General features: G+C 61.9%; 60 protein-coding genes, 1 tRNA gene and 2 pseudogenes (2 of these 63 only partly in view). 23 read left to right on the top strand and 40 right to left on the bottom strand.

Annotation, left to right across the window (positions count from 1 at the left end; translation table 11 throughout):
- Window positions 1-1,081, top strand: the 3' portion of a protein-coding gene (locus LDB05_RS16435; protein WP_226005066.1) for a bacterio-opsin activator domain-containing protein. It extends 1,043 nt beyond the left edge of the window; 1,081 of the gene's 2,124 nt are visible here — the last part of the coding sequence; its start codon lies beyond the left edge, outside the window; it ends in the stop codon at window positions 1,079-1,081.
- Between the two features lie 641 nt (window positions 1,082-1,722).
- On the opposite strand, the gene LDB05_RS16430 is transcribed toward LDB05_RS16435, so the two are convergent.
- From LDB05_RS16430 to LDB05_RS16390, 9 genes are all read right to left on the bottom strand, one after another.
- Window positions 1,723-2,493, bottom strand: coding sequence for a protein-L-isoaspartate O-methyltransferase family protein (locus tag LDB05_RS16430; RefSeq protein ID WP_226005065.1), 771 nt, complete (start codon window positions 2,491-2,493; stop codon window positions 1,723-1,725).
- A gap of 54 nt (window positions 2,494-2,547) precedes the next feature.
- Window positions 2,548-3,177, bottom strand: coding sequence for a protein-L-isoaspartate(D-aspartate) O-methyltransferase (locus LDB05_RS16425; RefSeq protein ID WP_226005064.1), 630 nt, complete (start codon window positions 3,175-3,177; stop codon window positions 2,548-2,550).
- A gap of 91 nt (window positions 3,178-3,268) precedes the next feature.
- On the bottom strand, window positions 3,269-3,922 hold the full coding sequence (locus LDB05_RS16420; RefSeq protein ID WP_226005063.1) for an HVO_0476 family zinc finger protein: 654 nt from the start codon (window positions 3,920-3,922) through the stop codon (window positions 3,269-3,271).
- A gap of 124 nt (window positions 3,923-4,046) precedes the next feature.
- Window positions 4,047-4,628 carry an LURP-one-related/scramblase family protein gene (locus LDB05_RS16415; protein ID WP_226005062.1) on the bottom strand — a complete coding sequence of 194 codons (582 nt, stop codon included), beginning with the start codon at window positions 4,626-4,628 and terminating at the stop codon, window positions 4,047-4,049.
- A gap of 139 nt (window positions 4,629-4,767) precedes the next feature.
- Window positions 4,768-5,724, bottom strand: a complete 957-nt coding sequence (locus LDB05_RS16410) for an aminopeptidase (RefSeq protein ID WP_226005061.1) — start codon at window positions 5,722-5,724, stop codon at window positions 4,768-4,770.
- Between the two features lie 62 nt (window positions 5,725-5,786).
- The gene (locus LDB05_RS16405; protein ID WP_226005060.1) at window positions 5,787-5,954 is read right to left on the bottom strand and encodes a hypothetical protein; all 168 of its coding nucleotides are present in this window, start codon (window positions 5,952-5,954) and stop codon (window positions 5,787-5,789) included.
- Window positions 5,955-6,319: 365 nt separating this feature from the next.
- The gene (locus LDB05_RS16400; protein WP_226005059.1) at window positions 6,320-7,276 is read right to left on the bottom strand and encodes a hypothetical protein; all 957 of its coding nucleotides are present in this window, start codon (window positions 7,274-7,276) and stop codon (window positions 6,320-6,322) included.
- Window positions 7,277-7,476: 200 nt separating this feature from the next.
- A complete protein-coding gene (locus LDB05_RS16395; RefSeq protein ID WP_226005058.1) occupies window positions 7,477-7,680 on the bottom strand; it encodes a hypothetical protein in 204 nt (67 codons plus the stop codon).
- Window positions 7,681-7,682: 2 nt separating this feature from the next.
- The gene (locus LDB05_RS16390; protein WP_226005057.1) at window positions 7,683-7,865 is read right to left on the bottom strand and encodes a hypothetical protein; all 183 of its coding nucleotides are present in this window, start codon (window positions 7,863-7,865) and stop codon (window positions 7,683-7,685) included.
- A 168-nt stretch (window positions 7,866-8,033) separates the two neighbouring features.
- Here LDB05_RS16390 and LDB05_RS16385 point away from each other — a divergent pair, with 168 nt between their 5' ends.
- Both LDB05_RS16385 and LDB05_RS16380 read left to right on the top strand, forming a co-directional pair.
- Window positions 8,034-9,047, top strand: a complete 1,014-nt coding sequence (locus LDB05_RS16385; protein ID WP_226005056.1) for a type II glyceraldehyde-3-phosphate dehydrogenase — start codon at window positions 8,034-8,036, stop codon at window positions 9,045-9,047.
- Between the two features lie 158 nt (window positions 9,048-9,205).
- Window positions 9,206-9,607 (top strand): Hsp20/alpha crystallin family protein, encoded by a 402-nt coding sequence (locus LDB05_RS16380; protein WP_226005055.1) that lies wholly within the window; start codon window positions 9,206-9,208, stop codon window positions 9,605-9,607.
- Window positions 9,608-9,645: 38 nt separating this feature from the next.
- On the opposite strand, the gene LDB05_RS16375 is transcribed toward LDB05_RS16380, so the two are convergent.
- The 4 genes from LDB05_RS16375 to LDB05_RS16360 all read right to left on the bottom strand — a co-directional run bounded on the left by LDB05_RS16375 (window position 9,646) and on the right by LDB05_RS16360 (window position 12,449).
- Window positions 9,646-10,512: an ATP-grasp domain-containing protein gene (locus LDB05_RS16375; RefSeq protein ID WP_226005054.1), complete on the bottom strand. Its 867-nt coding sequence runs from the start codon at window positions 10,510-10,512 to the stop codon at window positions 9,646-9,648.
- 90 nt (window positions 10,513-10,602) lie between these two features.
- Entirely contained in the window at window positions 10,603-11,214 is a 612-nt protein-coding gene (locus LDB05_RS16370; protein WP_226005053.1) for a hypothetical protein, read from the bottom strand.
- A gap of 368 nt (window positions 11,215-11,582) precedes the next feature.
- Entirely contained in the window at window positions 11,583-12,113 is a 531-nt protein-coding gene (locus tag LDB05_RS16365) for a 50S ribosomal protein L16 (RefSeq protein WP_226005052.1), read from the bottom strand.
- Window positions 12,114-12,218: 105 nt separating this feature from the next.
- Entirely contained in the window at window positions 12,219-12,449 is a 231-nt protein-coding gene (locus tag LDB05_RS16360) for a MarR family transcriptional regulator (RefSeq protein ID WP_226005051.1), read from the bottom strand.
- 216 nt (window positions 12,450-12,665) lie between these two features.
- Between LDB05_RS16360 and LDB05_RS16355 the strand changes: the two genes are divergently transcribed.
- From LDB05_RS16355 to LDB05_RS16345, 3 genes are all read left to right on the top strand, one after another.
- A complete protein-coding gene (locus tag LDB05_RS16355) occupies window positions 12,666-13,895 on the top strand; it encodes a site-2 protease family protein (protein ID WP_226005050.1) in 1,230 nt (409 codons plus the stop codon).
- A 101-nt stretch (window positions 13,896-13,996) separates the two neighbouring features.
- Window positions 13,997-15,007 carry an ABC transporter ATP-binding protein gene (locus LDB05_RS16350; RefSeq protein WP_226005049.1) on the top strand — a complete coding sequence of 337 codons (1,011 nt, stop codon included), beginning with the start codon at window positions 13,997-13,999 and terminating at the stop codon, window positions 15,005-15,007.
- Window positions 15,007-15,810 (top strand): ABC transporter permease, encoded by an 804-nt coding sequence (locus LDB05_RS16345; protein WP_226005048.1) that lies wholly within the window; start codon window positions 15,007-15,009, stop codon window positions 15,808-15,810. Before LDB05_RS16350 ends, LDB05_RS16345 begins: the two co-directional genes overlap by 1 nt.
- A 34-nt stretch (window positions 15,811-15,844) precedes the next feature.
- Here the strand turns inward: LDB05_RS16345 and LDB05_RS16340 are convergent, their stop codons facing one another.
- Complete coding sequence (locus LDB05_RS16340) at window positions 15,845-16,861, bottom strand: NADP-dependent oxidoreductase (RefSeq protein WP_226005047.1); 1,017 nt, start codon at window positions 16,859-16,861, stop codon at window positions 15,845-15,847.
- Window positions 16,862-17,000: 139 nt separating this feature from the next.
- Here LDB05_RS16340 and LDB05_RS16335 point away from each other — a divergent pair, with 139 nt between their 5' ends.
- Window positions 17,001-17,705 (top strand): carbonic anhydrase, encoded by a 705-nt coding sequence (locus tag LDB05_RS16335; protein ID WP_226005046.1) that lies wholly within the window; start codon window positions 17,001-17,003, stop codon window positions 17,703-17,705.
- 56 nt (window positions 17,706-17,761) lie between these two features.
- On the opposite strand, the gene LDB05_RS16330 is transcribed toward LDB05_RS16335, so the two are convergent.
- The 3 genes from LDB05_RS16330 to LDB05_RS16320 form a co-directional block, all read right to left on the bottom strand.
- Window positions 17,762-20,248: a DUF2309 domain-containing protein gene (locus LDB05_RS16330; protein ID WP_226005045.1), complete on the bottom strand. Its 2,487-nt coding sequence runs from the start codon at window positions 20,246-20,248 to the stop codon at window positions 17,762-17,764.
- Window positions 20,238-21,731, bottom strand: a complete 1,494-nt coding sequence (locus LDB05_RS16325) for a proton-conducting transporter transmembrane domain-containing protein (RefSeq protein WP_226005044.1) — start codon at window positions 21,729-21,731, stop codon at window positions 20,238-20,240. The genes LDB05_RS16330 and LDB05_RS16325 overlap by 11 nt, the downstream gene beginning before the upstream one ends.
- Before the next feature lie 313 nt (window positions 21,732-22,044).
- A complete protein-coding gene (locus tag LDB05_RS16320; RefSeq protein ID WP_226005043.1) occupies window positions 22,045-22,509 on the bottom strand; it encodes an Lrp/AsnC family transcriptional regulator in 465 nt (154 codons plus the stop codon).
- A 153-nt stretch (window positions 22,510-22,662) separates the two neighbouring features.
- Between LDB05_RS16320 and LDB05_RS16315 the strand changes: the two genes are divergently transcribed.
- The 8 genes from LDB05_RS16315 to LDB05_RS16280 all read left to right on the top strand — a co-directional run bounded on the left by LDB05_RS16315 (window position 22,663) and on the right by LDB05_RS16280 (window position 30,148).
- On the top strand, window positions 22,663-22,881 hold the full coding sequence (locus LDB05_RS16315) for a hypothetical protein (RefSeq protein ID WP_226005042.1): 219 nt from the start codon (window positions 22,663-22,665) through the stop codon (window positions 22,879-22,881).
- A 110-nt stretch (window positions 22,882-22,991) separates the two neighbouring features.
- Window positions 22,992-23,186, top strand: a complete 195-nt coding sequence (locus LDB05_RS16310) for a cold-shock protein (protein WP_005554588.1) — start codon at window positions 22,992-22,994, stop codon at window positions 23,184-23,186.
- Between the two features lie 336 nt (window positions 23,187-23,522).
- Window positions 23,523-23,888, top strand: coding sequence for a cupin domain-containing protein (locus LDB05_RS16305; RefSeq protein ID WP_226005041.1), 366 nt, complete (start codon window positions 23,523-23,525; stop codon window positions 23,886-23,888).
- 126 nt (window positions 23,889-24,014) lie between these two features.
- Window positions 24,015-25,124 carry a FecCD family ABC transporter permease gene (locus LDB05_RS16300; protein ID WP_226005040.1) on the top strand — a complete coding sequence of 370 codons (1,110 nt, stop codon included), beginning with the start codon at window positions 24,015-24,017 and terminating at the stop codon, window positions 25,122-25,124.
- Window positions 25,124-25,981 carry an ABC transporter ATP-binding protein gene (locus LDB05_RS16295; protein WP_226005039.1) on the top strand — a complete coding sequence of 286 codons (858 nt, stop codon included), beginning with the start codon at window positions 25,124-25,126 and terminating at the stop codon, window positions 25,979-25,981. The genes LDB05_RS16300 and LDB05_RS16295 overlap by 1 nt, the downstream gene beginning before the upstream one ends.
- 53 nt (window positions 25,982-26,034) lie before the next feature.
- Window positions 26,035-27,150, top strand: a complete 1,116-nt coding sequence (locus tag LDB05_RS16290; protein WP_226005038.1) for an ABC transporter substrate-binding protein — start codon at window positions 26,035-26,037, stop codon at window positions 27,148-27,150.
- Window positions 27,151-27,232: 82 nt separating this feature from the next.
- On the top strand, window positions 27,233-29,299 hold the full coding sequence (locus tag LDB05_RS16285; RefSeq protein ID WP_226005037.1) for a DEAD/DEAH box helicase: 2,067 nt from the start codon (window positions 27,233-27,235) through the stop codon (window positions 29,297-29,299).
- Between the two features lie 147 nt (window positions 29,300-29,446).
- Complete coding sequence (locus LDB05_RS16280; protein ID WP_226005036.1) at window positions 29,447-30,148, top strand: DUF7504 family protein; 702 nt, start codon at window positions 29,447-29,449, stop codon at window positions 30,146-30,148.
- A gap of 18 nt (window positions 30,149-30,166) precedes the next feature.
- Here LDB05_RS16280 and LDB05_RS16275 read toward each other — a convergent pair whose 3' ends face one another.
- A complete protein-coding gene (locus tag LDB05_RS16275) occupies window positions 30,167-30,421 on the bottom strand; it encodes a pro-sigmaK processing inhibitor BofA family protein (protein ID WP_226005035.1) in 255 nt (84 codons plus the stop codon).
- A gap of 83 nt (window positions 30,422-30,504) precedes the next feature.
- On the opposite strand from LDB05_RS16275, the gene LDB05_RS16270 reads away from it, so the two are divergent.
- Both LDB05_RS16270 and LDB05_RS16265 read left to right on the top strand, forming a co-directional pair.
- Window positions 30,505-30,577, top strand: a tRNA-Pro gene (locus tag LDB05_RS16270).
- A gap of 79 nt (window positions 30,578-30,656) precedes the next feature.
- Window positions 30,657-30,896: a DUF7563 family protein gene (locus tag LDB05_RS16265; RefSeq protein ID WP_226005034.1), complete on the top strand. Its 240-nt coding sequence runs from the start codon at window positions 30,657-30,659 to the stop codon at window positions 30,894-30,896.
- A 79-nt stretch (window positions 30,897-30,975) separates the two neighbouring features.
- Here the strand turns inward: LDB05_RS16265 and LDB05_RS16260 are convergent, their stop codons facing one another.
- From LDB05_RS16260 to LDB05_RS16250, 3 genes and pseudogenes are all read right to left on the bottom strand, one after another.
- Window positions 30,976-31,242 carry a HalOD1 output domain-containing protein gene (locus LDB05_RS16260; protein ID WP_226005033.1) on the bottom strand — a complete coding sequence of 89 codons (267 nt, stop codon included), beginning with the start codon at window positions 31,240-31,242 and terminating at the stop codon, window positions 30,976-30,978.
- A gap of 138 nt (window positions 31,243-31,380) precedes the next feature.
- Window positions 31,381-31,698: pseudogene (locus LDB05_RS16255) on the bottom strand (PD-(D/E)XK family putative nuclease); the annotation flags it as partial.
- A gap of 40 nt (window positions 31,699-31,738) precedes the next feature.
- Window positions 31,739-31,915: a hypothetical protein gene (locus LDB05_RS16250; RefSeq protein ID WP_226005032.1), complete on the bottom strand. Its 177-nt coding sequence runs from the start codon at window positions 31,913-31,915 to the stop codon at window positions 31,739-31,741.
- Window positions 31,916-32,212: 297 nt separating this feature from the next.
- On the opposite strand from LDB05_RS16250, the gene LDB05_RS16245 reads away from it, so the two are divergent.
- Together LDB05_RS16245 and LDB05_RS16240 are read left to right on the top strand one after the other, a co-directional pair.
- Entirely contained in the window at window positions 32,213-32,863 is a 651-nt protein-coding gene (locus LDB05_RS16245; protein ID WP_226005031.1) for a DUF502 domain-containing protein, read from the top strand.
- A 369-nt stretch (window positions 32,864-33,232) separates the two neighbouring features.
- Window positions 33,233-35,335: a minichromosome maintenance protein MCM gene (locus LDB05_RS16240; protein WP_226005030.1), complete on the top strand. Its 2,103-nt coding sequence runs from the start codon at window positions 33,233-33,235 to the stop codon at window positions 35,333-35,335.
- A gap of 42 nt (window positions 35,336-35,377) precedes the next feature.
- On the opposite strand, the gene LDB05_RS16235 is transcribed toward LDB05_RS16240, so the two are convergent.
- The gene (locus LDB05_RS16235) at window positions 35,378-36,172 is read right to left on the bottom strand and encodes a transcription initiation factor IIB (protein ID WP_425498608.1); all 795 of its coding nucleotides are present in this window, start codon (window positions 36,170-36,172) and stop codon (window positions 35,378-35,380) included.
- Between the two features lie 242 nt (window positions 36,173-36,414).
- Between LDB05_RS16235 and LDB05_RS16230 the strand changes: the two genes are divergently transcribed.
- On the top strand, window positions 36,415-37,413 hold the full coding sequence (locus LDB05_RS16230; protein ID WP_226005028.1) for a hypothetical protein: 999 nt from the start codon (window positions 36,415-36,417) through the stop codon (window positions 37,411-37,413).
- A 34-nt stretch (window positions 37,414-37,447) separates the two neighbouring features.
- On the opposite strand, the gene LDB05_RS16225 is transcribed toward LDB05_RS16230, so the two are convergent.
- The 3 genes from LDB05_RS16225 to LDB05_RS16215 all read right to left on the bottom strand — a co-directional run bounded on the left by LDB05_RS16225 (window position 37,448) and on the right by LDB05_RS16215 (window position 38,450).
- Complete coding sequence (locus tag LDB05_RS16225; RefSeq protein ID WP_226005027.1) at window positions 37,448-37,669, bottom strand: hypothetical protein; 222 nt, start codon at window positions 37,667-37,669, stop codon at window positions 37,448-37,450.
- Window positions 37,670-37,781: 112 nt separating this feature from the next.
- Entirely contained in the window at window positions 37,782-38,030 is a 249-nt protein-coding gene (locus tag LDB05_RS16220; RefSeq protein WP_226005026.1) for an SWI/SNF complex subunit SWI3, read from the bottom strand.
- A gap of 12 nt (window positions 38,031-38,042) precedes the next feature.
- The gene (locus LDB05_RS16215; RefSeq protein WP_226005025.1) at window positions 38,043-38,450 is read right to left on the bottom strand and encodes a hypothetical protein; all 408 of its coding nucleotides are present in this window, start codon (window positions 38,448-38,450) and stop codon (window positions 38,043-38,045) included.
- Window positions 38,451-38,655: 205 nt separating this feature from the next.
- Between LDB05_RS16215 and LDB05_RS16210 the strand changes: the two genes are divergently transcribed.
- The gene (locus LDB05_RS16210; protein WP_226005024.1) at window positions 38,656-38,868 is read left to right on the top strand and encodes a winged helix-turn-helix domain-containing protein; all 213 of its coding nucleotides are present in this window, start codon (window positions 38,656-38,658) and stop codon (window positions 38,866-38,868) included.
- 1,636 nt (window positions 38,869-40,504) lie between these two features.
- On the opposite strand, the gene LDB05_RS16200 is transcribed toward LDB05_RS16210, so the two are convergent.
- Window positions 40,505-41,335 (bottom strand): hypothetical protein, encoded by an 831-nt coding sequence (locus tag LDB05_RS16200; protein WP_226005022.1) that lies wholly within the window; start codon window positions 41,333-41,335, stop codon window positions 40,505-40,507.
- A gap of 461 nt (window positions 41,336-41,796) precedes the next feature.
- On the opposite strand from LDB05_RS16200, the gene LDB05_RS16195 reads away from it, so the two are divergent.
- Window positions 41,797-42,771, top strand: coding sequence for a hypothetical protein (locus tag LDB05_RS16195; protein ID WP_226005021.1), 975 nt, complete (start codon window positions 41,797-41,799; stop codon window positions 42,769-42,771).
- A gap of 120 nt (window positions 42,772-42,891) precedes the next feature.
- Here LDB05_RS16195 and LDB05_RS23635 read toward each other — a convergent pair whose 3' ends face one another.
- From LDB05_RS23635 to LDB05_RS16165, 6 genes and pseudogenes are all read right to left on the bottom strand, one after another.
- On the bottom strand, window positions 42,892-43,869 hold the full coding sequence (locus tag LDB05_RS23635) for a tyrosine-type recombinase/integrase (RefSeq protein WP_226007927.1): 978 nt from the start codon (window positions 43,867-43,869) through the stop codon (window positions 42,892-42,894).
- 140 nt (window positions 43,870-44,009) lie between these two features.
- A pseudogene (locus tag LDB05_RS16185) lies at window positions 44,010-44,207 on the bottom strand (TFIIB-type zinc ribbon-containing protein); the annotation flags it as partial.
- A 104-nt stretch (window positions 44,208-44,311) separates the two neighbouring features.
- Complete coding sequence (locus LDB05_RS16180; protein WP_226005020.1) at window positions 44,312-44,659, bottom strand: hypothetical protein; 348 nt, start codon at window positions 44,657-44,659, stop codon at window positions 44,312-44,314.
- Between the two features lie 90 nt (window positions 44,660-44,749).
- Complete coding sequence (gene thrC, locus LDB05_RS16175; RefSeq protein WP_226005019.1) at window positions 44,750-46,009, bottom strand: threonine synthase; 1,260 nt, start codon at window positions 46,007-46,009, stop codon at window positions 44,750-44,752.
- Window positions 46,010-46,066: 57 nt separating this feature from the next.
- Entirely contained in the window at window positions 46,067-46,450 is a 384-nt protein-coding gene (locus tag LDB05_RS16170) for a helix-turn-helix domain-containing protein (RefSeq protein WP_226005018.1), read from the bottom strand.
- A gap of 65 nt (window positions 46,451-46,515) precedes the next feature.
- Window positions 46,516-46,764: a DUF8001 family protein gene (locus tag LDB05_RS16165; RefSeq protein ID WP_226005017.1), complete on the bottom strand. Its 249-nt coding sequence runs from the start codon at window positions 46,762-46,764 to the stop codon at window positions 46,516-46,518.
- Window positions 46,765-46,947: 183 nt separating this feature from the next.
- Here LDB05_RS16165 and LDB05_RS16160 point away from each other — a divergent pair, with 183 nt between their 5' ends.
- Window positions 46,948-47,415 carry a histidine kinase gene (locus tag LDB05_RS16160; protein ID WP_226005016.1) on the top strand — a complete coding sequence of 156 codons (468 nt, stop codon included), beginning with the start codon at window positions 46,948-46,950 and terminating at the stop codon, window positions 47,413-47,415.
- A 311-nt stretch (window positions 47,416-47,726) separates the two neighbouring features.
- On the opposite strand, the gene argF is transcribed toward LDB05_RS16160, so the two are convergent.
- The 8 genes from argF to argH all read right to left on the bottom strand — a co-directional run.
- On the bottom strand, window positions 47,727-48,707 hold the full coding sequence (gene argF / locus LDB05_RS16155; RefSeq protein WP_226005015.1) for an ornithine carbamoyltransferase: 981 nt from the start codon (window positions 48,705-48,707) through the stop codon (window positions 47,727-47,729).
- 31 nt (window positions 48,708-48,738) lie between these two features.
- Window positions 48,739-49,809 carry a [LysW]-lysine hydrolase gene (locus LDB05_RS16150; RefSeq protein ID WP_226005014.1) on the bottom strand — a complete coding sequence of 357 codons (1,071 nt, stop codon included), beginning with the start codon at window positions 49,807-49,809 and terminating at the stop codon, window positions 48,739-48,741.
- Window positions 49,806-50,954, bottom strand: coding sequence for an aspartate aminotransferase family protein (locus LDB05_RS16145; protein ID WP_226005013.1), 1,149 nt, complete (start codon window positions 50,952-50,954; stop codon window positions 49,806-49,808). The genes LDB05_RS16150 and LDB05_RS16145 overlap by 4 nt, the downstream gene beginning before the upstream one ends.
- A complete protein-coding gene (locus LDB05_RS16140; protein WP_226005012.1) occupies window positions 50,951-51,814 on the bottom strand; it encodes an acetylglutamate/acetylaminoadipate kinase in 864 nt (287 codons plus the stop codon). The genes LDB05_RS16145 and LDB05_RS16140 overlap by 4 nt, the downstream gene beginning before the upstream one ends.
- Entirely contained in the window at window positions 51,815-52,891 is a 1,077-nt protein-coding gene (argC, locus tag LDB05_RS16135) for an N-acetyl-gamma-glutamyl-phosphate reductase (RefSeq protein ID WP_226005011.1), read from the bottom strand. It abuts the gene before it with no gap.
- Window positions 52,891-53,766, bottom strand: a complete 876-nt coding sequence (lysX, locus tag LDB05_RS16130) for a lysine biosynthesis protein LysX (protein ID WP_226005010.1) — start codon at window positions 53,764-53,766, stop codon at window positions 52,891-52,893. Before lysX ends, argC begins: the two co-directional genes overlap by 1 nt.
- An 88-nt stretch (window positions 53,767-53,854) precedes the next feature.
- A complete protein-coding gene (gene lysW / locus LDB05_RS16125; protein WP_226005009.1) occupies window positions 53,855-54,019 on the bottom strand; it encodes a lysine biosynthesis protein LysW in 165 nt (54 codons plus the stop codon).
- 228 nt (window positions 54,020-54,247) lie between these two features.
- Window positions 54,248-54,831 carry the final stretch of an argininosuccinate lyase gene (argH, locus tag LDB05_RS16120; RefSeq protein WP_226005008.1) on the bottom strand. The gene runs 922 nt beyond the window's last position, so only the last 584 of its 1,506 coding nucleotides appear in the window; the start codon falls outside the window, past its right edge — the gene reads right to left on this strand; the stop codon is at window positions 54,248-54,250.

Here is a 54,831-nt window from a genome sequence, read left to right as displayed (position 1 = left end):
GGAGACGGACCGATATCGCTTCGCCTGGATCGCCGCGAGCGACGACGAACCGCCGACGCCGACCGCATGGTCCGGGATCGACGCAGCCTACATCGACACGATCCGCGGCGACGGCGATTGCGCCCCCGAGATCACGCTGGTCCGAGAGATCCTCGAGTCGGGACGGTTACAGTTGATACACGACGTCCTCGAGGACGATCAGTGGCGATCGCGGCGCAAGGAAGCGTTGACATACGGCTACCAGACGGTGCTCGGGGTGCCCCTCGTCGCTGACGAACGCCGGTACGGTGTCCTCGTCGTTCACGTCGCGGGTGCCGATTCGGTCGGCGAAAGCGAGCGGGAAGTCCTCGCCGAACTCGGGGAAACCATCGGCCACGCGATCCGATCGGTCGAGCAAACGCAGGCGATGCTAACCGACAGCCGGCTCGAGCTGGAACTCGCCGTCGGGGATTCGCGATTGCTGCTCAATCGGCTCTCGGACCGACTCGCGGGGAGCGAACGGATAACGCTCGATGGCGTCATCGACCGCGGCGAGGACGGGATCGTACTGTTCGTCAGTGCGCCGGTGACGGCGTCGTTGACTGCCCTCGAGAACGAGTGGGCGTCGATCGAGACGCTGTCGGTTGTGTCCGAGGGCGACGAAGAGACGCTGTTCGAACTAACGGTAACGTCGACGCCGTTTCTCGACGTGCTGCGGATCTACGACGTTCAGATACGGATGGCGACGGCCGAGGACGGGACGGCGACGCTCGTCCTCGAGGTGCCACAGGGAGTCGAGACGCGGTCGCTGGTGGAAGCGATCCAGGAGGAGTATCCGGAGACGGAACTGGTGGCCAAACGGGAGACCACACATACGCGTTCGGCACGACGACTTGACACCCACCTCGCGGAGCGGCTCACGGACAAGCAGTTCGAAGCGCTGCAGGCTGCTCACTACAGCGGCTTCTTCGAATGGCCGCGCGAGAGTACTGGCGAGGACCTCGCGGATGCACTCGACGTCTCGTCGCCGACGTATCACTACCACCTGCGGGCAGCCGAACGGAAACTCGTGACGTTGGCCTTCGACGGACATTCTAATTAATTAGAGCATGGTTCGAGAAGGCCCTAACTAGTTAAAAACTATACTTAACAATCGGCAAATCATATCACAACATGGCGATCAGGGATTATCCCTCGCCACCCCAATCCCCCCACCCCCTTTCCGCGAACCACTATTCGGTAGCGACCGCGATCCCTCGGTTCGCTTCAGAGACGAAGCGGGATGAGCGGAGACGATCTTCCGCACGGTACCAGTCGCCGTAGCGGTTTTCAGGACGACTATCTCCGTTTCCGAGAGATGCATCGTCGAGTTCAGCTTCAAATCAGGCGACCGGCATCAAATGATAATTGTCGTTAGCTATTCTTCTGATTGGTGCTAATTAGTTAGAGATTGTGATTTAGCCCCACTAATCAGTTAGAAGTTATTTTTAACCCCCTCCAGTGTGTACCTCTAAGTGGCGATCTGAGACAGACTGTCGCCACCCCCCCTTTCCCCCCACCCCTTTCCACCAGACCAACGGACAGACGCATCACTGCTTCTCGGGAAACGACGAGACACGGCCGGTGATTGCGATTTCGATACTCCCAGACGCCAGCAGCCGGTTTCTCGGACGTTACCCGGAAACGAAGCTGTCGGAGTCGGTCCAGAGGCAGGTCTGCACGGACGTTCGCCGCGACGATCAGCTACCGAGATCGCTTTCGCCGGGACTGCTGATCGATCGTCTCCTCCCACTCGATCCAGTCCTGCTCCCAGCCGCGTCGGGATTCGGCGCGACGATATGCTCGCTCGCGGTCCTCGCGCGTCGTTCGGTTCCGCTCGACGGCCCCCGACTGTTCGCCCTCGACCAACAGCGGGGCGAAGGAAATTGGGTCGTACGTGTCCGTCTCGCCGTCGGCAGAAACCGCCTCGAGCCGCTGTTGCTGGGTTCCTCGCGGGAAGACCAGCCGCCCCTCATCGGACAATTGCTCGAGCAGCGCGCGGGGCGGATCGACGGCGGCGGCCTCGAGCAGGATGCGATCGAAGGGGGCGTACTCGGAGAGCCCGTTCGCGCCGTCGCGGCAGTCGACGAGGACGCCGTCGTATCCCGCCTCCGCGAGGTTCCGTCGCGCCTCGACGACCAGCGGGCGGGAGATGTCGACGGCGTGGACGTTCGTCTCGCCGACGAGTTCGGCCGCCAGCGCGGCCGTGTAGCCGACTCCAACGCCGACGATCAGTACGCTACCGTCCTCCTCGAGGGCGAGCGCTTCGAAGAGGCGGGCGACCGTGCTCGGTGCGAGAACGCGGGTGCCGAGCGCCTCGTGGTCGCGTTCGGCGTAGGCCGTCCGCTCGTCGCCGACGAACGCGTGTCGCGGGACGTCGCGCATCGCGACGGCGAGGTCCTCGTCGGCGAGGACGTCCCTGGGTGGGGACTCGAGGCCGTCGACCATATCCTCTCGCAGTACCGCGGGGTCCATACGCCAGCTATCGGAGCGGTCGTAATCAATGGCGCGCTTGCGCGGTCCGCGGATCTAGCCGCGCATCCGGACGAACCGAACGCCGCCGCGTTCGGTTCGAGCGAGCGAGCCGTCGGACCGCTTCGTCGCCGCCACGAGCCGCTGGCGACCGGTCCCGACCGGTGCGAGCAGCTGACCGCCGGGTCGAAGCTGGTCGACGACCGGCTCCGGAAGCGACGGCGTCGCGCAGGTGAGGTAGGCGGCGTCGTAGGGCGCGTGCTCGGCCCAGCCCTCGCGACCGTCGCCGACGCGGATCGAGACGCCGTCGTAGCCCAGTTCCGCGAGCCGGTCGCGGGCCTGCCGGGCAAGCTCTTCGCCGTACTCGACGGTGTAGACGTTCTCGTCACCGACCAGTTCGGCGGTTACCGCGGCGTGATAGCCACAGCCGGTGCCGATCTCGAGGACGTCGTCGCCGGGATCGGCCTCGAGCAGGTCGGCCATGATCGCGACCATGTGCGGCGCGCTGATCGTCTGTCCGTCACCGATCGGAAGCGGACGGTCCGCGTAGGCGCTGTCCCGACGGTCCGGCGGGACGAATTCGTGGCGCGGGACCGCCTCGAGGGCCTCGAGAACGCGATCATCGTCGACGCGCGGCGCGACCGTTTCGACCATCTGCTGGCGTCGATCCTCGTGGGTATCGGACATGGTGTGCGATCACGTACGGACTCGAGAATAGTAGGGAATCGGGTAGCGAGTACCGGTGTTCGACCGGTCGGGACGCGCCGCCGCGGATCGCTTACCAAGCAGACCAGGCGCTGCTCTGCTCGTCGTAGGCGTAGACCCGCTTGATGTCCTTCGCGAAGGCGGTATCGCCCGCTTCCTCGAAGCGGTCTCGGCGGTAGCCGTCGGCGTCCTTCCGGACGACGAAAGCGTCGATTTCGAACTCGTCGTCGCCGAAGGATTCGACTGCACCGACCTCGAACTCGTAGTCGCCCGGCACGTGGACCGTGATGCTCCGACTGTCGTCTCTCGAGCCGTCCTGCGGGTGAACCGTCACGTTGACGCCCACGTTGTCGACCTCGCGGGTCCAGACGGTCTCGATCTCGTCGGCGGGAGCCTCCTCGACACGCTTCTGTCCGTCGAGTTCAACGCTGGTCACGCGAACCGTCGAGAGCACTTCCTCGGTCTCGAGTATGAACTCGTCGCCGACCTCGATGGTCTCGTCTTCGGGGGTAGTGACGTTCGCAGTGAAGGATTCACCGCCCTGAGAGACGACGACGTCGAGCGTGACTTCGCGCTCGCGGTCGGGCTGGATCTTGTGGACGTGACTACACTCGCTGCACCGAACGGTGAGGGTCCCGCCGCCGTCCGTGAGTACTTCGTGGACCGTCTCGAGGTCCGGCGAGCACGACGGACAGACCGTCGGAACGCGCTCCGGAATATCGTTCATGGACGGTGTAGCGGCTACGTACCTAAAAAGCGATTGAACCCGTGGTAGCCCTCTCCCCGGCTACCGTCCCCAGCGGAGATCCCACGTGTCGGCCGGTGGAGCCGTACGGCCGGGTCGAAACTGGCTAGTGCCCCTGAATCGCGTCGATGACCATCGCCGCGGCCACGACGGGCTCTTTCGGGACGGAACTGGCGTCGTCGATCGTGATCTCGTAGCGGTCGCGCAGCGAGAACTGGCCGTCGATCGAGCCCACGTGAGCGCCCTCCTGGTCCGTGATCTCGTACTTGTGCGGAATCCAGCCGCCGAACGGAACATTGTTGCGCGCCAGGGTCACCATCGCACCGCGGGAGTTGATTTCGGCCAGTTTCTCCTCGGTGGTCGCGTCGCGGATCTTCCACGTGTCCTGCAGCAGGGAGTAGTCGTTGTCCAGAACGACCAGATCCTCGCCGGTCCGGGCGTCCGAGAGCACGTAGTTCCCCGCGACGTCGATGATACCGCCAGCCTTCACGGTGAACACCTCGTTCCCGTCGCCGTCGGTAAAGGGGAACTCCTCTTTCATCTTCAGCATCTTCTGTTTCCCCTTGAGAACGGTGTTCCCGTCGGCGTCGAGCGCCCTGTACTTGTTCCGGACGAGTCCCTGCTCGACCGTGTAGCTGTCATCAGTCAACTCGATTCCCTGAATGTCGTACCCCTGAGTATCGCTCATCGGTCCGAACTCACACTATCTCCACTTGAAACCACTAGGTTCTCACAGAAGCGGTGAAGATTTAATCGACTAACGTCGGCTGAATTTCGGCTCGAGACCGGAAGAAAAGGGAACCGAGCGTCGAACGGCGCGGAACCGATCAGGAATCGTCCGGCTGCGGAAGGTCGATAGGCTCACCCTCGGCGAAGACGGTCGGCTCTCGAAGGATTCCGTCGAGGTGAATCGGCGCTTCCGTCTCGCCGCCGATTCCCGCGTTGTCGCCGATCGCGATGTGAACGGTCCCGCCGGCCTTCTCGTCGAGCAGCACCGAGCCGACGAGTTCGGTGACGGCCACGTTCGTGCCGATACCGAGCTCGGCGAGGTTGTAGGCGGCGTCGCCAACCTCATCAGCCGCGTCCTCGACCGTCGCGCGGATTTCGTCGTCGGAGATGTGCGTGACGAGCCCGTCTTCGACATCGAACGTGAGCCGGTGGCCGTCCTCGAGCAGGCCATGGGGACGCATCGTCCCGTCGACGACGAACCGTCCGTTCGCCGTGGTCGGGCTGATGAACACCTCGCCGGCCGGGAGGTTCGACATCTGGCCGGGTTCGTGGACGATACCGGTGTCCGAGAACCACTCCCGACCGCCGACCCCGAAGGTGATGTCGGTCCCGGCGTCCGTCGTGACGCGGATCTCGTCGGCGTCGGCGACCTGCTCGCGGACCGCCTCGCAGTGGGCCGCGATGGATTCGTAGTCGGCGTCGAGCCCCGTCGTGAAGACGTCCTCGGTGATCCCGGGGAGCGTCGCGACCCGCGCACCTGCCTCGTTCGCCTCGGTGCGGGCCCGCGTGTGGCTCAGGCTCTTCGTCGTCGGCGCGAGGACGACGTCCGCGCCGGCCATCGCCGCCGCGACCGGTTCCGGCGGTTCGCTGCCGTGGGTCTCACCCGGCGGATAGCGGACGATTACGGCGTCGTCGGTGATCTCGGCGGCGACCTCGTAGAGCGCCTCTCCGATCGGTTCGCGCTCGTCGTCGGTGACGACCGCACACGACTCCTCGGCCTCGAGATTCAGACACTGGCGGACGGCCGTCTCCGCGGCGGCTCGAAGTGCTGGCATACGTTCGTGTGCGTTCAGTGGACCGATATGTCTTGCCTTCCCTGCGTTCACCGGCGTTCGATTCACAGTTTGCCCGACTGGTCGACCATATCGTCGATGACGAATGCGGTGACATCGCTGCCGGTGTCCTCGAGCTCGGTACAGACGTCGGGATCGCCCGTATCCTCCGTAGTCGTGATGCGCTCGTAGGAGAGCTTCTGGTGACCACTACTGTCGTTTTCTACAGCCATCAAAAAGTACGGAGCACTCGTTCGCTCCGGTGGGGTAATCGGGATACTCGGACTTACCACCCTCGTTTTTTGAGGTTATAATGTACTAGCATTACTGCCAACATAGCTGATATAGCTGATGCTGTTACTCGGATACTATCCGAGACCCCGAGAATCACATCGAATAGGATCCCCGATGCAAGTATCGAAATTATTACTCCAAGTACAACTATCAAATTCCCTAGTATCGGACGCTGCCAGTCCTTATTGGCCTGCTCCCAGAACTTAGATATCTTTTCTTTCATTTTTAAGTATTGGTTTTATATTTTTGTACTATGTTCTCTTCTATAAAAATGAAGGGGCTCTGATAGGTGTAGTGGAGCCAGTCACTGGGAAATCCGCAACGTCTCCCGGTACGGGGTACCCACATCGACTATTTCGCTGTTCATTCCGTAGTGAAGATGTTTCGTTTCTGGAGCGGGGGTTGGAATATGGAAGAGTTCTCGGCTCTCATCCATGAAGTATCCACTCGAGAAGACATCGATTTCAGCGTTATCGCACATTATTCCGAAGGAGCAGTTGTCCTTGTCTCGCAAGATCATCGTCAGGTTCGTCGATTGTTTCAGGTCTGCAACACCATCTCCGAGAATGATTCCAACTGCAGCACCAAATGCAGCCGTCCCAACACCACCGTAAGAGCCAACAATGGTACCAATGACACCTCCGACAATGCTCGAACCGTACTCCTCGATGTACTCTTCGTAATCGACTGCTGCTCCAAATTGGCGGTGAGGGCCTACAGCACCAAAAGCATCACAGTCCGTCCCTTTTGGACTATCGATGTAGTATGCCCCGATACGGTTGAGTCCATCCACGGCACCATCAGAGATCCGTTCCACTGCCTCCTTCAGGAGCGACTTCTCTTCTTGGATTGAGACTCCGTCCGATTCAGCAGAGACACCACCCGCTTCACCGAGTTGTACCCACAGATCGGTACTACTCGAGCTCGAGGCAGTCACCGCGTCCCCACTATCAGGCTTGAACGCACTGTTGTCGAGGTCCTCGAGGACATCGTTGGAGATTTCGTACATCCCCCCGCCATCGGATGAGAGGGGCTCGGCCGTCTGCGAAGAGGCAGAGAGACCGCCATTGGCCTCAGTAGGAAGGATAAAACCGTCCATCCCTCCAGTTTGAGTATTCCGGACAACGGATGCAGTGTACTTGACCCCGTCTGCAGTGAAAGACTCAACGTTGATGTCTAAGTTACTCTTGACATCGCTCTGACTAGCAGACGCCATGCCTGAGATGGCAGTCAGTCCGGCAGCTGTACCACTTACGCGCATGAAGCGTCTGCGATTTATTTCGCCATTATCGCGTTAGAAAGTTGTAGTTTGGCGGTTATAAATTTTATTGTTTTTGGATATTACTAATGGCCTATACACATCATATGGACCTAGCAGTACGTAGATATATAATGAAATTATTGGTTATTGAATATCAAAGAATGGGTCACATTCGGAAAACAGAATTGGATGTCGATCGTTTACGGCGTGTCAGTTATCCAGTAGGCTAAGAAGTGGGCAGGGAACATCATGAAGAATATCAGGGAGACAGGCCACCAGTTCTGGTTCCAGATGTGCCACGCTCCGAAGATGGTAGCGACTCCGAGGGCTGTTCGGTTGAAGACGGAGACTATCTTCTTCTCGATCGGGGGCTCCCAAAACAAGTCGATATCGTCCTCGAGCATCCCTATTCGTCGTATCGGTCGTGAACTTCCTTCTGGGAGGGAAATGCTGGGTCGCTGTCTGACATGGTAACGCGCTCGTCACGGCCATCGTCGCCGACGTTCGAGGAGACGATCGAGTCGTACTGGGCGTCGGAGACTATCGTTTTGGGCCCGGAGGAGAAGACGGCCATCCAGTCGGGGATCACCTCGCGGTCGACGATGCTGATGCTGATGGGTCCGTCGCGGATCGAGTCAATATGGGAACGACGGTCGGACCATTCCCCCTCGAGAGCGATCGAGAACTCCGAACCGAGTGAATATCGGCTGAGACGCCTCGAAACGATTATCCCGTTCGGTGGTCCACTCCCGAGCACATGCAACAGGTCGCGATCAACGGCTACGGCACGATCGGCAAACGCGTCGCGGACGCGGTTCGACGACAGCCCGACATGGAGGTGCTGGGCGTCGCGAAGACGCGCCCGAACTTCGAAGCCGAGACAGCGATCGACAAGGGATTCCCGCTCTACGCCGCCGTCGAGGAGCGCGCGGAGCTGTTCGCCCAGGCCGGCCTCGAGATCGCGGGGCCGGTCGAGGACCTCGTCGCCGAGGCCGACGTCGTCGTCGACGCCACGCCGTCGGGGATCGGCGCCCAGAACAAAGAACTCTACGAGGAGTACGACACGCCCGCGCTCTACCAGGGCGGCGAAGACGCCGACATCGCCGACGTGAGTTTCAACGCGCGTTCGAACTTCGAAGACGCCGTCGACGCCGACCACGTGCGCGTCGTCTCCTGTAACACGACCGGGCTCTCTCGAGTCATCGCGCCGCTCCGAGAGGCCTACGGCGTCGAGAAGGTCCGCGCGACGCTGGTTCGGCGCGGCGGCGACCCCGGCCAGTCCGACCGCGGTCCGATCAACGACATCCTCCCGAATCCAGTGACGATTCCGTCCCACCACGGCCCCGACGTCGAGACCATCTTCCCCGATCTCGATATCGACACGCTCGGGATGAAGGTCCCCGCGACGCAGATGCACATGCACAGCCTCAACGTCACGTTGGAAGAGGAGGTCGACGCTGCAGACGTTCGCGAACTGTTCGCCGACGAGTCGCGCCTCTTTTCGATCCCCGAGCGTATGGACATCGACGGCAGCGGGAAACTCAAGGAGTACGCCCTGGACGCCGGCCGACCCCGCGGCGACATCTGGGAGAACTGCATCTGGGAGGAGTCCATCTCGACCGTCGGACGGGACTTCTACTGCTTCCAGGCGATCCACCAGGAGAGCGACGTCGTGCCGGAGAACGTCGACGCGATCCGCGCCGTGACCGGCGCGGCCGACGCCCAGGAGAGCATCGAAACGACCGACGAAGCGCTCGGGATCGGTCTGTAGGCCGTCCGAGCGAACGAGCCGGTTCCGTTCCGAGTCGTCGAGACGCTACGAGCGAGCGAAGTCCTCACCCGTCGCGTCCGCCGGCGTCCGTCGTCGGTCATTTCCGCTCGTATAGCAACGACAGAAAGTTTTTGCCACGCCGCACCCTAGGTGGCCACATGCGCCGAGACGACCGCGACGAACCCTTCGACGATCTGTTCCGCGAGATCGAACGAATGATGAACGAGATGATGAACGGAGCCGATGCCAACGTCGATTTCGACTCCTCGAGGGACGTCGACAACGGGTTCGGCATGGACACGCACGTCGATATCCACGAAACCGACGACGAGGTTCGCATCATCGCCGACCTCCCCGGCGTCGAGAAGGACAACATCGAACTCGAGTGCGACGGCACAACCCTGACCATCTCCGCCGAGAGCGACCACCGCCAGTACGACGAGCGCGTCTCCCTGCCGACCCGGGTCAACGAACACACCGCCTCCGCGACCTACAACAACGGCGTTCTCGAAGTCGTCTTCGATCGCGCCGAACAGTCCTCGGACATCAGCCTCGAGTAATCGGGCCGTCGCGGTCGAATCGCTCGTTTTCGGTATTTTCAGTCGGCAGCAGTGCGTATCGCGGCCGCCAGCCGATCGTAAAAGTCCGGTTCGTACTTCGTCTCCTCGTCGATCGTCGGCCGCGCGTTTGTCTCGTTGACTACCAGCCGGTCGTCCGTCTCGAGCAGATCGACGCCCACGAACGGGATCTCGAGTTCGGCGGCGACCGATTCGGCGAGTTCGCGCCACGCATCGGGAAGATCGACGCCGGTCGCCTCCGCCCCGCGGTGGACATTGTGCTTCCACTGGCCCTCGCTGACCGCCTCGTCGGGGAGTCGCCGCTCGACCGCGCCGACGTACTCCCCCTCGAGTACCATCACGCGGTAATCGGTCGCGTTCGGCAGGTACTCCTGGACCAGAAACGACTGGTCGCCGGTCGCCCGGTAGTCGTGAACCAGCGAGAGGTAGTCACAGATCCCCAGAAAGGAGTCCAGATCGTGGGCCTTCGCGACGCCGACCCCCCGCGTCGTCGAGTTGGGCTTGACGACGACCGGTGGCTCGAATCGCTCGAAGACCGCCGCCAACTCGTTCTCGCCGACCTCGTTCGAGACGTAGACGGATTTCGGGACCGGTAGGTCGGCGCGCTCGAGTCGCGCCAGCACCTCGCCCTTGTTCCGCGAGGTCAACACCGTTTCGTGGTCGTTGAGCCACGGGATCTCGAGCAAGGCGTCGGCGACCCCGCCTTCCATGAGTCGTCCCGGATAGACGAAGCCGACGTCGTACTCGTCGGGACCCCACGGCGGTTCGTCGAGCGGAATCGTGCGCTCGCGCACGGGCACGTGGTGAACCCCTATTCCGCGCTCGGCCAGCGGCTCCCCCATCCGCTCGAAGGTTTCCTGGTCGTTCGCGACCGCGAGATCGATCATACGCGGTACTCGGGAGGAGATGGGGAAAAAGGTGTCTCGTGGCTCGAGCAGGAGGGCGGAACCGAAACGAGGAGTGCTCGAGCACCGGCGCTACTGGTCGGCTGCCTCCGCCCGCACGTCGTACGCTTCCCGCATGAACGCCCCGTCGAACGAGATGGTCTCGGTCGCGTCCGCGTCCAGTTCGAGCGTCCGCCGTTTGCCCGTCGGTTCGCCGTCCGGCGAAGTGAGCACGACCTCGACGAGACCCTCCTCGCCGTCGTTTCGGACGTCTGCCTCGACGCTTCCGATCTGTGCCTCGAGGTAGTAGGCATCGTCCCCTTCCGGCGCCACGTCGTCGAAGGCGACGTCGCGCCGTTCGCCCGCCGCGAAGTGGACGACGGTCACGCGAGCGGGAGCGCCGGCCGTGAGGACGTCCTCGTCGTCGTCCGCCTCGAGGAGGTACAGCGAGATCGCGGCGTCACCGGCGTCGCCGGCGTTTTCGAACGTCGCGGCGAACTCGCGGTCCGAATCGGAGCCCGCGTCGATCGACTCGACCGGCGGAAGGACGTCGCGGTCGACGTGCTCGACCGCCGGGACCCGAACGTCTTCGACGACCGGTTCCGGCAGGTCCTCGTCGTCGGGTTCGGACTCGAACGCGGCACATCCTGCGGCCGAGATCGTGAACAGACTTCCCGCAGCGGCGAGGACTCCTCGGCGGTCCATACGCGATATGGCATAGCGACCCCACGTTATTCTTTCGTCTGAGCAACCAACGAACAAACTGGCGCTGGCGTAATCGCAACGTGTAGTCCGGCGACGAGCGGACCGCTCGAACGCTCGAATTCCCCGCGGCCGGGAGTGCGTCTCGAGCAGACGCGAGAGACGCAGGACCCGGGGAAGGGCAGGCGGTTCACCGAACCGACCGCGAGTGAGTGCCGAAGGCACGAACGAGCGGGCCGACGACCGATGTGAACGAACGACTGAGCGGCGCTTCGCGCCGCTCAGGAGTGATAGAACGGAGGGAGGAGTGCTTTTAATCGAATTTTTGCCGAGGGCGCGGCTTCGCCGCGCCCGCAGAGCAAAACTTCGGTTTATGCGATCAGCTGTTCTTCGCCGCGCTCGACGATGACGCGACACGGCGGCGAGATCTTGTTGTAGGAGCGGCGGAGCGCGTCCTTGGCGAATTCGGCGTCGTCGACGTCACACCAGATGGTGAAAATACGCTCGCCGGCGTCGATACGAGCGGCGGTGCCGACGATCTTCCCGAAGGCCTGGCGCATCCCGTCGGAGACACGGTCTGCCCCTGCGCCCGTCGCCTGCTTGTTCTCCCGGATGACGTGGTGGGGGAACTTGCGGAGAACCATCTTGTAGTTGTTCTCGCCGGCGTTTTTCAGCATGTGACGGTTCGCAGAGAGGCGCGAGGCCTCGAGGGAGCCGTGACGGATCTGGACCTCTTCTTCCGTGACGAGGCTGATCTGGACGGGGTAGTCGTCGGCGTCCGCCTGGGCATCGCCCATATCGTGCTGTGCGATCTTCGATCCGGGGATACCAGTAATGTATTCGCGGCGCGTGTAGGCCGGCTTACTGATTTCCCGGTACATGGAGGCAGGCTTGTCTGACATGGTTGTGGTTACTTACGAAAACGCAGGCCCACCGCGCGGATAAAGGCTTCGAAGCGCCGCGTCGGATCAGTTCCGGGGACGACAGCCGGTGACTGCGGCCGGGACTCAGTTGGCGAGGACGTACTCGGCACCGGGCCGTTCGATCAGCCCCTCGCTCGAGAGCGAGGAGCAGACGCTCAGAATCGAGAGTTTCTGCATGTTCAGCAGCTGGCTCAGGTCGTCGGTCGTGGCTCCGCCGGTGGCCTCGAGCGTGAGGTAGACGAGTTTGCTCTGTGCGGAGTCGAGTTCGGACGGCAGTTGGGTGATCGGATCGGTCGTCTGGGCTTCGTGCATCATACCACCACCGATGCCAAACACGCGTAAAAGTCTGTGGTGAAGTGGGTATATAGTCACTAGCAAGTATTATCGTGTTTATACACTATTCTCGAGACGGTCAGAAAAACTATAATGTGAAATTCGGTTGGGTGTATAGCGCGGTGCTGGCAGGACGTTGCGCGACCGAGCCGTCATCTCGTCGGCGTATTTAAGGTTCCGCCGCCGGAACGAGATGGTATGAGGAGTTTCCGGATCGGCTCCCTCTTCGGAATCCCGATCAAGCTCGATCTGACGTTCCTGCTGGTACTTCCGTTGTTCGCGTATCTCATCGGCGCGCAGATCGACGAGGTCGCGGGGATACTGAACGACGGACTCGGGGCGGGGATCGATGTCGGTTCGATCACCGGTGGGCTGTCACCGTGGCTGCTCGGACTGGCCGCCGCAGTCGGCCTGTTCGTCGGCGTCGTGCTCCACGAACTCGGGCACTCGCTGACCGCTCAGCGCTACGGGTTCCCGATCGACTCGATCACGCTCTGGCTGTTCGGCGGCATCGCCGCCTTCTCGGAGATGCCCGAGAACTGGCGACAGGAACTCACCATCGCCGTCGCCGGCCCGATCGTCAGCATTCTGGTCGGCGTCGGCTCCTACGGGCTCTTCGTCGTCACCCCCGAGAGTCTCAGCGGCGCGCGGTTCGTGCTCGGCTACCTCGCCATCCTGAACGTCGCACTCGCGTTCTTCAATATGGTCCCGGCTTTTCCGATGGACGGCGGTCGCGTTCTCCGAGCGCTGTTGGCGCGTAACCAACCCTACGCGCGGGCGACCCAACAGGCCGCCGGCGTCGGCAAGCTCTTCGCGGTCGCCATGGGGCTGTTCGGCCTCTTCGTCACGTTCAACCCCATCCTGATCGGCGTCGCCTTCTTCGTCTACATCGCCGCCTCGAGCGAAGCCCAGCAGGTGACCATGAAGGCCGCGTTTCAGGACGTCACCGTCGGCGACATCATGACGTCGGCGGCGGATCTCCACACCGTCGAGCCGGAGACGACGATCGCGGAACTGATCCAGCGGATGTTCACGGAGCGCCACACCGGCTATCCGGTCGTCGATAGCAACGCGTTCGAGGGGGAACGACTCGTCGGCCTCGTGACGCTGTCCGACGCCCGCGACGTCGAGCCGGTCGAGCGCGACGCCTACACCGTCGAAGACGTGATGACGACCGATCTGCAGACGATCACCGCCGATTCGGACGCGATGACGGCCATCGAACGAATGCGGGAACACGATATCGGCCGGTTGATCGTCATCGATGGCGCGGACCACCGGTCCGCTGACGGTTCGCGCGGCGAAACGTCGGGCGAAGACGACGACCTCGTGGGGTTGATCTCGCGGACCGACGTGATGACGGCCTTCGACATCGTACAACAGAGCGGTGCGGTCGCGCTCTCGAGTCGACTGCAGAGCGCGGATTAGGACGATCGGCGAGCGGGTATGAGAGCCGTTACCGGCCGTAGCGGCCGGCTAGAGTGCCGAGACCAACATTCTTAACCGCGGCCGGGGCCGATGCTGGGCCGATGCCACCGGCCATCGAGACCGTCGACCTCGTGAAAGAGTATGGTGAGTTGCGCGCCCTGCAGGAGCTGTCGCTGACCGTCGAGGAAGGCGAGTTCTTCGGTCTCCTCGGCCCCAACGGGGCGGGGAAGACGACGTTCATCAACACGCTGGTCGGCCTGGTTCGCAAGACCGGCGGTGAGGCGCGAGTCTTCGGCTACGACGTCGAGGACGACTATCGACAGGCCCGGGACGCGATCGGGCTCGCACCCCAGGAGTTCAACGTCGACCGGTTCTTCTCGATTCGAGAAGTCTTGAAACACAAGGCGGGCTATCACGGCGTCCCCGAAGACGAAGCCGCCGACCGAGCCGACGAGGTTCTCAAACGCGTCGGGATCTACGACAAGCGCGACGAGCGCTTCGACTGGCTCTCCGGCGGGATGAAACGGCGCCTGCTGCTCGCTCGAGCGCTGGTGACCGAACCCGATCTGCTCATTCTGGACGAGCCGACCGCGGGCGTCGACGTCCAGCTCCGGCACGACCTCTGGGAACTCGTGCAAGAACTCAACGAGGAGGGGACGACGATCCTCCTGACGACCCACTACATCGAGGAGGCCGAACGCCTCTGTGATCGCGTCGCGATCATGAACGAGGGCCGGAAGGTGACCGTCGCGACGCCGGACGACCTGAAACAGCGCGGGACCGACACGATCGCCGTGCGCCTCGAGTCGACACCGTCCACCGAACCCGACCTCGGCCCCTACGCACACGAAACGACGGTATCGGGCGACCGCCTCGAGGTCCGCGTCGACGACGGCGGCTCGACCGCGCCGCAGTTGCTCAATGACCTCGAGGCGATGGGCCACGAGATCGCCGACCTCGAGATTACGCGAACATCGCTCGAGGAGATCTTCGTCGACCTGACGCGAAGCGAGGATCGGACCGTGACTCGATCGTCGGCGGACAGCACGGACGAGGAACCGCCGGTGAGCCGCGAGCAAGAGCGGGAGCGCGAACAGGAGGGGGTCGCCTGATGCTGTCGGTGGGCTTCCGCGCGCTCTTCCGCCGCGAGATACTGCGGTTCGTCCGCCGGCCCAAGAACACGTTCATGCCGCCGGCGATCACGAACGTGCTCTACTTCGCCGTCTTCGGCGTGATCCTCGGCAACCGGATCGACAAGATCGCCGGCTTCGACTACATTCTCTTCATCGTCCCCGGCCTCATCGTGCTGGGCGCGATCTCGAACGCGTTCGAGAACGCCTCGTTCTCGATCTTCCACGGCCGGTGGAACGAATACATCCACGAGACGCTGACCTCACCGCTATCTTACGTCGAGATGGTCGTCGCCTACGTCGGTGCCAGCGCGGTGCGAGGGCTCGTCGTCGGCCTCATCATCGCCGCCGTCGGTCGGGTGTTCGTCCCGATCAGCATCGAACACGGCCTCTACCTCGTCGCCACGATGGTCGTCATCACGTCGCTGTTCGCCGGGTTCGGCATCATCGGCGGACTCATCGCCCGGGATTTCGACGATCTGACCGTGATGAACCAGTTCATCCTCCGGCCGCTGGTGTTCTTCGGTGCGGTCTTCTACTCGCTCGAGACGTTCGAGCAGGCCTGGCAGGTGAACCTCTCCCTGCTAAATCCGATGGTCTACATGGTCGACAGCGTCCGGTACGGACTGCTGGGCTACTCGGATCTGATCGGAGTCAGCATCCTGCCCGCGCCCTACACCGAGTTCGCGCCGCTGGTCTCGCTCGGGGTGCTCACCACGGGGACCGTCCTCGTCTTGGCGATCGACGTCTACCTGTTTAAAATCGGCTACGGGCTGACGGACTGAGCGACAAAAATTCGGGAACGTTCTCCGTCCGCGCTTACGCGTCTCGCTCGGCGACTTTGACGAGCTGTTTGCCGATGTTATCTCCCTCGAACAGCCCGAGGAACGCGTCGGGTGCGTTTTCGAAGCCCTCGACGACGTTCTCGCGGTACTGCAGCTCGCCCTCGCCGATGAACTGCGAGAGTCGCGTGAGCGCTTCGCCCCACCGGTCCTCGTAATCGCTGACGAGCAGGCCTTCGACTTTCGCGCGTTTCTCGATGAGCGTCGCGAGCTTTCGGGGGCCGGTCGGGACCTCGGTCTCGTTGTACAGCGAGATCTGGCCGCAGATCGCGACGCGAGAGAACTCGTTGAGCCGTGGCCAGACGGCATCGGTGATCGGGCCGCCGACGTTGTCGAAGTAGACGTCGATCCCGTTCGGGCAGGCCTCGGCCACGGCACCGGAGAGATCGTCGGTCTCCTTGTAGTTGATCGCGGCGTCGAAGCCGAGCTCCTCGGTGAGCCAGTCGATCTTCTCGTCGCTGCCGGCGGTCCCGACGACGCGCGCGCCGTTGAGCCGGGCGAGCTGGCCGACGACGGAGCCGACCGCCCCCGCGGCGGCGGAGACGAACACAGTGTCGCCGGGCTTCGGGTCGCCGACATCGAGCAGGCCCCAGTAGGCCGTCACGCCGGGCATGCCGAGGACGCCGAGCGCCGTCGAGACCGGGCCGAGTTCCGGGTTCACTTTCCGGAGTTCGTCCGCGTCGCCGACGGCGTGCTCCGCCCAGAGGAGGTCGCCGGTGACGACGTCGCCTTCGTCGAACCCGTCGGCGTTGGACTCGAGGACCTCGCCGACGATCCCCGCCCGCATCGGGTCGCCGACGTCCCACGGCTCGGCGTACGATTCCGCATCGCGCATCCGGCCGCGCATGTAGGGGTCGACGGACTGATACAGCGTCTTCACGAGGACCTCGCCGTCGCCCGGTTCGGGCCGGTCGACGGTGACGAGTTCGAAGTTATCGTGGGTCGGTTCGCCGACGGGCCGGCTGGCGAGTTGCCATTGTCTGGTTTCTGCCATACGTCCCTATGGAAGTTCCAGTAGGTTAATATTGGGCTCGCGGAAGTTCGCGGTAGAATGTACCTCCCCCGCGCCCGAAACCAACGGTTCAGGCCCTCGGCGGTCGAATCTTTTTGAGACGCGTCATTGTACGTCACGTATGGGGACTGATCACGAGATCCTCGAGCGGCTACTCGCGGGCAACGAGCGCCACGTCGCGTCGCTGCCCGACGACTACTTCGCGGACGTCCAGACGAGCCAGCACCCGACCGTCGTCGCGATCTGTTGTTCGGACTCGCGGGTCTCACACGAAGGTATGTGGGGCATCGACCGTCCGGGAGCGGTCTTCACGCCGAGCAACATCGGAAATCAGGTCTGGGACGAGGACGACGGCGAGCGGATCATCGACGGGGGGATCCTCTATCCGATCCACCACACCGGGACCGACGTCGTCGCCGTCGTCGGCCACACCGGCTGTGGCGCCGTCACCGCCGCCTACCGGGTCGCGACCGGCGAGCGGCCGCCGGGTCCGCAGGGGGTCGACAAGTGGGTCGACATGCTCGTTCCCGTCGTCGAGGAGGGGCTCGAGAGCGGTCTCGTCGACCCCGACGCGGACGACGTGCGCGTGATCAACCAGCTCGTCGAGTACAACGTCGACTACCAGGCGCGGTCCCTCCGCGAGGCCGACGACGTGCCGGACACCGTCGACGTCTACGGGTTCGTCTACGATTTCCAGGGGATTTACGGCGACGAACCCGGCCGAACGTATCTCGTCTCCGTCAACGGCGAGACCGACCCCGACGTCCTCGCGGCCCTCGTTCCCGAGGGCTACGAGGTGACGACCCGCAGTCTGCTCTCCCGGTAGTCGGTGGTACGCGTTCGGTAGCCAAATGGACGATAGGAACCAGAGAGAACGGGGCCTCAGTCGTCGGCCGCCGGCTGTGGGGTCGGCGCGGGCCCGCTCTCCGCCGTGGCCTCGACCTCGGCATCGGTCTCCCACTCGAGGTCGCCCCGATAGCGGAAGGTCGCGTTATCGCGTTCGGGATCGAGGACGGTCAGGTCCCCGATCCAGCCGTTGTCGAGCAGTCGACGGACGTCCTCGTGCTCGCGGAGAATCTCGGTCACGCGGTCGACCGGGGCGTGGACGACCGCCGTCAGGCGGAGCGGCTGGTGGTACGGGCGGTCGTCGCCAATCTTCAGCGACTGGAGTGGCAGGCCGGTCATCAGGTCGCCGCCGTTGCCCTGCACGACGCCGACGTTGCCGACCGGGTTCTGGGTGACCTTCGAGCCGCTCCCGTAGACCCCGTTGTCCACGGTCGCGAAGTAGTACTGGTTGTTGATCCACTGGGTGACGACCAGCGGCCCCGCCAGGATCGCCTCGAGCGCCTCGCCGTCCGGATCGGTCGTCCAGTCGTAGGAGTGGAGGAACGCCCGGCCGTCGAGATTCCGATCGTCGGTGAGTTCGCGCGGGCCGATGACGAAGGAGGCGTTCCCGGCCAGCCCCCACTCGGGGCGGGTTTCGGCCCAGTCGGCCGCTTTCCGTTTCACCTCGTCGACGGCCGCTTCGTCGTCGTCCACCGACGCAGTGCGCTCGGCCGCGGCCCCGGTCTGCGCGCGGGCGAGGTCCTCGCGGACCGTCTCGAGGTCCGCCCGGTGGCTGTCGGGCACCGCACCGTCGAACAGGGTGATCTCGTCGGTCGTCGTGTTGTGTTCGCCCGCGAGGAAGACGGTGTCCTCGGGGACGTCGAAGCCGCGGTCGCGGAGGCTCTCGCGGACGGCCTCGTCGTTACAGATCGTCGCGAGCACGCGGGCGTTCGGTCCGCCCGGATTCCCGGCGCAGGCGCCGCAGTCGAGGCTCGAGTCGAAGGGGTTGTTCGTCGTCTCGCTTGCGTGGCCGGTGAAGACGACCAGGCGGGCGAACTCCTCCCAGCCCATGAGCTCGAAGGCGGTCGCGGCGTACTCGACTTTCTCCTCGAGGCTCATCCCCTGCGGGAGATCGGCCGCGCCGTGGGCGTGATCGCCGTACTCGTCCTCGTCGACGGCGGGGGAACAGAACTCGTGACGGCTCGGCACGCGCTCGTCGAGGGCGTCCTCGAGCGCGGAGACGGTCCCGGGCGACAGCGTCCGCGTCGTCATGGCCGAACCGTAGGCGGCCCCACCGCCTTCGACGAACGTGAACGCGGAGACGACGTTGTGCTTGAGCGCCTCGAAGTGTTTGCGGGCCGCGTTCACCAGTCCGGTCCATCGATCGTGGGCGGTCGTGGCGTCCGAATCGTCCGCCGGACGGTCGACGACGCGATGGGCCGGGTCGACGATCGGCGGACAGGCGTCGATATCGGTCGCGGCGTCGTAGCCCCGGTAGCGCATCGGAACGCCGAAGAATCCCGCGTAGCCGTGCGTCTCGTAGGGACCCTGGGCTTCGATGTGGCGACGGATCACCTCCGAGCGAGTATCGATGCAGAACACGAGCTGTGCCGCCGGTCGCGAGCCCTCGCCGTGGGACGGATCCGTGACCGTATCGTCGATCCCCTCGAGGAGTCGTTCTCGATAGCTCCGCTCCCACGCGGTCAGCCAGATTTCGGGGAGCGGCACCTCGTCGCCCTCGCCGTCATCGTCGGCGGCGACGGCAGTGCCGGTACCCCCGCTGGCGGCGTCGGCGGCGTCGGGATCGATCGGCGCGTCCAACAGGTCGGCCAGCGTCAGCCGCACCGCGAGATACCCGTTCAGCGTGATCGGGTACTCCCGTTGCCACTGATCGGCGTCGTCGTCGGCCCGCTGTTTGACGAATCCGCTCCAGCCGGGGAGCGCGGCGAGGTGGTGTTCGACGATGTCCACCCAGCGGCCTTCGGGATAGTCGCTGAGGACCGCCTCGAGCGCGTCGATCGCCGTGTGGGGGAGGTCGTCGGGGTCGCTACAGCCGGGGACGTCGCCGTCGTACGGGGCGACCTCGCGCCAGGCGGCGTAGAATCCCTGCTCGCGGTTGGGCATCGACCACTTCGCCTGGCCGTGATCGAGAAACGCCGCGAGCCACTTCGAGAGCGCTCGGTCGACGGCCTCCGTCGCGGGATCGATATCAGTGCCGCCGTCCGTTTCGGCGTCGGCCAGCTCGTCGAGGAGCGTCTCGGGATCCCGATCGATCCCGCGGGCCTCGAGTTCGTCGCTCAGCACGTCCGGATCGATCCGACCGTCGTCCCAGGCCCGGCGGAAGACGGACGGACGCGGGTAGCCGCGGCCGCCGAACAGTCGCTCGCCTTCCGCGACGGCCCGGTGAAACGGCTCGTCTTCGAACCCCGAGAGGGGGTTGGCCGTGACGAAGGAGTGTAGCGGCCAGACCGAGCCGAGCGCGTCGGCCGCGCGTTCGATACTGTCGTCGATGCGGCACTGGTCGGCGGCGTGGTCAGATGTCATCGTATTCCTCCTTGTTGGTAAGGATGGTCGCCGGATCCGGTTTCGAAACGTTCAGCAGCGAGACGTAGAGGCGGGTGCTCGAGCGATGCCAGCCCAGTTCGGTCACGAGATAGGAGCCGACGAACAGGGCGACGGCGAGGTAGTGGGCGACGGTCAGCTCGGTCGACACGTACGTCATCGGCACTCCCGAGAGCATCGTCGAGACGGCGTTGAACAGCACGGCGTACCCGCCGATGGCGAGCAGGACGATCAACGGAACGCTGACGAACCGAACCGACGTCGGTAGCGTCGACCGTCGGAGGATGTCGCGGGCAGCGGTCAGCGTCGTCAGGACGACGACGATCGTCAGGACGGTGCCGCTGTTCAACGCGAGGCTGGTCGCCTTCCCGGTGAGGACGCCGAACAGAACGCCGCCGCCGACGGCCGTGAGCAGGCTGACGGCGACGCCGGGGAACCCGAGTCGGGTGTGGTCGGCGTGTCCGGGTGCCGTCTGCTCGACGGTCGCGCCCGACGACAGGAAGAGATACGCCTTGTAAAAGCCGTGCAGGATGAGGTGAGCGATCGCGGCGGCGAAGAAGCCGAGACCGGCCTGCAGTATCATAAAGCCCATCTGAGCCATGGTCGAGCAGCCGAGTTCGCGTTTGACGTTCGGCTGGACGAGCACCATCGCCTGGCCGAGCAGGGCGCTGCACGCGCCGACGAGGACGATCGCCGACATGACGACGAGTTCGTCGGCGAGCAGCGGCGCGAACCTGGTGAGTAGGATACCGCCCGCGTTGACGAAGCCGGCGTGCATCAGGGCGGAGGCCGGCGTCGGTGCGGTCATCGACGACAGCAGCCAGTTGTGGAAGGGAAAGAGCGCGGACTGGATGATCGCCGCGAGAACGATCGCCACGGCGGCGACGAACGTGACCGTTTTCGGCGCGCTCTCGAGGGCCTCGAGAATGCCGGTGATGGTGGTCGTCCCCGTCGCCCAGGCCAGGGCGACCAGCGCGGCTGCGAGCAGTCCGCTACTGGCGAGGAAGTACCGCCGAGCGAGCGCCGCGGCGGCCCGGGCCTGCGCCCAGTCGCGGACGTGTCCGATGAGCGACGCCATCACCAGGCCCATCGCCAGCCACGCGGCCGCAAACAGCGCGATATGATTCGCGGCGGTCATCGTCATGACGACGAGCGTGAACGCGAAGACGCGGCCGTAGAACCGATCGATAGCGCGGTCGCCCGCCATGTATCGTCGGGAGTAACTGTGGACGATCCCGCTGAAGAAGGTGACCACGACCCACATGATCGCTGTCAGCCCGTCGACTCGCAGGAGGTCCGAAAGCTCCCACCCGGCTCCGCTTCGGATCGTCAGGGCGAGTACCCCGACGCTGCACAGAAAGAGCGCCCAGACCGTCCAAGTCGACGCTCGCGGGACGAACGAAGTCGGTGGCCTCGGTTCGGAGAGTTGTGCGACGTCGCCGTCGAGTGATGGGTCATCGATCATACTTCGATTTCACGCGCGGACCAGCGAGGGGTCGTCCTGTCACAGCGCGCCGTTCGCGGCAACACTTGCAAAGCTGGTCGTCTTCAATCGAGATATGAACAGAGTGGTTATTATAGGCTTCGATTCGAACAATACGTTCGACATCTAGTTTGGTACTGAATAACACTCGCTGAGGCGAGGAGGCGGAGACGACCGAAGAGTCGGGCGGAAATCAGGCGGATATCGGGACAGAGCTGCTAACAGCGGGGATCAGGTCAATCAAGCGGCGTCCGTGCCGCACCGTCGAAGAGAGAGATCGCTGGCGGCATCGAGTTCACTGCGACGAAAATTCGTCGAACGACGTCGAGTGTTGACTGCGAACGAGCACTTCGTCGGTGATCGTCAACCCCATATCCGAAATCTCCTGGGCGATCGGCGTGATATCCCTATCAGTTTCGCCGACGACCGTCACGAGGAGGTTGCGCTCACCCGTTACCAGCTCCTGGACCGACACGACGCCGGAAATACCGAGAATCCCGTCGATGTATTCGCCCCGCTCCGGGATCGGTGCCGTACAGAACAAGAGCATTCGAATCGGATAGCCGGACTCCGTATAATCGATGTTCGCGCTGTAGCCCTTGATGACCCCCTCCGACTCCAGCCGCTGAATCCGCTTTCGAACCGTACTCGAGGACGCCTCGGTCCGCTCGGCGATCTCGCTCGAGGAGAGGTTCCGGGCCTCTTCCTGTAACGCGTAGAGGATTTCCCGATCGACCGCGTCGAGCTCGTACTCCGTCATACGGGTCGTTTGTTCGGAGTGCTATAAGGAACTTCGGCTGACAGAACCGAGCCGAGCGAGACGACCGCCGGATCCGGACCCGTCGACCGCGGTGAGCAGACCGCCTCGAGCGTGTCGATACCGTTTTGGTCGTACCGACGAAACACCGCACCTATGCGATCGTTCTTCGAGTCCGATCTGCGCTTCTACTACGGGGTCGGGGCGTTCATCATCGCGGTATTCGTCGTCGGGATGACGGCGTTCGCCGTACTCAACCCCGGTGGAGTCGGCACCGTCGAGCTCGTCGGACTGTCCGGCGGGTTCTTCCTGTTCATGCTGGTCTATTTCATCGCGATCTCGGTCCAGCGACTCGAGGGCGGCGACAGTGTGTGAGGTGACACCCACAGGGAATAGCTGGGCAGCGAACCGCCGTTCTATCCGCTTTTCGAACCGATTCTCGAGTCGCAGGCTTTATGTCTGCCTGGCGCTTCTCTTCAGAAGCAATGGCGAAAGGAACCGTTGATTTCTTCAACGACACTGGCGGCTACGGATTCATCGAGACTGAGGACGCGGACGACGACGTGTTCTTCCACATGGAAGACATCGGCGGCCCCGACCTAGAAGAAGGACAGGAGCTCGAGTTCGACATCGAGCAGGCCCCCAAGGGCCCGCGCGCGACGAACGTCGAGCGCCTGTAAGGCGGAATTCGTAACGGTATCGGCACTTGACTGCAGTATTTTACCACTCCCGAGCGACAGCGCCGTCGTCGGCGACGAACGCAACGCTATCGACCCTTGGTGAGTAGAAAATCAATACTGCTACATATCCAACGGCTGGGAGATTATTTTATGACTATGCTTGCGATCGGAATCCCGGAGCTCTTCGTTATCGCGTTCAATCTCGTTCTCATCTGTGGTATCGTCGGCAGACTCCGGTATCTTCTCACGGAACTTCGGCGGACGGCGTAGGGAAGGAACACCGTGCTGCCGGCGTCCGACCCGGACGGTTTTGTAGATCCGACGCCCACATCCGGTATGACCGAGCCTGTGTTGCGACGCGCCGACGAGATCGAGTACGAGACGGTCGACGCCGCCGACGGCCTCGAGAAGGGCGTCCTGATCGCCGACGACCACGGCGCGCCGAACGTCGCGATCCGGCGGTTCGTCCTCGAGCCCGATGCCGCCGTCCCGGAACACACCAACGAGGTCGAACACGAACAGTACGTCCTCGCGGGCGAGTACACGGTCGGGGTAGGGGACGAGGAGTACGAGGTCGAAGCCGGTGACTCGCTGCTCATCCCCGCGGGCACGGTCCACTGGTACCGCAACGAGGGCGACGAGCCCGGTGCGTTCATCTGTGCCGTTCCGAACGGGGACGACGAGATCCAACTGCTCGAGTAACGGCACTCGCTCGGTCGGTAGCCGTGTGCCGGATCGAGGGGGGACAGCCGCCCGCTCTCGGTCGGCGGAGGCACCCGATCCGACAATCGCAACTTCTATACGTATTTTAGGGATACCTAAACGGCAATGGCAGAATCGCAGTCAGTAGGGGAACGCGTATCCACCCGGAAGCGGGAGGGATGGGTCACGGGGACGCTCGTCCTCTTCTGTCTGGCAAGCATGGTCGTTACCATCGCCGCCGGCCTCGTGCAGGTGAGTTTCGGGGAATACTCGATGACGTTCCGCGAGGCCTGGACGGCGGTCTTCAACCCCGACGTAGTCTTCAACCTCGACGCCTGGTCGTCGTTCCTGTTCGGGACGGAGCGACCGGAGATGAGTACCGAGAGCGTCGTCGTCTGGAATCTCCGACTACCGCGGGTGTTCGTCGCGATCATCACCGGTGCGACGCTCGCGGTCTCCGGTGCCGTCTTCCAGGCCGTGACGCGCAACGAGCTGGCGAGTCCGTTCGTGCTGGGGGTCAGCTCCGGTGCGGGGTTCGCCGTTCTGGCGACGCTGGTCGTCTTCAGCGGCCTCACGCCGTTTTTGCCGCTGATCGCCGCGCTGGGTGGGACGCTCGCGTTCGCGATCGTCTATACGATCGCCTGGAAAGGCGGCACGAGCCCCGTCCGGCTCGTCCTCGCGGGCGTGATCGTCAACATGGTCTTCCAGTCGCTCCAGCAGGGGCTGTTCTTCTTCGCGGACGATCTGGGCGTCGTACAGACGGCGATCGCCTGGATCACGGGCTCGCTCACCGGCACCGGCTGGGAGGAAGTCCGTATCGCGGTCCTGCCGGCGGCCGTCTCGATCGCGATCGCACTCGCCGGTGCGCGCCAGTTGAACGTCCTGATGTTGGGCGAGAACACCGCCCGTTCGCTCGGGATGCGCGTCGAACGGGTCCGGTTTTCCCTCTCGGCGGTCGCCATTCTGGCCGCGAGTGCCGCGATCGCCGTCGCGGGCGTCGTCAGCTTCTTCGGTCTCGTCGTCCCCCACATCGTCCGGAACACGGTCGGGGGCGACTACCGACGGCTGATGGTCGGCTGCGTCTTCGCCGGCCCCGCGCTGATGGTGACCGCCGACGTCGGCGCGCGGCTTGCGCTGGGGGGAACGCAGATGCCCGTCGGCGTCGTCACCGGCCTGATCGGCGGCCCGTACTTCCTCTATCTGATGCGCCAACAGCAGTCGATGGGTGAACTATAATGGCACGCACACAGGGAGACGCGGACCGAGGGCAAGAACGAATCACTGACGACAACGGCGTCGCAGTCGACAGCGCACTGGTCGGCGACAGCCTCGAGCTCAGTTATCCGACGAGCGAGGAAACCGTCGTCGACTGTGCGCGCCTCGACATTCCCGAGGAGGCAGTGACCGCACTCGTCGGTCCGAACGGCAGCGGGAAGAGTACGCTCCTGAAGGCGCTCTCGAACCACCTCGAGCCGGACGCGGGGACGGTCAAAATCCACGGCAGCGATCTCGATTCGTTCAGTCAGAAGGAGCTGGCGCGCGAACTGGGCGTCCTCTCGCAGGAGAACGACTCGCTGAGCTCGATCTCGGTCGAGGACCTCGTCTATCACGGCCGCTACCCCTACCGGGGCTTCTTCGACGGCGTCAGCGACGAGGATCACGCGGCGGTCGAACGCGCCATCGAACTGGCGGGGATCGAAGAGCTCCGCGACGCCGAACTCGGCCAACTGAGCGGTGGCCAGAAACAGCTCGCGTGGATCGCCATGGTGTTAGCACAGGACACCGACGTCCTGTTGCTCGACGAGCCGACGACCTTCCTCGACGTCCACCACCAGTTTCGCGTCCTCGAGACGATCCGCCAACTCAACGAACGGAAGGGAGTCACGGTGGCCGTCATCCTCCACGATATCTCGCAAGCCGCTCGCTTTGCGGATTATCTGGTCGCGATGCGTGACGGTGAACTGTACGACTGGGGACCGCCCGAAGAGGTCGTGACCGAACAGCTACTCGCCGACGTCTTCGGGGTCGAAGCCACCGTCGAATACGAGCCCGAACTGCAGGTGCTCCCCAAACGAGCGCTTCCGGACCGGTGACCGGCCGTCGGCAGTCGGAAGGATTTTATATTTTTAGGCTAGCCTAAAAAGTGATGACCGACGAACGGAACTGGACGAGGCGAGACGTCATTCAAACGAGCAGTGCGATCGCCGGTATGGGCGTGCTAGCCGGCTGTACTGGTGGGGGAAGCGAGGGCGGGTCATCGGACGGCGAATCGTACACGGTGACGATGGAGCCGGTCGGAGAAGTCGAGTTCCCCGAGGTCCCGGAGACGTGGGTCGCCAATAACGGCAGCTGGGCCGATATGGGAATCGCGCTGGGACAGGAGCCGCCCGACGGAGTCTGGCTGCCGTCCCGATACCACACGCAGTATTACGACGAGATTCCCGACGTCAGTGTCAGCAAAGACGGTATGACGCGGCTCTCGGACGACGGTGTCGATCCGGAGACGTTCTACGAACTCGACGGCGACGTCCACGTCATCGATCCTAACTTCCTGACGAACCGGTTTGGCGACGATGTCAGCGAAAGCGACGTCGAAGACATCGAACGCGACATCGGGCCGTTCTTCGGCAACAGCATCTTTTCGACCGGCTACCCGTGGCACGAAGACTATGCGTACCTCTCCCTGTACGAAGCGTTCGGGAAGCTCGCCGAGGTGTTCCAGGAGACCGAGCGACACGAGGAGTTCGTCTCCCTCCACGACGAGTTCCAGTCGAACGTCGCGGATATCGTCCCGCCGGAGGGCGAGCGACCGACCGTCGCGATCATGTGGGCCGTCGAGAGCGATATGGGTTCGTTCTCCCCGTACCTGATCGGCGACGGAACGAGTTTCAAGCAGTGGCGTGACCTGAAGGTCAACGACGCGTTCGCCGAAACGGACGTCCGAGACTTCCACAGCACGCGCGGAAAGATCGACTACGAGACGCTCCTCGATATCGATCCCGAGATCATCCTGTTCCGCGGTCAGGAAGCCAAAACCGCCGCGGAGTTCCAGGACGAGATCGTTTCGCAGATGGAAGACGACGACACTGCCCGCGAGCTGACTGCGGTCCAGAACGACGACGTCTACCGTGGCGGCCCGCTCTATCAGGGGCCGATCACGAACCTCGTCGTCACGCAGCGCGCGGCCGAACAGCTCTACGACGTCGACGAGAAGCTGTACGATCCCCAGCAGGTCGGGGACATCGTCAACGGCGACTTCTAACTGTTCGACCGTCGTCTCCGATCGTTCGCGACAGACGGCCGAGTCCGAATCGCTCAAGTACGCCACCCGTCTATCGGGTATCGTGTCGAAGCAGGTCCAGCAGGTCGAAACGATCTTCTGTCACGAGACGGGCGACGACTATCTGATCGTCGTCGAACGTGACGGCAAACGGCTGTTCCGGGCGAAACTCGGGCTTTCCGAGACCTCGGCCGGCCCCCGGCCCGCGAAGTTCCGGCTGAAAGAGGGCTCGAGCGAAGAACCGCGCCAGCCCGACGAATTCATCGAGCTCGCCCGCCGAGCGAAGCGTATCCGCATCTCCGAGCAGACCTCGTCCGCGGGGCGGCGAGACCTGCGGGAGATGCTCGCAGGCTACCAGCTCGAGGACAAAGTCAAGACCGTCCGGACCTGCCGCTACTGCGCCGCTGCGGGGCGATACTCGCCAATTACGACCGATACCGCGGTCAAGGACGACGACGACTGGATCTGTCGGGACTGCGCTCGCCAGGAACTCGAGCGCCAGCTGTCCTTTTCCGGCGGCGGCGAGGTGTCGGGTGCCGCGAAAGACCGACTCGAGGACCTCATGATGGAGGTCCAGGACCTCGAGCGAATCGTCAACCTGCTCAAGGGCCAGCTCGATCCCGATCTGACGAAGTTCGATACCATCTCGGCGACGACCGACGAGGTCGATCCCGTTCGGACCGACTCGCTGAACCTGCATCCCGGGTTACAGGACCTGCTCGAGGATCGGTTCGATACACTGCTGCCGGTCCAGAGCCTCTCCGTCGAACACGGATTGTTCGACGGCGACGACCAGCTCGTCGTCTCCGCGACGGCGACCGGGAAGACCCTGGTCGGCGAGCTCGCGGGGATCAATCGCGTGTTGAACAACAAGGGAACGATGCTCTTTCTCGTTCCCCTCGTAGCGCTGGCGAACCAGAAGTACGAGGACTTTCAGGACGAGTACGGCCACCTCGTCGACGTCTCGATCCGCGTGGGTGCGAGCCGCGTCGCCGACGAGGGCGAGCGGTTCGACCCCAACGCGGACGTCATCGTCGGCACCTACGAGGGGATCGACCACGCCCTGCGAACGGGCAAGGACATGGGCGACATCGGAACCGTCGTCATCGACGAGGTCCACACCCTCAAGGAAGAGGATCGGGGCCACCGACTCGACGGCCTGATTTCGCGGCTCAAATACACGTGCGAGCAGCGGGCGAAGCGACGGGACGACTACGGCGGCGCGCAGTGGGTCTACCTCTCGGCGACCGTCGGCAACCCCGAACAACTCACGGAAGCGCTCGAGGCGACGCTCATCGAGTTCGAGGAGCGGCCGGTGCCGATCGAGCGCCACGTCACCTTCGCGGACGGTCAGGAGAAGGTTCGAGTCGAGAACAAACTGGTCAGACGCGAGTTCGATACCGAGTCCTCGAAGGGGTATCGCGGGCAGACGATCATCTTCACCAACTCCCGGCGGCGCTGTCACGAGATCTCACGGAAACTCGACTACTCGGCCGCCCCCTACCACGCCGGCCTCGACTACAAGCGCCGGAAGGAGGTCGAACGCAAGTTCGGCGAACAGGAGCTGTCGGCGGTCGTCACGACCGCCGCGCTGGCCGCGGGGGTCGACTTCCCCGCCTCGCAGGTGATCTTCGACTCGCTTGCGATGGGCATCGAGTGGCTCTCGGTCCAGGAGTTCCACCAGATGCTCGGCCGCGCGGGACGGCCCGACTACCACGACAAGGGCACAGTGTACGTCCTCGTCGAACCGGACACCGTCTACCACAACTCCATGGAGGGCACCGAAGACGAGGTCGCGTTCAAGCTCCTCAAAGGCGAGATGGAGTCGGTCATGACCCACTACGACGAGGCCGCCGCCGTCGAAGAAACCCTCGCGAACATCACGGTCGGCGGAAAGGCAGCGAAAGCACTCAACGACCGCATGCTCGGTGAAGTTCCCACCAAACACGCCATCGGGAAACTCCTCCAGTACGACTTCATCGACGGCTTCGAACCCACGCCGCTGGGGCAGGTCGTCACCGAACACTTCTTGGAGCCCGGCCAGGCGTTCATGCTCCTCGACGGCATCCGCAAGGACGCCCACCCCTACGAGCTCGTCGCGGACCTCGAACTTCGCGATACGGACCTCTAGCCGTCGCGTTCGAGGATAACGAGTCCGTCCGATCCCAGCCGTGGCCCGGCCGAAATCGTTTTTCGGACCTGTCGCCGGCCGGAACGGTAAAGAACGAGAGGAAACAATCAGTGGTCAACGACGGGGTACGACCCCACCACTGTCACCATGGAACCGACTACGCCAGCCGCGATCGATCCACCGGCGAACGTCTTGCTCGTCCACTCGAGACACGACGAGCCGGACGCCTGCGAAGCGTTGTGTCACGACGACGGCGGCACGGCCCATCTCACGGTGACGTTCGACGACGAAGTGCCGGCGTATCCGGACGAAGAAACGGTCGACCGCAAACTCGGACTGCTCACCGTCGGGAACGTACTGACCGACGACAGCGCCGAGTCAGTCCCGGATTTCACCGAGCCGGTCGTCTCCGACACGGTAACCGATCCGACCGACCTCTCGGAAATCGGCGTCGCAGTCAGTCGATTCTGTAAACACTGGGCCGAGAACGACGAGGAGATTACGGTCTGTTTCGACTCCCTCGATGCCCTCCTCCGACACGCCTCACCCAAGGACGTCTTCCAGTTCACACACGTCCTCACGAACCGGCTCTCGAGCGTCGACGCCTACGCACACTGTCACTTCGATCCGAACCGCCACGAGGATCGGGTCGTCTCAACGTTCGGCACGATCTTCGACAGCGTCGTCGTCGCCGACGACGCCGACGATTCCCTCCCGGAAGCGACCGACGACGAGGTCGCGTCGCTACTGGCCGAGTGGGAAGACGAGTCGGCCGTGGACCTGACGCCCGATCCGGACTCGGTCACCGAAGCGACCGACGAGGAGATCGCACAGATGCTCGGAAAGTGAGCCGGTCGTTCGACGGACTCAGGGGACGAATCCGACGCCGAAAAACGATAGCGCGAGGACGAGCAGCGACCCCGGAACGCCACCGACGGCGACGATCGCGATCGTTACCGGCGTCACTGCCACCGCGAAACCGAAGAGCGCCTGTGCGAGGTACAACACCAGGAGTCCGACCACCGCGTTGACGATGAACGGGCTGATCGCCCGCACGATCCGTGCCGCAGCGAGGACGAGTACGAGGACGAGGACCAAAACCAGGAGCTCGAGGCCTGTCATGGCCGGCGCTACCACAGCGGCAGGCAAAACGGTTCGGACCGTAACGAAACCCTTTATGACGTGCGACCGGTAGGGGGTGATACGGGATCGTGGGTTAGCTTGGTATACTTCGGGCCTTGGGTGCCCGTGACCCCGGTTCAAATCCGGGCGATCCCATACGGTATACAAGCAAAGCAGGCGTTTTTGCCGCTTTGCCTCGGGCGCTCTCACACTACTTAGCAATCGCTTTCTGGAAGTGGTTGGCGTGACGGTTGCACCGTGGCCGTCGGTCGACAACTCGACGTGTAACCACTGCGGTGTCCACGTCACGGATGGGTTCCGTCGCGTCTTCGGTGACGACGACGATCGGGCCTACCGCCGTGGCGATTGCGATACCTACGCTCGGTCGAGTCGGGGCTCTGCAGCTGGCATCGACGTTTCGGTTCCAGATCCAGAGACGTCACCCGGCCGACACGGAGGAGAGGCCGATGAGTAACGTCTTTAGCGGTACTGACCGCGGTCGACCCTCGCTTGAGGACGAAAGATCGAAGTTCAGTCTCGACACCCAGCGTGGGTCATACGATCGTTTTATCGAGTTCAAATTCCGATACCTGCTCTCTGACATCCACAGCTCCGGTACTATCGACAACCACTGTATAGCCTTTGTATTCGAACTCGACTGTAGGAGAGCTCCGATCAGCGATACTCGATTGATAGAGCGAGTCGAGTGCGTCCGTATCGATAACGTAGTGGATCGGTGGTTGGAGTTCTTCTGGTGATACCTGTTCGCGTTCGGCAATTTTCTCGACGATCTTGAGGCTGACCGATTGAGTGGAATTCACAGCTATCGCTGCCAGATTCCTACATATAAAACCAGATGGTCCTCTAATGACGTGCGTCAGACAATCGGATATGAACGGTTTTCGTGGGTACTCTGCCAGTTATGGAAATCCGACATCGAGGACGATGAGAACACGTATTCAGAAAATGGCATCAGTTGGAACTGTCGCTTGCCTGGTTCCGCGGTGATCACCACCGCCGTGCCACCGGAGAACCGGGAGATCACACGGGCGTACCATCTTATCATGACGTATCGTGTAGCCAGAGCGTCCCTGCGGCCGGTAGACGACGAAACAGTACCGGCCGTCGTGACTCCGTAGTTCGTCGTGATATGCCCTGTAGACGGTGAAGTTCCCTGGCTGGCCGTCACTGTGCTCGAGCATGGTCGACGTGATTTCGACCGGCGTTCCGCTCCCGAATCTCCCATCGTGCCGGCTGGCGCGCTCGAGGGCGAACGCCGATCGTTCGTGAGCCCGACCGGGCCCGCCGGACGACGGATCAGTGGACGGACACGGCGGGTTGCTCGAGCCGAGTAAAGGTTCCGTCACCGCAGACGCAGTCCTCGCTCGTGCCGAGCGGACGGACGGAGCCGTCTCCGGCAATCTCGGCGACGAGGATCGTATCGCAATTCTCGCATCGGACTGGGACTCGTGCCCGTTCGGATTGGGTTGCCATTGATCTCAGCGAAGCATCCAGCGGCTATCACTGTCGCTCCAACGTGTGATGGGAGCCCGACACGGAACGTGCTACCGAATCGGTCCGTCCCGGCGCCGTTCCCCTCGAGCAGCGTCGATCGACCGGTCCGCTCGGCCGATGTCGCAGGAACGAAATTGCGTCTCCCCGTGACGACTCGAGGAATCGATCACCCGTGACCACCTGTGTGAGTAGCGGTTACGCTCGTCCGTCGACAGATCGATACCCGATCCGCCCGCAAGCCCAACGATTTCGGAGTCAGCGCAGTTGGCAAAACACATGGCAGCTCTCGTTTCGAGACTCAAGCGGTTGCTCATCAACGGTGTTGTGATCACGATTCCGCTGGTCGCGACGCTACTCGTCGTCCTCGTCGTGCTCGATTTCATTCTCGGCGTGCTCTCGCCGATTATCACCGGCGTGACGTTCATCTGGGCCGACGAGCCGCCGGTGCCGGTGATCCAGTTTGCAACGCTGCTCTCCGTACTCGGGGTGTTCCTGCTCGTCGGTATCGTCGCGGAGTACACCCCGGGAACGTACCTCTCCAAGCGAGTCCACGCGACGATGGAGACGATTCCCGGGGTCAGCACCGTCTACGAGAGCATCCGGCGGGCGAGCAGCCTCCTGCTGGACGACGAGACGGACCAGTTCCAGGACGTGAAACTCGTCGAATTCCCCCACGAAGGGGCGTACATGCTCGGTTTTCTCACCGCAGAGACGCCGCCCGTGGTCGAAGCCAGCGCCGGCGAGGACGAGATGGTGACGATCATGGTCCCGCTCGCACCGAACCCCGCCACGAACGGGTACGTGATGCATATGCCCACCGAGAAGGTCCACGAGGTCGACCTCACTGTCGAAGAAGCGTTCCGATCGATCGCCACGCTCGGCGTCGCCGCCGACAGCCTCGGCGACACGACGGGCGGCGACGAGTGAGTCAGAGACGGTATCCAGCGTCCGGTCGTTCGTCGGCTTCCAAAACACGTTGGCCGAGGATACATAACTGTCCGGAGTAAAGTCACCGGCGGAGAGACGATCCGTCGACAGGGAACGGACACGGCGTGTCGAATTCCACCGCGACCCGCTCGGATACAGACGGGTCGACGTGGTCGAACTCGACCTCACGATTTCTCGGGTCGCAGATGCAGGGAACGACGCCACCTCGAGCGGGTTCGATAGCGAATAACTCGGAACGATTCCCTGCTTCATCGGCCGCGACAGTTGCTCGTCGAGTGTCAATCGATCGGATCAGTTTCACCCCGGTATACGACCATTTATACCGGATGGCAGTCCTAGGACAGTGCAATGGCGCAAGCGGGAAATTCCGAACTCGTCGACTCTTTCGAGCAGTTCTTCCGCAATTACTACGACAACGAGATCAAGCAGCTTGCGCAGCGATATCCGAACGAACAGCGATCGCTCCACGTCGACTGGCAGGACCTCTACCGGTTCGATCCTGACCTCGCGGACGACTTCATCAACCAGCCGGAACAGCTCCAGCGCTACGCCGAGGAGGCGCTGCGGCTGTACGACCTCCCGATCGACGTGAGTCTCGGACAGGCCCACGTCCGGGTCCGGAACCTCCCCGACACGGAGTCCCCCGAGATCCGGGAGATCCGCGCCCGGGACATGAACTCCCTCGTGCAGGTACGGGGCATCATCCGGAAAGCAACTGACGTCCGTCCGAAGATCGAGGAAGCCGCCTTCGAGTGCCAGCTCTGTGGCACGCTCACCCGGGTCCCCCAGTCCAGCGGCGACTTCCAGGAGCCCCACGAGTGTCAGGGCTGTGAACGACAGGGGCCCTTCCGCGTCAACTTCGACCAGTCCGAGTTCGTCGACTCGCAGAAACTTCGGATTCAGGAGAGCCCCGAAGGGCTCCGCGGCGGGGAGACTCCGCAGTCCCTCGACATCAACATCGAAGACGACATCACCGGCGAGGTCACCCCCGGCGACCACGTCTCCGCGACCGGCGTCCTCCGGCTCGAGCAACAGGGCGACCAACAGGAGAAGTCGCCCGTCTTCGACTTCTACATGGAGGGGATGTCCGTCGAGATCGACGAAGAGCAGTTCGAGGACATGGACATCACCGAGGAGGACAAGAAGGCGATCTACGAGATCTCGAACCGCGAGGACATCTACGAGCAGATGGTCGCCTCCATCGCGCCCTCGATCTACGGCTACGATCAGGAGAAGCTCGCGATGATCCTCCAGCTGTTCTCCGGCGTCACGAAGAAGTTACCGGACGGGTCGCGGATCCGCGGCGACCTGCACATGCTCCTGATCGGTGACCCGGGTACAGGCAAATCGCAGATGCTCGGCTACATCGAGAACATCGCACCCCGATCCGTCTACACCTCCGGGAAGGGGTCGTCCTCGGCGGGTCTCACGGCCGCCGCCGTCCGCGACGACTTCGGCGACGGCCAGCAGTGGAGCCTCGAGGCCGGCGCGCTCGTCCTCGCCGATCAGGGGATCGCCGCCATCGACGAACTCGATAAAATGCGCTCGGAAGACCGCAGTGCCATGCACGAGGCCTTAGAGCAACAGAAAATCTCGGTCTCGAAGGCGGGGATCAACGCCACGCTCAAGTCCCGGTGTTCGCTGCTGGGCGCGGCCAACCCCAAGTACGGCCGCTTCGACCAGTACGAGCCGATCAGCGAACAGATCGACCTCGAGCCGGCGCTGATCTCGCGGTTCGACCTGATTTTCACGGTCACGGACACGCCGGACGAGGAGAAAGACCGCAACCTCGCGGAACACATCATCACGACCAACTACGCGGGAGAGTTGACGACCCAGCGCAAGGAGATGAATCAGCTCGAGGTCAGCACCGAGGAGATCGACGAGATGACCGAGCAGGTCGATCCGAAGATCGACGCCGACCTCCTGCGGAAGTACATCGCCTACTCGAAGCAGAACTGCCACCCGCGGATGACCGAAGAAGCCCGTAACGCGATCCGGGACTTCTACGTCGATCTGCGGTCGAAAGGGACCGACGAGGACGCGGCGGTGCCCGTCACGGCGCGAAAGCTCGAGGCGCTGGTTCGCCTCTCGGAGGCGAGCGCCCGCGTTCGGCTGTCGGATACGGTCGAGCAGGACGACGCCGAGCGGGTCATCGAGATCGTTCGCTCGTGTCTGCAGGACGTCGGGGTCGACCCCGAAACCGGCGAGTTCGACGCGGACATCGTCGAAGCCGGCACCTCGAAGTCCCAGCGCGACCGGATCAAGAACCTCAAACAGCTCATCAGCGACATCGAGGAGGAATACGACGACGGCGCGCCGGTCGATATCGTCATGGAACGGGCCGACGAGATCGGGATGGATCAGTCCAAGGCCGAACACGAGATCGACAAGCTCAAACAGAAAGGCGAGGTCTACGAGCCGAGTACGGACACGCTCCGGACGACGTAGCGCCGACCGGCGGGCATCGATGTTGCCGTCTCGAGAATCGAATCAGAGGTCGTCGAGATTCGAGACCGTCGATCGAATGGTCACCGGTGCGACACCGGCGACCTCGGCCGCCGCGACCTGCGTGATCGACGGCCACTCCTCGCGATCCCCCGTGGCCTTGTAGAGACACGCCGCTGCGACGCCACTGGGATCGCGACCGCTGACCAATCCCGCCTCGAGCAAAGCGGTGACGTACTCCCGTGCGTGACACTCGACGGCCGTCCCGAGCTCGAGCTTCGAGGCGAATCGGGGCAGGTACTCGAGTGGGTCGATCGGCCCCGTCTGCAGGCCGAGTTCGCGGTTCAGTGCGTCGTAGGCGACCGTGAGCTCGTCACTGTCTGCGCGTGCGACGGCGGTGATCTCGTGGATCGTCCGAGCGATCGATCGAGTCCGACAGGTCGCATAGATCGCGGCGGCTGCGAACCCCTCGAGCGATCGACCCTGAAAGAGCCCTTCAGATTGGGCGGATTCAAAGAGTGCGCAGGCCTGCTCTCGAACGGAGTCGGACAGTGAGAGCAGGGCGGTAACCCGTTTGATCTCGGTGAACCCGTAGACCTGATTCCGGTCGGCTTTCGAGGAGATTCGGGCGCGGTTGTGTTCCCGGCGGAGTCGGGCGATCTGTCGGCGCTTTCGGCCGGTGAGCCGAGCGCTGTACCCGGAGTCGGAACCGTACCCGATCTCCGTCGATAGCCCCCGGTCGTGTCTCGAGCGGGTCAGGGGTGCGCCGGTCCGTCTTATGACCGCAGACTCTCGACGGAGATCGGCTACGGTTCCGCCTCTTTCCGACGAATTCACCATACTGCCGTTCTCGACGTCGACCGATTTACTCTCCATTCGTTCGAGAGATGAACGGCCCCCACTGCCGTCATAGGGTTGTAGTTATCGACAAAGCAGATACCGCTCTTAACTCTCTAGGATCGTGTATAGCACCACAGGTCCGAAAAGGAGTTTCTGTGTTGACCCTTCATATTGGAATCTACAAACCCTTAGAGATCCATCGCTGAAGTAGTTTCAAGGCAATTTACTGAGTTGTAGGCTGCATGGGAGAGCGACTTTCATGGCTTTGGGATAAGGTGGGAGTGTTGTATGATTTAATGTCTGGTCTGGATCGACCTATTGAGTACATTATTGAAGGAGGAATGATCATACGGGGAGTAGTAGGGGTCGTCGTGCTGATTCCTTTGATTTTTGCTGCTTGGGTGGTCTCTGGAGATTTGACTACCCTTCAGAGTTCTCGTGTCAGCTTGTTTAGCGGCCTAACAAATATCCTCCTCACGCTTGGTCTCTTGTGGGTTTATCTCTCTATCGCGCGATCTGAACATCTCCAGGCCAAGTTAGAGAACGACCAAATCAGCCTACAAAATGACATCCAATCATTGCAGCAAACTCAGGTGGGGATTATGGGCGCTGAATTCGAACCAGTCGTTGAAGTGCTAAAATTCACGACCGGAGACAATCCTCCGTCAAACACGCCGTTTCTAATGCCTGATGACCACCCTTTCCCAGGTGACGTTGTCAATCTCACGCTCTCTAACCCAAGCACAGCAATCGCTACTAATCTTCGTTTGAGGTTTGTAACCGATATCCAGGGGCCGGGGAGAATCGTTTTCGGGAGAGACGTGCCTTTATCACGGGTTGGACGAGATGAGACTTGGACCGCGAAACCCGGCGGAACCCTCCGGGGAGAAAAACTTGAAGTCGAATATGAGACTGTTGCTGGATTGAGCCATCCAGCCAGTCTTCCTGATGCTACGTTCCCTTTCTCGTATTGTATATCACAGTTGGTCAACAATAGTGACGTATCCCGATTTCGAGTTGGAATCATGCTCGTGTATGAGGACAGAAAGAACGAGGAACATGAGATCCAATTAGAGGGGCTCGATTTATCGCCATCGGATCTTCCGGATGACGATCAACCCACACTTGAGGTAGTTCGTAGGGAAGCCAATCGCGTACCTATCGACTTGATTAGTGAAGAGTACTTACGAGAAGGAATTCCAGTAATTCCGCCTGCCTACGAGCGACAAATGTATCGTTGATAGATAGGCTACTTAAACCATCAATGTAGAGAATTTACTCGACTCGCTCCAGCACACTCGCAATCCGTTCCAGGGCATCAGCTGTCCGTTCTTGCGCTCTCACTTCTCTTTCGCGAATTGATTCATCCGCGTTTGATTCGACTTCTTCATCGAGTGGTGTGGGAGTTTTCAGATTGCACCGGGGACACGTTGTTGTCATGAGCTCGCCTGTATAATCCCACTCGTAACCGCATTTCTCACACTCAATATCAACCATCGAAACGGTTGTTTAGGAGAGATTGACTTAAAATCGGATTATACTACTGTTAGACAGACCGAAGAGGGAAGAGTTACACGGGCCTGGACACCGGCTTGGACTCCGAACTCGTTCAACCGTGGAAGTGGAAATGAACGTGTAACTCTTTCCCGTCGCCTTCGATCGTTGTCAGCGTGTCTCTGATCGTCTCAGGGACGCTTTCGTTGGCCGGAACCTCAAGAGTCCCGCCGTCCGTCTCAGCTACTGGTGGGCTGTTCTGTTTCCCACACGACGGACAGCGCATCGAGTCGAACGACGATTGTGACGTCTCGCGGTCCGTGTCGTACTCTGTCCCGCAACGGTCGCAGATTGTGTCTGGCATAGCCTTCTGAGCCTATAGACCGCTCTCTGAGAGAGATTTCGACACTGCGTTACGCACGAATTCCTGAACATTGGCCGCATCCTCAGAGACGTTCACAGCGTCGACAATAGCCTCGTATTGGTCTTCGGTGACGCACGTGTACAGAGCGCGGGTCAAAGGCTCGCCGTACTCAGTATGCGTAACGTCACGGGTCAGGAACTGCGGTTCGATCGCGACGTAGTCCCTCAAGTAGTCCTCGAGCTGGAGACGTTCGTCGGACAAATCGAAAGTGTGTTCTTGCTGCTTGGCTCTCTCGTGGCGTTCACGAGCTGCGTGTTCGACCGATTCGGGAACTGTTACCGGAACAGGCACTGTAGTCCGTGCTGGTTGGTTTCTAGGCGATCCATCGGTTTCATTACCGTGGGATTCGTTGGTTGACATGGTTGTCGCTATCCACTGCGGCACACGCGGTCGGTGTTGTAGCACCGGCCGCCTCATTCATACCGAGAGATGAGACGGCGAGCGTGTGCTATCAGATACGTTAGTGGCCATCTACATATATCTTACTCTGAGTAAACACACAGGAGTAAACTATACGGAGATAGAACGATGAATACTGATAATGGCACCCCAACAACAGCCACTAATGGCTGATATCGAGTTTAATGAGGCTGATGAGAGGATCCTTCAGAAGTTAGAGGAGGGGAGAAATGTTCCCAGCAACATAGCAGATGATCTTGGATATACACGACAGTACGTCTCGAATCGGCTAAAACGGCTCCGAGAGCATAATATTGTTCGGAATATCGGGAATGGGGTTTACGAGATCGTTGATGAAAGCGTTCTCGAGGAATCATAGAAACACCACTACCTATAGAATATAATGTGTTAATATGTGTTTATACAATGCCGATGGCCATAGGGGAATCTCCGAATAACATTAACAATATGAACATGGTGCTTATGTCCATGTATCCTTAGTAACCTGTAACGAGCGCAGTCAAAGTATTCTAATTGGTCTGACCGAACGGTTCCGCACCGATCATCTATCTAAAGAAGTGGTCAGCAACCGATTGTATTCGTAAGGAACCGTGAGGGAAGAGGAGCGACATGAAGTGAACGACCGACCGCGCATCCGACGAAGGAAGGCCGCACGGCCTGACGGAGGAAGGATGGGAGGGAGTGAACGAATGGACCGTCTCATTTGCTGTTAGTGATCTACAGCACACTATTGGCGGCTGAAAGAAGAAAGAGGTTCGAGAGTCCACTTGATTAATCCTCAACGATCTGATTGCCACAGTGGGGACAATGGCCATCATACGAAAAGTACGTCTCGAGGGCAGCTCGTACTACTTCTGACTTCGGAATCTCGTACTGATAGTCATTGCATTCCTGCTCGATCTCTTCCATCAATTCGTCGCTGAGTCGGACGGTAAGTTGGCTTCCTTTCATACCCCGATGACGAAACCCTACTCACTACTGTCCATCGATAAATTGCTATTAGAAGTGGCGAGAGTGTCCGATGCTTGCCGTCTGATCTAGTCTTTCGCGGGATGGATATCAGCCATCATCTTTGTGAGAACCGTCTGTAAACGGGTACTGTGTCTCATCTTTCGGTTCTATCAACTCTACACCGTGGACAGCAAAAGCTATCGAACGGTTAAAATCCCGTTCGTCCCGTTTTCCCGGGTTACATCACCCGAGACGTGTGTTTTTGGTCCACGAGTTGGACCCTATGTCTCCCTTCCCTCCGGGGGGCCGTATGATTATCTATATTTTGTTGGTGTGGGTATATTCCCTCTGTGTATTCTTCCAATTCCGTTGTCCTAGCCGTTTTCCCCTATTAATAAGGGTAAGACGGGACAGTTCCCGTCCCTCATTAATGGGGGGTGTCCGTTTAGGTGTCCGGCCCGATCGGAGTGATCGGGATGGGAAGTTTCCACAGTTGGGTTTCTTACCAGTGGAGCATTGCACGTCGTCATACCTGACGGCTCCACCCATCTCTGATACCTTTATTGGCATCTCAGGTTAATAAGGGTAGGGACGTTCTCGAATGGTTATGAACAACTAGCGAGTTGTGTAGAACCGCCATTATTTTGTGAATGCAGCCCATACCCGAAATTGGCAGGTATTCCTGCTCCACCCATCAAAGCCTGCCAGATCACGATACTTCCAGTAGGTAGGGATTCGGTGTGGACTTCTTTCGAGGATGCGCGGTCGGTGCGGTCTATCCTTCTGTAAACGGCAGTCTCCCCACCTTCTTTAGACAGATGCTCGGTGCGGTCAGCTGTATGTCTCGTACACACGATTCCCGATAGGTAGTGTTTTGCGGGTAACTCGAGCGGCCATATGAGCAGATATCCCGGTGTTAGTGTAGAGGTTCCTATACTATTCGTGTCCAGATGCCCGGTGATCGGTGGAGTATGCACACGGTAGTGAGTGGGTTCGTGTGCATATTCGCGAAATGGGTTTTGTCGACGGCCGACCGCTGGGAGTCAGGTCGTCGGTAGCAGTGAGACGAGGACCATCACCACCTTGGCCAGTTCAGCAAACAAGAGTATGCCCGGGATCGCGACGAACACCGCAGCCCACGAACCGGCCCCAGAGACGATCCCAGTGTACGCTGTGATCATCCAGGTGAACGTACCGATGAAGTAGGTCGCCACGTCGAACACCAGCCCCACAACGTTCACGATCGTCTCGAACGCGACCGCCACTCCCCACCAAATGATTGATCCGATCCAGCCTACAACGTTGGCGATCGCCTCGCCACTACTGACGATCCCGCCGATGATCGGCACCCGCGTAAGCCAGCCCTCGTCTCCCGGCTGACTAACGATCTCATAGTCAACGACTGCCGTCTCGTCGCTTTGGTCTGCATTTCTCGTCGACGTCCAGGTGAGCTCCAGCTCGTACTCGAATGCCTCGAGGATTGCCTCGTCTCCGAGATACTCCAGCGTAACACTCTCAAGTTGTGGACTCGACGACGAATCGTTGTACTTGCCCAGATACACCTGCGGCGTCAGGTTCGGACTGCTGGTGTTATTGACGGCACTCAGTTGGACGCTATGCGTCCCATTGTCGTGTAACGTCACTTGGTCCCCATCCCCGTCAGATACCTCTAAGCTGCCTTGGGACGGCGTTCCCGGATTCTCTGGAAACTGGCCCGCAAAGTCAAACCGGTCCGACTCGATCTCGAACTCCGGGATGTCGTTTTCGTCGACCGATGAATCAGTGAGTCCCAACGCCGGAAACGTGTAGCTCATGCTGACCACCGCAATTGCCATACAGACCATTACCATCAGGTCGAACCCCGTAATATTCATATCTGATAATCGGGTCTAGAGAACCATGAAATGTAGGATTGGGTACCTACGCGGCACCGCCTTGATCGACTAACAAACAAGCCCCATAGACATATACATACATACAACGCAAAGGCCGAATCAGACGGCCTCAGTAGTCACGACGGCCGGTCAGACTCGTAATCATCTGGAAGTAGTTGCTGGCCACTACGTAACGTGAGCAAATCAGAGGGGCAGAGGGGATCGAATAGAAATAATCGGCTGTACGGCCACTGTGCGCGTCTCGTAGCCGTCTTTTGGCGAAGGTCGGACTCTCGCCGCTCCTTCTTGTCTACTAGATATATACTTGCTATAGGTTGCTTGCTTGCTCCCTCTCCAGGGGTAGTTGACTCAGTTTGACCTTCCCCATTACGTGTTTACATCTCTTACCGTAATAGAGATAAGCAGGTTATTTAGAGCTTCTTCTAAGATATGTAATTACGATGGCAAGCACAGGACCGGACCTAATAGCAGCTTCCAAATTCACACCCTTGTATATACCACCGACCGCCATCGGATATGGGTATTATATTACAAATGAGAGCTACTATTTGGGAATCGCTGTTGCAGTTCTTGTATCAACTGTCTGGATGCATGGTATGTACCAATCTGTGTACGGCCCGGAGGGACCTAATGAAAATCCCTTGGATAAGACAACTCGTCTACAAAGACTTCAGGCTGCCGTGTGGAAAGAACCGCCAGCAGACCAATATCCTAAAGATCTCAGAGCGGTCGCTAAGAGAGAGGATGTAGTCAACTTATCACGTCTGCCCGTACTCATAGTTTCAATTGTATTATTATTGTTGTACCTTCCTAGCGTGGTATTCGGCATATATGTGATTTTGAAGAATAGAGGAGAGATCGATTTTATTGGTGTTCTGCTTCTGTTTGGGTTAATCGCAGGAATACTTAGGATGGTGTTTTGGAGGTTTTGGCCAACAATACACCAATTTGAAGAAGAGTTTGAAGACAAACCAGAAACTGATCCACAACTCTCAGAGAGCGTAAATAATTTTAGATCGTTTATTAAAACTTCGTCTGACATTTCGTTGAAACGGTGCAGATATAACCCTGTGGCTGGCGCCCTTCAAGCGAAATACCAGACAGACAAATCATTAGAAAAGAACCCTGAAGACTACAAAGCAGAACTCAAAGCGTGCATCAATGGATTTGCTGCATTCTTAGAAAGCACCAACTATCCATGTCACGAGCTGAAGTTAGAAATTGTTGACGATAAGAACGTTGAATGTTCTTTCACAGCCAAGGCAGAGTCTGCAAACCGATGTATGGAAGAACGAATAACTCTGCAGGAGGTATTCTCGAAGGCGGAAATCGAAGGTGAGAGTTTGAGCTTGAATCAAACAGAGGATGAAGTGCTAGAATTTCAGGAAACAATACCAAACGAAGGTCAACAATAGCGGTCCTCTATACTCTCTGGATCAGACAGCTGGCTCTATAAAGACTCCCGCTATAGTCCCAGGAATACCCGCACTTGCCGCATGTGAGGGAGAGAGCATCCAGATCACTCAGATATTCCGTTAGAGGTTATCCAGATAGTTCCGTCGCTGTTCCATTTTCTCGAGGTCCGATCGTTGATCATAGTGTTTGTCAAGCACATCAGGACTTACATCGCATCGATCGGAGACAATCGGTTTCGGCACATCGTTTCGGAGAAGGTGGGTTATCGCACCACGTCGGACGTCATGCGGTGATACCGTTGACGGACACAGAGACGCTTTGTCGGTGTTCTCAGTTGCTTCGCAGTCCGATGGCGTACGATCATGCGGACAGTCTTCACCGACTGCACAGGGCCGCGTGTATCGGTACACGGTGCGTCTGAATGTTGCTATTCCTGGTCTCCCTCGCTTGGTCGTTAGTAAAGATGCCCGTCCGTTGTTGTCTGTGATATCAACTCGGTTATTCTCGAGGTAGTCGTCGATCAATAGCCGTGTTTCATCTGATATCCCAACTGGCCGTTCCCCTGCTTTGCCGTTCTTCAACGGAGTGCCTGTGTCGGGGCGGTGATGCAGCTGGAGAAATGGCTCATCCGTTTCGTCGTTTCCACTGGGAAAGTAGTCATCAAGATCGAGGCCGCGTAACGCTCCGAGACGCATCCCAGTACGCCAGAATAAGCGTATGACGAGATGATCCCGACTGGCATACTCGTACCGTCTCAGGTATTCTAAAATCGTCTGAGCGCGGTCTGAGTTGATCATACTGGAACGTCTGCTGTCCACATCGGGAACGATTACCTTCTCGTGGAATCCTTGCTCAACAGCTCCAATTGATTCGGCCCATCTGAGGAAAACACGGAGTGAAGAAAGCCGAGAGACGAGCGTACGGCGAGCTATTCCCTCTGCCTGTTCAATTCGATACTCGTGCAGATCAATGCCGTCAAGATCCGTCAGAGACGCTATGTCGTTCTCTCTACAATGGTCGACGAACATCCCTAAGCGGGATCGCTTACTTTTGATGGTAGATTCTCGCAGTTCGTGGCGCTGAGACTCAATATACATCTCGAGTGCCTGTTCAGGTTCAAGTTCTTCCAGTTCGTCGTGTGACATGGGTTGTAGTCCTTCAATTCACAACCCCATGCTGGCAGATCGATTGCGGACCGAGTGGCGGTCATTTGAGGCCGATGATTCCGATTAAGGGAGTGTCTCGAGCGGGTCAGGGGTGCGCCGGTCCGTCGCGGATCGGTATCGTCGTCCTCGAACGACCGCCATTCGGGGCCGCGATCGATCGCGTCTTCGGCCGAGACGAGTCCGCAGTCCTCACAGACGATTTCGGTGCCGTTCTTTCGTAATCTGCCGTCGCATTCGGGGCAGATCGCAGACGAATCAGTATCTGCCATTGGTTATTAGAACTCCCTATAGCAGGATGCTTCCCTTTGACATTTAAATTATAGGGAGCGGTTGCGAAAGGAGAATGTGGTCGTATGCGATACCGTGGTGGGTATCAGTCGATTAGACGTGCCAACAACGTTCGTGACGCGGTCTCGGTAGCTGCTGCTGACTCGGTCGTCTCGTCGCGGTCGGCCAGGAGTCGTTCGTACCGATCGATAACGGCCTGCCGGCGATTCTCGCTCGTTTCTACTGCGCGCTCGAGGGCAGCGATCCGAGCGAGGAGCTGCAGCCGTTCGATCCGGTATGAGAGTGGCAGCGCTCGGCGTTTCGGCTCGATATCGAGCCGCCCCAGCGGATCGGTGGTCGAGTCGTTCGATGCGGGAATCACGTGCGAGTGGGGAAGTCGCGTCCGTCCGTCGGCGGAACGGGTCGGAGTGGGTCCTCGTTGCTCGGCGGACATGGTTCGGTATGAGTTAGCACACTGGTACGGAAAAAGCTCAGTCAGTCGGGTGTCAGACGCGTCTGACGGGGGTCGTGCGTCCGGCCGACGTTACTCCTGGAGGTGCTCGAGCACGCCCTGCGTATCGCCCGGAACGGGTTCGGGGTCGCTGCCCGCGGCGGCTGCCGCGTCGGGGTCTTTGAGCAGATGGCCGGTGGTGAGGCAGGCGACGCGTTCGTCGTCCTCGACGATGCCTTCGGCGCGGAGTTTTCGCAGGCCGGCGACGGACGCGGCGGAGGCGGGTTCGACACCGATCCCCTCGCCGGCGATGTCGCGCTGGGCCTCGGTGATTTCCTCGTCGGAGACCGCGACGGCGGTCCCGCCGGTCTCTCGGATACCGGGGAGCGCCTTCGGTGCGTTGACCGGATTCCCGATCCGAATCGCGGTCGCGCGCGTCTCGACGTCCTCCCAGCGGCGGGTCTCGTCGGCACCGTTCTCGATCGCCTCGACCATCGGTGCAGCGCCCTCGGCCTGGACGCCGGTCAGTTTCGGCACGTCCGCTTCCGCGAGCTCCCCCGCCTGGACGAGTTCGCGGAACGCCTTGTACAGCGCCGACGTGTTGCCCGCGTTGCCGACCGGGAGCACGATCCGGTCAGGAGTGGTGTCGTAATCCGCGAGGAAGCCCTCGAGGATCTCGAGGCCGATCGTCTTCTGGCCCTCGAGCCGGAAGGGGTTCAGCGAGTTCAACAGGTAGGCCTCGCCCTGTCCCGCGAGGTCCTGGACGATGTCGAGGCAGGCGTCGAAGTTGCCGTCGACCTCGAGAATGCGTGCGCCGTGGAGGCTCGCCTGCGCGATCTTGCCGGCGGCGACTTTCCCCGCGGGGAGGAGCACGAGCGTCTGCATTCCGCCGCGAGAGCCGTAGGCCGCGAGTGCGGCGCTGGTGTTGCCCGTCGAGGCACAGGCCAGTCGGCCGACGCCGAGTTCCTTCGCGACCCGCACGCCGACGGTCATCCCGCGGTCCTTGAACGAGCCCGTCGGATTCATTCCCTCGTGTTTGATTCGCAGGGCCTCGACACCGACCTCGTCCTCGAGGCGGGGCACCTCGTACAGCGGCGTCGCGCCTTCCTGTATCGAGACGCCCGATTCGAACGGCAAGGCGTCGGCGTAGCGCCAGACGCCGTGTCCCTCGAAGTCGTCGAACGTCGGCAGCTCGGCGTAGCGAACCTCGAGCAGGCCGTCACACTCGTCGCAGGTGTACCGGACGTCGTCGAAGGGTGCGAACGTCTCCCCGCACTCGATGCACTCGAGCCAGACGCCGTCGTCGGCGTCGGCGGGTCGTTCCGGCTGGTCGGCCGAGAGACTGAGACTCATTGTCAGTCGAGAGGGAGGCGAGAGGCAAAAAGCACGTGGATTCGGCGGTGGGCTCGCTTACTGTGCCCCGTCGTCGAAGTCGTCGATCACGTCGTGGACGGTCGCGGTCCAGGCGTCGAGCGCCTCGTGGAGCATCTCCTTGGCGTTCGGTAGGGCGATGGCGGTGTACTGGTAGACGTAGCCGCCGCCGTCGAGCAGGCGGCGGTTCCGGCGAACGAGTCCCCGTTCCTGCAGCGTCGACAGCGACCGGTTGACCGTACTCCGGTCGCGCTCGAGCGTGGTAGCCAGCTCTTCGATCGTACTGCCGGGCTGGTCACACAGGGTGAGATAGGTACGAGTCTCGTGATCCTCGATACCGAAGACGCAACTCATCACCTCCTCGAACGCCGGGTTCGATTCTTCCATCAGTTCCCCGAGTCGGTGCTGGGGGGCGTCGGCCATACCAGTCCGTACGGACGAGAGCGTAAAAATACCCGCCGCAGTCGACCTCCACAGTCACACCGCTGTCACGTGTCCTCGACTACCGCTCCGTACCCCATCTTCCGGATACAGCTCCGCATTTCGCCCTCGCTCTCGTGACGGTGGAGTCGCGTCGGCGTATCGCAGTAGTACACCGACCCGTCGTATCGCAGCGTCACTTCGTACTCCGTCTGCGCCGCCGTCGTCGTAATCACGACACGTCGGCCCTCCTGAATCGCGGCCATGATCGCATCGATTTCGAGTTCACCGGCCGAGACACGGAGCGGGTTCGACATCGAGTGAAACTGGACGCGCTGGACCAAAGAATCTTCCCGTCGTTACCCGCCGCTGCCGGGACCGCTCTCGTCGAACGATCGGAAAACTGCCCGACTGAACCGAATCGAGTGCCGGGAAACGGCTGTGTACGGCCGCCGTCAGACCGGGATAGTGCTACACGAGTGCGAGAGATATGGTACCATATGGCATCAGAAACGATGACCCAGCGACCCGAACGAACCGAAACGGCACTCGAACACTGGCAAGCGGGAGCCGTCGGCGGTATCGTCGGCGCGATCGTGTTCGGCGCGATGATGGCGATGCAGACGCCTGAAGTGCTCGAGATGGTGATCCCGGCGAAGTACGGCCTCGAAGGTGGCCTCGCGGGAATGGTTATTCACGTCTCGCACGGAGCCGTTCTCGGCGTCGTCTTCGCAGCGCTGTTGGTCGCGACGGGACGAACCGAACTCGGTCTCGGGTCGAGCGCCGCTGTCGGACTCGTGTACGGGCTCGGTGTCTGGCTCGCCCTCGCCGTCGTCGTCATGCCGATCTGGCTCTCCGCGGTCGGGTTCGGAATGGCACCCGACGTTCCGAACGTCGCCGTCGAAAGCCTCGTCGGTCACGCCGCGTACGGGCTCGTTCTCGGTGAGGTCTACGCAGTGCTCGACTGATCCACCGTCCGGACCACAAAAACGGAGGGCGACACGCCCCGTAGTCGGTAGTCGATACCCCCTACCCCTGCTTTACAGGACGTAGAGCACGATCAGCGCCGCCGGCCCCAGCAACATGAGGATGGTGGCGAGTATCAGTCTGAACGACATCGTCGTCTTCGCATTCGTTGTCGAAGGTATAACAACAGTAGACCGTTCATCTATCCGATTTCGAGACAGGAAACTATCAACATCGAATTTACTGAAGAAATAGCGCATTTCTAAAATCTGGACCAAAAAACCGATCGCTCGCTTCGCTCGCGATCGAACACTTACTCCAGCAACCAACTCAACAGCGCCTTCTGGGCGTGCAGCCGATTTTCCGCTTGATCGAAGACGATCGATCGGTCGCTCTCGATGACCTCGTCGGTGATCTCCTCGCCGCGATGAGCCGGCAGACAGTGCATGACCGACGCGTCGGGGGCGTGCTCGAGCAGGTCCGACCCGACCTGGAACCCGTCGAAGTCGTTCATTCGGACGTCGCGTTCGTCCTCCTGGCCCATCGAGATCCAGACGTCGGTGTAGATGATATCGGCGTCCGTGACCGCTTCGACCGGATCGGTCGTGATCGTCGGATCGCCGCCGAGGTCACGAGCGCGTTCGACGACCTCGTCGTCGATCCCGTACCCCTCGGGTGTTGCGACCGTCAGGTCGATGTCGGTCAGGGCACAGCCGAGCGCGAACGACTGGGCAACGTTGTTGCCGTCGCCGATCCAGACTGCCGACACACCGTCGAACGCGTCGTTCGACGAGCCTCCGGTCGCTTCGCTCCCGGAGACGTCGTCGAAACCGCCCTCGTGCTCGCGGATCGTCAGCAGATCCGCGAGCGTCTGGCAGGGGTGGGCATCGTCGGTGAGGCCGTTGACGATCGGCACCGAGGAGTACTCCGCGAGTACTTCGACGTTCTCGTGTTTGAAGACGCGAGCCATTACCGCGTCGACGTACCGCGACAGCGCCCGCGAGGTGTCTTTCAGTGGTTCGCCCCGCCCGAGCTGGATGTCGTCTTCCCCGAGGAAGATCGCGTGCCCGCCGAGCTGCGTCATCCCCGTCTCGAAGGAGACGCGGGTACGGGTACTCGCCTTCTGGAAGAGCATCCCCAGGGTCTGACCGGACAGATCGGCATGGTCCTCGCCGGCTTCGACGGCGCGTTTGTACTCGTCGGCCCTGTCGAGAACTGCGAACAGTTCCGCCTCGGAGAGGTCGTCGACGTCGAGGAAATGTCTCGGCTGTGTATCGGTCGTCTCTGGTGTCATAGTATGATATTCGTCTGGAAATACGCGGTGTTCAGTCCTCACTGAGCGTCCGCGCGACGCGCTCGAGGATCGACACTGACTGGTCGAACTCCGACAACGGCAGTCGTTCGTCCGGTGCGTGATCGAGGTCCGAGTTGCCCGGCCCGTAGGTGACCATCGGACAGTCCCAGGCCCCGGCGTAGATGTTCATGTCGCTCGTTCCGGTCTTTCGCACCAGGCGGGGGTCCGCGCCTTCTTTGCGGATGGCGACGCGAAACGCCCGTGCGACCTCCGTTCGCGAGCTCATCATCACCGGCGGGACCCTGTCCTTCCAGGTCACGGTCCCGACCTCGAGTTCGGCCTCCGCGGCTTCGCGGACGGCGCCGACGGTGAGCGCCGGCGGGACGCGCAACTGGACGTCCATCGTCGCCTCGACGGAGAGGCCGTCGTCGCTGACGCCGCCTTCGATATCGACCGGCTTGGTCGTCACCTGTTCGAAGACCGGTTCGTACTCGTCGCCTTCGAAGCGGTCCTCGACGGCCGACCACCAGCGGACGGCGTGTTGGATCGCGTTCGGGTCCGGCCGAGAGGTGTGCCCAGACTCGCTGGTCGCGACGTACGTACCGGCGATCAGGCCGCGATACCCCAGCGTGATCCCGTCGGCTCCGGAGGGTTCGCCGTTGACGACGGCCGCCGGTGCCTCGGCTCGGTCATCGACCAGGTAGCGCGACCCTTTCGAATCGACCTCCTCGCCGACGACGCCGACGAAGGAAACGCCGGTGCGGACGGCGGCGGCCGCCATCGCTGCGAGCGGCCCCGTCGCGTCGACGCTGCCGCGGCCCCAGAGGATCTCGTCGTCGCCGGTTTCTTCGACTTCGACGGGGATGTCCCCCGGGACGGTATCGATGTGTGAGGTCAACAACACGGCGTCGTCCGCCGGCGCGCGGACGTTCCCGACCGCGTCGATCCAGACCTCCCGGTCGTGGGCCTCGAAGAAGTCCACGAGGCGTTTGGCCGCCTCGCGTTCCTCGCCGGTCGGCGATGGGATCGAGACGAGATCGACGAGTAACTCGCGGGCCTCCGCGGCCGACACGTCGCTCGAGGAGTCGGCGTTCGTGCTCATGGGTCGTCGTTCGATCCGAGGACGTCGGCGATCGCGTCGACTACTCGATCGGCGTCCGATCGCTCGAGGACGAGCGGCGGGAGCAGTCGCAGGACGGTTCGTCCGGCCGGCAGCGCCAGCACCTGCTGCTCGATCGCCAGATCGCGGGCGACGCGGTTCGCGCCGCGTTTCAACTCGACCCCGACGAGCAGGCCCTCGCCGCGGACCTCGCGCACGTCGTCGCCCACTGCGGCCTCGAGTTCGGACGTGAGATAGTCGCCCATCTCGGCGGCGTGGGCGGGGTACTCCTCCTCGACCAGCGTCGAGATCGTCGCGTGGACGGCCGCGGTGACGACCGGGCCGCCGCTGAACGTGGCGTTGTGGGAGGCCGCACCGTCGGCGATCCAGTCCCGCACCGCGACCGCGCCGACGGGCAGACCGTTGCCCAGCCCCTTCGCCGTCGTGAGGATGTCGGGCGTGACGCCCGCGTTCTGGCAGGCCCACATCGAGCCCGTCCGGCCCATGCCGGTCTGGACCTCGTCGAAGATCAGCGCAGCGCCGGCCTCGTCAGTGACCTCGCGGGCGGTCTCGAGGTAGCCCGCGGGCGGGACGTTGATCCCGCCCTCGCCCTGGATCGGCTCGAGGATGACGGCCGCGGTCTCGTCGTCCACGGCGGCCGCGAGTTCTTCGTCGTCGCCGTAGGGGACGAACTCGACGTCGCCGGCCAGCGGCTCGAACGGCTTCTTGTACTTGTCCTTCCAGGTCGCTGCGAGCGAGCCCATGGTCCGGCCGTGGAACGACCGGGTCGCGGCGACGATCGTCGACGCTCCCGTTGCGGACCGGGCGAACTTCAGCGCGGCCTCGTTGGCCTCGGTCCCGGAGTTACAGAACCAGGCCTGTTCCAGACCCGCCGGTGTCGAGGCCACGAGCGCCGCGTAGGCGTCCTCGCGCGACTGGACGGGGTAGGAAGAGTCGACGAACGTCAGGTCGCCGACCTGTTCCTGTACCGCGTCGACGACCGCGGGATGGGAGTGGCCCAACGGCGTACAGGCGTAGCTCGCGCCGACGTCGAGATACTCCGTGCCGTCCGTCCCGTAGAGGGACGGTCCCTCGCCACGTTCGATACCGATCGGCTTGCCGCCGGAAACGAAGTCGTGATCGCTCATTCTGTGGCCTCCGGTTCGGGTTCGTCGTCCGCGAGCACGCCGGGCTCGAGCGTCGTTCCCTCGCCCGCGAGCGCGCTCGTGATCGGCTCGTCGGCGTTGGCCGTCGCGACGATCACCGACGCCGCGCCGCCCTCGAGGGCCTCCTCGGCGGCCATGACCTTCTTCGTCATGAACCCTTCCGCAGCGTCTTTGACGCCCTCGAATTCGTCGGGTGTCGCGGCCGACTCGATCTTCGTCGACTCGTCGTCGGGGTCCTCGTAGATCCCCGAGACGTCCGTGAGGACGACCAAGTCGGCACCGAGCGCACCGGCGACCGCTGCGGCGGCGCGGTCGGCGTCGGCGTTGACCGCGGTGTACCCGCCTTCCTTCTCCCGCCCGAGCACCGGGACGGAGACGACGGGCGTGTAGCCGCCCGCGATGACCGTCTCGAGCAAGTCGGCGTTGACCGACTCGATCGTCCCCGAGTGGTCGCCGCGCTTGATCTTCTTCTTGCCGTCCTCTTTCACGCGGACGGCCGATTTGCGCTTGCCCTCGAGCAGTTTGCCGTCGGTTCCGGAGAGGCCGATCGCGTTCACGCCCTCGTTGTGCAGGCTCTCGACCAGATCGGTGTTGAGCTTGCCCGGCATCACCATCTTGAACACGTCCATGGTGCGTTCGTCGGTAAATCGGCCGACGACGCCGCCGGGGGTCTCGACGTACGTGGGTTCCTCGCCGAGTTCCTCCAAGGTCTCGTCGACGGCGGTCGACCCGCCGTGAACGACGACGACGTCCTCGCCGTCGTCGACGAGCGAGGCCACGTCGGCGAGCGCGCCTTCGGGATCGACGGCGCGTGCGCCGCCGATCTTGACGACGGTCGTCATTTACGGTGCCCCCACGGGGTGGAGTCCCGTAAACTCGAGTCCGGCCGTCTCCTCTAACCCCAGCGCGACGTTGGCGGCGTGGACCGCCTGTCCCGCGGAGCCTTTCATCATGTTGTCGATCGCCGAGAAGACGACGATGCGCTTGTTCGACGGGTCGAGTTCGAAGCCGACCTCGGCGAGGTTGGTCCCGGCGACCGCCTTGGGTTCCGGATACCGATACACGCCGGAGCCGCCGGCGGCCATGCGGACGAACGGTTCGTCCTCGTAGCAGTCCCGATAGGCCTGCCAGAGGTCGCCCTTCGAGACGGGCCCCGAGGGGAAGACGTGGTTCGTCGCGCTGGCGCCGCGGATCATATCCACGGCGTGGCAGGTGAAGGCGACCGAGGTGTCGAGGAACTGCTCGATCTCGGCCTCGTGACGGTGGCCGGTCGGCGCGTACGGGCGCACGACACCCGAGCGCTCGGGATGGCTCGAGGCCTCGCCGCCGCCGGCTCCCCCTTCCGAGGAGCCGACTTTCACGTCGACGACGATCTGCTCGCCGCCCTCGAGAATATCGTGCTCGAAGAGCGGATAGAGCCCGAGGATCGTCGCGGTGGCGTTACAGCCGCCGCCGGCGATCAGTTCCGCGCCCTCGAGATTGTCGCGGTTGATTTCGGGGAGCGCGTACTCGGCCTTCTCGAGGTACTCGGGGGCCTCGTGGCCGTCGTACCACTCGTCGTACTGGGCCTCGCTCTCGAGGCGGAAGTCCGCCGAGAGGTCGACGACGGTGTCCGCAATTTCGAAAAAGTCGTCGATCTGCCCCATGCTAACGCCGTGTGGCGTCGCCGCGAAGAGGACGTCGACGGACTCGAGGTCCTCGGGTTCGGTAAAGCGCAGGTCCGATCCGCGAAGCGGCGGGTGGACGGAGCCCACGCTCTTGCCGGCCTTCGAACGGCTCGTGACCTCGGTGATCGCGAAGTTCGGATGGCCGGCGAGCAGGCGCAGGAGTTCGCCGCCGGTAAAGCCGCTGCCACCGATGACGCTCGCGGTGATCGTCTCGGCGTTTTCGTCCGCACCGGTCTCGGTGCCGACCGCCATCAGGCGGTCACCTCGAGTTCCGGATCCGCCGCCTCGGCCGTCTGCTCGAGCCAGTCGACGACGGTGCCGGCCACGTCGGTTTCGACGGCCTCGTCGAGGGCCTTGAATTCGACGGTGTGGTTCACTTCGTGAACCGTATACGAGTCACCGGTTTCCATGAGGTCGACGCCGAGCAGCCCGCCGCCGACGGCGTCGCTGGCTTTCTGGACGAGGTCGAGCGCCTCGTCGTCGAGGTCGAAGACGTCCGTCTCCGCCCCTTTGGCGGCGTTGGTGATCCAGTGATCGGACGAGCGGACCATCGCGGCGATGGGCTCGCCGTCGACCGCGAGCACGCGAATGTCGCGGCCGGGCTTCTCGACGAACTCCTGGATGTAGAACACCTTGTGCTCGTAGTGGCCGAGGGTCGCCTTGTGCTCTAAAATCGCCTCGGCGGCCGACTCGGAGTCGATCTTGGCCATCAGGCGGCCCCACGAGCCGACGACTGGTTTGAGGACACACGGGTAGCCGAAGTCCTCAATGGCTTCCATGGCCGTCTCCTTCGTGAAGGCGACTTTCGTCGCCGGCGTCGGGACGCCCGCGCTCTCGAGCGCGAGGCTGTTTTTCACCTTGTCGGCGCAGATGTCCGCAGTCTCGTGGCTGTTGACGACCGGGATGCCGTAGGCCTCGAAGAACTGCGTGGCGTACAGGCTCCGGCTCGTGGCGAGACAGCGGTCGACGACGATATCGAGGCCGTCGAACGCCGCGGGCGCTTCCGAGATGTCGAAGGTCTGTTTCCGAACGTCGATCTTCGTGATCTCGTGATCGCGTTCGCGAAGCTCGTTGAGGAGGAGCTTCTCGTCCTTGCGAATCCGTGAATAGAGTATGCCTACGTTCACGCGAGCCACCTCTGATTGGGGATGACGGAGCTACGCGCTCCGCGAGCCGTGTGTGCAGCGCGGGTCGGTATCGCGCCCGTCTGCAAGGTCACTCACCCCAGTCCTCTTCGAGCTCGGGGGCCCGCTCGAGGACTGGCGGCTCCGTGTCGACGACTTCCAGCTCGGCTCCACAGGTCGTACAGTCAACGATCTCTCCCACTTCCAGATCGTCGCGCAGGGACACTTCAGCCCCACACTCGACGCATTCGGTCATTGTACTCGCACGTGGGTGCCGGGATCCCTTAAACCCTTCGAACTTAACAGCAAAATTACACTAACTGCACTACCCACTAACGGCCCGTAGACGCTATAATACCGCGCATTTATTTTGACATATCATGAAGTAGGTAGGTAGTCCCCTCGCGGGGACCGTCGTCGAGTCGGTCGAGCGACGGCCCGGGAACTCGCGAGGTGGACGGTCCGTCGCGCTCGAGCGAGCGGCTCAGACATAGCCGTTCACCTCCGAACGGAGCGTCTCGCGTGCCGTCTCGAGCGCGTCGGTCGCGTCCGCGAGTGCGTTCCTATCAGCCCCGAGCGCCTCGACGGCCGACTCGACCTGCGCCTCGACCGCTTCCGGGGCGGGACCGCCCTGCGAGTCGCGGCTCGCGACGCTGTTCGCGGGATCGAGCGCGTCTTCGACGGCTTCGGGGTCGACGTACGCCTCGAGCGACTCGCCGAGCACCTCTCCTGCGGCGGCCTCGAGCGCGTCGTAGTCCGCCCCGTTGTCGGCTGCGATCGCCACCAACTCGTGTGCCGTCCGGAACGGCAGGCCGTTCGCCGCGAGCAGATCCGCGACGCCGGTCGCCGTCGAGAACCCCTCGCCGGCTTCTGCGGCCAGCGTCTCTTCGTTCCAGTCGGCGGTGGCGACCGCCCCCGCCGCGACCTCGCTGGCCTCGGTGACCGCGTCGACGGTCTCCCAGGCGTGGGTCGTCGCCCGCTGGAGATCGCGGTTGTACGCGCGCGGCAGTCCCTTCAGCGTCGTCGTCAGCCCCTGGACGCCGCCGGCCGCGTCGCCCGCGACCGCGC

The organism is Natrinema salinisoli (genome assembly GCF_020405205.1).
In the GTDB taxonomy this organism is placed as follows: domain Archaea; phylum Halobacteriota; class Halobacteria; order Halobacteriales; family Natrialbaceae; genus Natrinema; species Natrinema salinisoli.
Note: the sequence above shows the minus strand (reverse complement) of the source record. Positions and strands in the feature narration are given on the sequence as shown.

Bases quoted from the DNA above. Each gene is read 5' to 3' on its own strand.
- LDB05_RS16430 (WP_226005065.1), bottom strand. From the start codon at position 2,493: ATGGACCCCGCGGTACTGCGAGAGGATATGGTCGACGGCCTCGAGTCC.
- LDB05_RS16425 (WP_226005064.1), bottom strand. From the start codon at position 3,177: ATGTCCGATACCCACGAGGATCGACGCCAGCAGATGGTCGAAACGGTC.
- LDB05_RS16420 (WP_226005063.1), bottom strand. From the start codon at position 3,922: ATGAACGATATTCCGGAGCGCGTTCCGACGGTCTGTCCGTCGTGCTCG.
- LDB05_RS16415 (WP_226005062.1), bottom strand. From the start codon at position 4,628: ATGAGCGATACTCAGGGGTACGACATTCAGGGAATCGAGTTGACTGAT.
- LDB05_RS16410 (WP_226005061.1), bottom strand. From the start codon at position 5,724: ATGCCAGCACTTCGAGCCGCCGCGGAGACGGCCGTCCGCCAGTGTCTG.
- LDB05_RS16405 (WP_226005060.1), bottom strand. From the start codon at position 5,954: ATGGCTGTAGAAAACGACAGTAGTGGTCACCAGAAGCTCTCCTACGAG.
- LDB05_RS16400 (WP_226005059.1), bottom strand. From the start codon at position 7,276: ATGCGCGTAAGTGGTACAGCTGCCGGACTGACTGCCATCTCAGGCATG.
- LDB05_RS16395 (WP_226005058.1), bottom strand. From the start codon at position 7,680: ATGCTCGAGGACGATATCGACTTGTTTTGGGAGCCCCCGATCGAGAAG.
- LDB05_RS16385 (WP_226005056.1), top strand. From the start codon at position 8,034: ATGCAACAGGTCGCGATCAACGGCTACGGCACGATCGGCAAACGCGTC.
- LDB05_RS16380 (WP_226005055.1), top strand. From the start codon at position 9,206: ATGCGCCGAGACGACCGCGACGAACCCTTCGACGATCTGTTCCGCGAG.
- LDB05_RS16375 (WP_226005054.1), bottom strand. From the start codon at position 10,512: ATGATCGATCTCGCGGTCGCGAACGACCAGGAAACCTTCGAGCGGATG.
- LDB05_RS16370 (WP_226005053.1), bottom strand. From the start codon at position 11,214: ATGGACCGCCGAGGAGTCCTCGCCGCTGCGGGAAGTCTGTTCACGATC.
- LDB05_RS16365 (WP_226005052.1), bottom strand. From the start codon at position 12,113: ATGTCAGACAAGCCTGCCTCCATGTACCGGGAAATCAGTAAGCCGGCC.
- LDB05_RS16360 (WP_226005051.1), bottom strand. From the start codon at position 12,449: ATGATGCACGAAGCCCAGACGACCGATCCGATCACCCAACTGCCGTCC.
- LDB05_RS16355 (WP_226005050.1), top strand. From the start codon at position 12,666: ATGAGGAGTTTCCGGATCGGCTCCCTCTTCGGAATCCCGATCAAGCTC.
- LDB05_RS16350 (WP_226005049.1), top strand. From the start codon at position 13,997: ATGCCACCGGCCATCGAGACCGTCGACCTCGTGAAAGAGTATGGTGAG.
- LDB05_RS16345 (WP_226005048.1), top strand. From the start codon at position 15,007: ATGCTGTCGGTGGGCTTCCGCGCGCTCTTCCGCCGCGAGATACTGCGG.
- LDB05_RS16340 (WP_226005047.1), bottom strand. From the start codon at position 16,861: ATGGCAGAAACCAGACAATGGCAACTCGCCAGCCGGCCCGTCGGCGAA.
- LDB05_RS16335 (WP_226005046.1), top strand. From the start codon at position 17,001: ATGGGGACTGATCACGAGATCCTCGAGCGGCTACTCGCGGGCAACGAG.
- LDB05_RS16330 (WP_226005045.1), bottom strand. From the start codon at position 20,248: ATGACATCTGACCACGCCGCCGACCAGTGCCGCATCGACGACAGTATC.
- LDB05_RS16325 (WP_226005044.1), bottom strand. From the start codon at position 21,731: ATGATCGATGACCCATCACTCGACGGCGACGTCGCACAACTCTCCGAA.
- LDB05_RS16320 (WP_226005043.1), bottom strand. From the start codon at position 22,509: ATGACGGAGTACGAGCTCGACGCGGTCGATCGGGAAATCCTCTACGCG.
- LDB05_RS16315 (WP_226005042.1), top strand. From the start codon at position 22,663: ATGCGATCGTTCTTCGAGTCCGATCTGCGCTTCTACTACGGGGTCGGG.
- LDB05_RS16310 (WP_005554588.1), top strand. From the start codon at position 22,992: ATGGCGAAAGGAACCGTTGATTTCTTCAACGACACTGGCGGCTACGGA.
- LDB05_RS16305 (WP_226005041.1), top strand. From the start codon at position 23,523: ATGACCGAGCCTGTGTTGCGACGCGCCGACGAGATCGAGTACGAGACG.
- LDB05_RS16300 (WP_226005040.1), top strand. From the start codon at position 24,015: ATGGCAGAATCGCAGTCAGTAGGGGAACGCGTATCCACCCGGAAGCGG.
- LDB05_RS16295 (WP_226005039.1), top strand. From the start codon at position 25,124: ATGGCACGCACACAGGGAGACGCGGACCGAGGGCAAGAACGAATCACT.
- LDB05_RS16290 (WP_226005038.1), top strand. From the start codon at position 26,035: ATGACCGACGAACGGAACTGGACGAGGCGAGACGTCATTCAAACGAGC.
- LDB05_RS16280 (WP_226005036.1), top strand. From the start codon at position 29,447: ATGGAACCGACTACGCCAGCCGCGATCGATCCACCGGCGAACGTCTTG.
- LDB05_RS16275 (WP_226005035.1), bottom strand. From the start codon at position 30,421: ATGACAGGCCTCGAGCTCCTGGTTTTGGTCCTCGTCCTCGTACTCGTC.
- LDB05_RS16250 (WP_226005032.1), bottom strand. From the start codon at position 31,915: ATGGCAACCCAATCCGAACGGGCACGAGTCCCAGTCCGATGCGAGAAT.
- LDB05_RS16245 (WP_226005031.1), top strand. From the start codon at position 32,213: ATGGCAGCTCTCGTTTCGAGACTCAAGCGGTTGCTCATCAACGGTGTT.
- LDB05_RS16240 (WP_226005030.1), top strand. From the start codon at position 33,233: ATGGCGCAAGCGGGAAATTCCGAACTCGTCGACTCTTTCGAGCAGTTC.
- LDB05_RS16235 (WP_425498608.1), bottom strand. From the start codon at position 36,172: ATGGTGAATTCGTCGGAAAGAGGCGGAACCGTAGCCGATCTCCGTCGA.
- LDB05_RS16230 (WP_226005028.1), top strand. From the start codon at position 36,415: ATGGGAGAGCGACTTTCATGGCTTTGGGATAAGGTGGGAGTGTTGTAT.
- LDB05_RS16225 (WP_226005027.1), bottom strand. From the start codon at position 37,669: ATGGTTGATATTGAGTGTGAGAAATGCGGTTACGAGTGGGATTATACA.
- LDB05_RS16220 (WP_226005026.1), bottom strand. From the start codon at position 38,030: ATGCCAGACACAATCTGCGACCGTTGCGGGACAGAGTACGACACGGAC.
- LDB05_RS16215 (WP_226005025.1), bottom strand. From the start codon at position 38,450: ATGTCAACCAACGAATCCCACGGTAATGAAACCGATGGATCGCCTAGA.
- LDB05_RS16210 (WP_226005024.1), top strand. From the start codon at position 38,656: ATGGCTGATATCGAGTTTAATGAGGCTGATGAGAGGATCCTTCAGAAG.
- LDB05_RS16200 (WP_226005022.1), bottom strand. From the start codon at position 41,335: ATGAATATTACGGGGTTCGACCTGATGGTAATGGTCTGTATGGCAATT.
- LDB05_RS16195 (WP_226005021.1), top strand. From the start codon at position 41,797: ATGGCAAGCACAGGACCGGACCTAATAGCAGCTTCCAAATTCACACCC.
- LDB05_RS23635 (WP_226007927.1), bottom strand. From the start codon at position 43,869: ATGTATATTGAGTCTCAGCGCCACGAACTGCGAGAATCTACCATCAAA.
- LDB05_RS16180 (WP_226005020.1), bottom strand. From the start codon at position 44,659: ATGTCCGCCGAGCAACGAGGACCCACTCCGACCCGTTCCGCCGACGGA.
- thrC (WP_226005019.1), bottom strand. From the start codon at position 46,009: ATGAGTCTCAGTCTCTCGGCCGACCAGCCGGAACGACCCGCCGACGCC.
- LDB05_RS16170 (WP_226005018.1), bottom strand. From the start codon at position 46,450: ATGGCCGACGCCCCCCAGCACCGACTCGGGGAACTGATGGAAGAATCG.
- LDB05_RS16165 (WP_226005017.1), bottom strand. From the start codon at position 46,764: ATGTCGAACCCGCTCCGTGTCTCGGCCGGTGAACTCGAAATCGATGCG.
- LDB05_RS16160 (WP_226005016.1), top strand. From the start codon at position 46,948: ATGGCATCAGAAACGATGACCCAGCGACCCGAACGAACCGAAACGGCA.
- argF (WP_226005015.1), bottom strand. From the start codon at position 48,707: ATGACACCAGAGACGACCGATACACAGCCGAGACATTTCCTCGACGTC.
- LDB05_RS16150 (WP_226005014.1), bottom strand. From the start codon at position 49,809: ATGAGCACGAACGCCGACTCCTCGAGCGACGTGTCGGCCGCGGAGGCC.
- LDB05_RS16145 (WP_226005013.1), bottom strand. From the start codon at position 50,954: ATGAGCGATCACGACTTCGTTTCCGGCGGCAAGCCGATCGGTATCGAA.
- LDB05_RS16140 (WP_226005012.1), bottom strand. From the start codon at position 51,814: ATGACGACCGTCGTCAAGATCGGCGGCGCACGCGCCGTCGATCCCGAA.
- argC (WP_226005011.1), bottom strand. From the start codon at position 52,891: ATGGCGGTCGGCACCGAGACCGGTGCGGACGAAAACGCCGAGACGATC.
- lysW (WP_226005009.1), bottom strand. From the start codon at position 54,019: ATGACCGAATGCGTCGAGTGTGGGGCTGAAGTGTCCCTGCGCGACGAT.